This window comes from Pseudomonas sp. PNPG3, assembly GCF_023093815.1.
GTDB classification, from domain to species: domain Bacteria; phylum Pseudomonadota; class Gammaproteobacteria; order Pseudomonadales; family Pseudomonadaceae; genus Aquipseudomonas; species Aquipseudomonas asiatica.
In genome coordinates this window covers 1-56,939 of sequence record NZ_JALLKV010000038.1, presented here as the reverse complement: position 1 = coordinate 56,939, position 56,939 = coordinate 1, and the positions used below count along the sequence as shown (strand labels likewise).

Genomic DNA, 56,939 nt, shown 5'->3' with positions numbered 1-56,939 from the left:
CGGCCTCAGTAACGCTTACTTTTTTACAAGCATTTGTATTGCCCTCTTTGCACACCTCTGAAATTTTCAGAGCAGATCCGCCTCCACCAATAGCAATGCCAATACGTCCTCCGTTTTTTAAATATTTTGCCATCTTGGCCAGCTTGTCCAAATGTGTCGAGTAACCAGGGATGTGTGTCGCTCCCCCCGCTTTACTCCAGTGGTGCACCAAGCTTCTTGACGATATTCCTAAGTCCCGGCGCAAGCTTTCATAATTTCCTAGATTGAGGCGCTTGTTCAGGAGAGTCGCTTTCAGGTTTGTACTTAATTGCTTGAACAGTTTTTGACGTTCCGCAAAGAACTCCGGGTGTCTAAGATGTCCATGCTTAATGAATTGATCTTTATGCAAGTCTTCAATTTTTCGCAGTATGTCGTTGAGCTCATCCAGCGACTTGCCAATCATCGCCTCGCTCACACCCATCGTCAGACTCACATCGCTGAGCAGCCCGGCGATCTCGGCCTGATGGCGCATCATGAATTCGGCTTCCTCCGGCGTCAGTTCTGCCAACGCTTCCCGCGCCTGTTTCGCCGCACTCATTGCAGTCAGTTCTTCACGCGTGCACATCGGCCGCCGCAAACCGTCACCAATGACAAAGATCTCACCTGCCTTGAACCCACGTTCATACGTCGGGTTCAGTCTCTCCAGAATCGAACTCGGCAAATTGGCCTGCGGCGCGCCGAGCTCTGCTAAGACTTCCTGGTACGTCATGCAACGCGGAACGATGTAGAAGCCAGGTTCCATGCCTTGCGCAGCGGTCGAGGGCTGGAATGCCCCAAGTTGATAGCTGTTTCTTACCTGATTACTCGCTTGAGCCTGTGGCGGTGCCTCATGAACGGCCTCAGGTACAGGCGCCCTGCGCGGCGCTGGAGCTGAATGCCCACGCGCAATCAGGCGATTGCTGCCCAATGGGCACCCGCATTGCACCAGCGCTCCATCCAAAGCTGTAGGTATGCCGTCCTGCTGCCAGCGGGACTCGCCTTCGATGAGGGTGCCTTCTTGGCCGCAGAGAGGGCAGGGGGTGGTCTTGTCGCCTTTGAGCGGCCATTCGCTGCCGTGTACACGGCCCCTGGCCTGGCCGGCAATGCAGATGGCGCCAGTGGTGGTTTCGTCCCCGTCCAGGCCCTGGCCTCGGCCGAAGATGTTCATGCGCATGCTCATGGCTCGCCTCTTTTTAAAGTGGGAGCCAGGAACCTAGCAGCCTGTAGGCGGGTATTTTCAGGTAGGGGAGGTTTTAGGAAGGGTCCTACAATGGATAGGGATTTGGACTACAGCGCTTTTTGATGACGGTGCGGGAATCGGGTTAGGGCTGACATGCGCCCCCCACCACATGTTTAGTCATTAATGTCACTTTGACTGACCCGCGGGGAGTGCTTCACTGGGGCTCTCAAGCTACCCGGATCCAGGAGCCCTCGATGAACCTGCACCAGTACGCTGAAACCCACGAAGTCACCAACCAGCCACCGCCCCTCGACGGAGCCAACCTTTACCGCCTCGACCTGCCGCTACAGGAATGGTCGCGGCGTTTCGGTGCGGGTTGGGCCGAATCGCGGATCGATGCCTACGGTGCCCTGGCCGGTGGCCCGCTGATGCAGGCGGGCTTCCTGGCCAATGCGCACAAGCCGGAGTTCAGCAGCCACGACCGCTACGGCCATCGCATCGACCTGGTCGAATTCCACCCCGCCTACCACGAGCTGATGCGCACCGCCGTCGAGCACGGCCTGCCGTCGCTGCCATGGGCCGAACCCCGCGCAGGCGCCCATGTGGCGCGGGCTTCGATGACCTACCTGCACAGCCAGGCCGAGGCCGGTACCGGCTGCCCGCTGACCATGACCTTCGCCGCCGTGCCAGCGCTGCGGCTGCAACCCGAACTGGCCGAATACTGGCTGCCGAAAATCCTCGCCTGCGAGTACGACCCGCGTAACGTCGGCGACCGTCACAAGGCCGGTGTCACCCTGGGCATGGCCATGACCGAGAAGCAGGGTGGCACCGATGTACGCGCCAACACCACCCGGGCTTATCCGGTCGGCGCCGCGGGCCCGGGGCAGCCCTACGAGCTGATCGGCCACAAGTGGTTCTGCTCGGCGCCGATGTGCGATGCCTTCCTGACCCTGGCCCAGACCGAAAAAGGCCTGAGCTGCTTCCTGCTGCCGCGTCACCGTCCGGATGACAGCCGTAACCAGTTCTATATCCAGCGCCTGAAGAACAAGCTGGGCAACAGTTCCAACGCCTCCAGCGAGGTGGAGTTCCGCGGTGCCCTGGCGTGGATGGTCGGGGAAGAAGGGCGGGGCGTGCCGACCATCATCGAAATGGTGGCCATGACCCGCTTCGACTGCATGGTCGGCTCCAGCGCCTTGATGCGCCAGGCGCTGACCCAGGCGACCCACCATTGCGCGCACCGCAAGGTCGGCGGGCGGCTGCTGAGCGAGCAGCCGTTGATGCAGAACGTGCTGGCCGACCTGGCGTTGGAAAGCGAGGCCGCGCTGGCCCTGAGCCTGCGCATGGGGCAGGCGCTGGAGCAGCTGGAAGACCCGCAGCAGGCGCATTTCGCCCGGCTGGTCACGGCGGTGGGCAAGTACTGGATCTGCAAGCGCGCGCCGGCCATGATCAACGAGGCCGCCGAGTGCCTGGGCGGGGCGGGTTATGTGGAAGACAGCATCCTGCCACGGCTGTACCGCGAAGCGCCGGTCAACTCGACCTGGGAAGGTTCGGGCAATGTGCAATGCCTGGACGTACTGCGGGCCTTGTCCAAGGAGCCGGGCGTGCTCGATGCGCTGTTCGCCGAGCTGGGCGATGGGCACGGGGACCCGCGCCTGGCGGCGCACATCGGCAACCTCAAGGGGGCGTTTGCCGACACTGGCGACATGCAGTACCGCGCGCGGCAGCTGACCGAGGATATTGCCCTGGCGCTGCAGGCCAAGCTGCTGCTGGAGGCGGGCAATGCGGTGGTCAGTGATGCGTTTATCGACAGCCGCTTGACGGGGGGCGGGCGCGTGTACGGGGCGTTGCCGCGGGGTGTGGATGTGGAGGCATTGGTGGCCAGGGCTACGCCAGCCTGGGCGAACTGAGCTGGCTTCTTCGCGGGCCCGCCCGCTCCCACAGGTACTGCGTCGTACTTGAGGGCAGTGAAGATCCTGTGGGAGCGGGCGTGCCCGCGAATGGATGCAACACCGATCAATGGGGGTGTATTTAGCCAAGAAGGCAGGCAAGATGGTTCACATGCATGTCCAGACAGGAAGCACAGTGTGAGCCAAGCTTTTGTAGTCGTTGATACCCCCGAACAGGCCGTCGACCGTCTGGCGGCCCTGCATGACCAGGCCACCGGGGCCCTTAGCCAGGCCCTCAAGCGTTACCTGAAGGACCGTACCGAGCCGGGCGCCGAAGAGCGCGACCTGTTCCGCTACCCGGCGCTGCGCCTGACCTATTACAGCCATGGTGAAGTCGCCGCCACCACGCGGGCCTACGCCAAGGTTCAGGTGGCAGGTACCTACAGCGTCACCATCACCCAGCCGGCTGCTTTTCGTGGCTACCTGCTGGAGCAACTGCGCCCGCTGATGCACGACTACACCGTCACGGTAGAGGTCGGCGTCAGTGAACAGAACATCCCTTACCCCTACGTGGTCGACCAGGGCGACGAACTGGCCGGCAGCGGCATCACCGCCGCGCAGCTGGCGCGGGTGTTCCCCAGCACCGACCTGTCGGCTGCGACCGACAACATCGCCGACGGCCTGTATGACTGGGGCAGTGCCGAGACTCTGCCGCTGGCGCTGTTCGATGCCGCGCGGGTCGACTTCTCGCTGCGCCGCCTGGTGCACTACACCGGCAGCGACTGGCGCCATGTACAGCCGTGGATCCTGCTGACCAACTACCATCGCTATGTTGACCAGTTCATCAGCCACGGCCTCGACCAATTGCGTGACGACCCTCGCTTCGTGCGCATGGTCCTGCCAGGCAATGTGGTGATCGAAAAGGGCATGGACCACGGTGAAACCCAGGCCCTGGTGGCCAGCGTGGTCTGGCACCGTTACCAGATGCCGGCTTATCACCTGATCGCCGCCGACGGCGACGGCGTCACGCTGGTCAACATCGGTGTCGGCCCGTCCAATGCCAAGAACATCACCGACCACCTGGCCGTGCTGCGCCCGCACTGCTGGCTGATGATCGGCCACTGCGGCGGCCTGCGGCAGTCGCAGACTATTGGCGATTATGTGCTGGCACACGCCTACATGCGCCGTGACGGTATTCTCGACCGGGTAGTGCCGCCGAACATTCCGATTCCGGCCCTGGCTGAGGTGCAGTTGGCCTTGCAGGAAGCCGCTGCGCAGGTCACCGGCGAGCGTGGTGAACAGCTGAAGAAGCGCCTGCGCACCGGCACTGTGCTGACCTACGACGACCGCAACTGGGAGCTGCGCTGGGCCCAGGAGCGGCCGCTGATCAACCTCTCGCGTGCCGTGGCGGTGGACATGGAAAGCGGTACGATTGCCGCCCAGGGTTACCGCTTGCGCGTGCCGTACGGCACCTTGCTGTGTGTGTCCGACAAGCCGCTGCACAGCGAGATCAAACTGCCGGGTTCGGCCAACGCCTTCTATAACCGGGCGGTCAGCCAGCATCTGAAGATCGGCATTGCCGCCCTCGACCTGCTGCGCACCGAGCTCAACTCGCTGCACTCGCGTAAACTGCGCAGCTTTGATGAGCCGCCGTTCCGCTGAGGATCCATGTCACTGCCACCCCGTTCCAAGCCGCGCCGCCCCCAGGCGCGGCCTGCCACCGGCCCGCGTCGCCAGCCCAAGGCGCCACCGGCCGAGCCGCGCCTGATCCTGTTCAACAAACCGTTCGACGTGCTGACCCAGTTCAGCGACGGCGACGGGCGCGCGACGCTCAAGGACTACATCGACATCCCCGGTGTGTACCCGGCCGGGCGGCTGGACCGCGATAGTGAAGGCCTGTTGCTGCTGACCAACGATGGCGGGCTGCAGGCGCGCATTGCCGACCCGAAGCACAAGCTGGCCAAGACTTATTGGGTTCAGGTGGAGGGGGAGCCGAGCGAGGAGCAGTTGCGGCGCTTGCGCGATGGCGTGGAACTGAACGATGGGCCGACCTTGCCGGCCGAGGCGCGGCGCCTGGACGAGCCGGCGCTGTGGCCGCGCAACCCGCCGGTGCGTTTTCGCAAGAGCGTGCCGACCAGCTGGCTGGAGCTGGTGATTCGCGAAGGGCGTAACCGCCAGGTGCGGCGGATGACGGCTGCGGTGGGGTTGCCGACCTTGCGCCTGGTGCGGGTGCGGATTGGCGACTGGGCGCTGGATGGGTTGGAGCAGGGGTGCTGGCGCGAAGTGGCCGCCAAGCTTTAGTCCAGTTCAAGGGCCATTCGCGGGCACGCCCGCTCCCACAGGTATAGTGCAGCCCTCAAGTGCAGCGCCAGACCTGTGGGAGCGGGCGTGCCCGCGAATGGCCTTGAATTTTCTACACCCCTTCGAGAAACCCCACCACCACGCTCTTGATGATAAAGGCCAACACCCCCAGCCCCAGCACGAAGAACAGGATCAGCGTCCCGAACCGCCCGGCCTTGGACTTTTTCGCCAGGTCCCAGACGATGAAACCCATGAAACCGATCAGCACGGTGACCAGGATGATCATCATCCACTCTTCGAATACGGCGGGATCCATCGGTGTTCTCCAGGCGGGTTGAGCGTCCGATTATACGCCTGCTGGCGCAGGCAATTAACGCAGGTGGGTCAAGGGCAGCTCGGTGCTGGCCAGCACCTGGTTCAGCACGAAGCTCGAACGCACGCTGGTGACGCCTTCAATGCGGGTCAGGCTGCCTAGCAGCAGTTTCTGGTAGTGGTCCATGTCGGGCACCACCACCTTCAGCTGGTAGTCGGCATCCATGCCGGTGACCAGGCTGCATTCAAGCACCTGTGGCAGGTTGCGGATGGCCGCCTCGAAGGTTTCGAAACGCTCCGGGGTGTGGCGGTCCATGCCGATCAGCACATAGGCAGTCAGGCTCAGGCCCAGCTTCTTGCGGTCGAGCAGGGCTACCTGGCGCGAGATGTAGCCATCGTCCTCCAGTTGCTTGACCCGACGCGAGCATGGCGAAGGCGACAAGCCGATGCGTTCGGCCAGTTCCTGGTTGGAAATGCGCGCATCGCGCTGCAATTCGGCGAGGATACTCAGGTCGTAGCGGTCAAGTTTGCTCATGGGTTATGCCTTTTCTGTTCAGATTGCGATGAATTATCAATCCAGGGTGAAAAATTGCGCAAGTGCTATTTATCTGAGCAATCTTCGCAATCATCTGTCGCATCCTGTCCGGTATCTTTATCCACAGAATCACTGCCCGGACATCAGTCCACGGCGACGCGCCCTAGGCGGGCGGTCGCGGCCAGCCATCCAACAGGATCTGCAGGCCCCCGGGCTACACACCTTCCAGAAGACGGTGTGAGGTGAGCCGGCGCCACAAGTGCCGAGCACGGACGACAATTCCTGAAGGGAGGCCCAGCGGCCTCCCTTTTTTCATGTCCGGAAATTTAATTGGCGTGCGTGACAGGCGCGGTAGACTGGCTGTGGTTGCCGTATTTTCTACCGAGAGGAACAGCATGAAGTCGCGCATCTGGCAGTTGGCAGGTGTTGGTGTGTTGGGGTTGAGCATCAGCCTCGGGGCCATGGCCGAAGGGCCGGGCGAGGGGGCGCCGGGCCGCTCGCTCAATTCGCGTGACGAAGTGCAGCAGACCCAGCCGCCACGGCAGGGCTATTACCAGGATATTCCCCGCCGCCATGGCGACAACCGCCACTGGGAAGCCGGTGGCCCGGGGCAACGGCCTGGCGGTGACTGGCAGGGGCGCCCTGATGGTCATGGCAATGGCTGGGGGCCGGGGCCGCATTATCGCCCGGGGTACACCATCGATCATTTCCCGGACCGCTACTGGAAAGTGCCCTACCGTGGGGATGACTATTTCTACTCCGGTGGTTACTGGTATCGCCCCCATGGTGGCCGTTATGTCGTGGTGAGCCCGCCCTACGGCGTGCGGGTCGACTACCTGCCGCCTTATGCGCGGGAAGTCTGGTTGGGCGGGGCGCTGTTCTTCCTGGTGGCCGATACCTATTACCAGTACCTGGCCGACAGCCGCGAGTACGTGGTGGTCAATCCGCCGCTAGCCGCGCCCGCACCTGTAAGTGGTCGGTATGATGTGGTGGCCTACCCCATGTATGGGCAAGGGCAGGAACAGCAGGACCAGGACCGTTACCAGTGCCACCGTTGGGCGGTGAGCCAGTCAGGGTTCGACCCGGCGACGGCGACTTATGCGCCGCCGGCCAATGTGGCGGACAACTACCGGCGGGCGCTGGGCGCGTGCTTCAGTGGCCGAGGCTACAGCATCAACTAAAGCAAGACATGCGGTGCATGGCACCGGCTGTGCCGGTGTTCGCGGGTAAACCCGCTCCTACAGTTACGCTCACTGATTCACACCGGATCCGCATGCACCATCACATCCGCCTGTGGATAACGCTGGCGGATCACCTTCGAGGCCTCCACGCACAAGGCATGCGCCTCATGCAGCGGCAACTGCCCCGGCATCTCCAGATGCAACTGCACGAACCACTGGTTGCCCGACACCCGTGTACGCAGGTCGTGCACGCCTTTGACCCCGGGAATGGCCAGCACCAGCGCAGCCATGGCCTCGCCGACATCGCCGGGCAGTTCCTGATCCATCAGGATGGCCGTGCTTTCCCGGGCGATCTGCAGCGCGCTCCAAAGGATATAGACAGCGATGCCCAGGCCGAAGAGCGCATCCAGTTGCGGCCAGCCAAAGCGTGCCAGCAGCAGGGCCAGCAGGATGCTGCCGTTGAGCAGCAGGTCCGAGCGGTAGTGCAGGGAGTCGGCCCGCACCGCCGTGGAGCCGGTCAGGCGGATGACCTTGTGTTGCAGTGCCAACAGCGCAAGGGTCAGCACCAGCGACAGCAGCATTACCCCGATACCGACGGCGGTATCGCCCAAGGGTTGCGGGGTGTGCAGGCGTTCAACCGCCTGCACACCGATCAGCACCGCACTGACCCCGATGAACAGCGCCTGCGCCATACCGGCCAGGGCTTCGGCCTTGCCATGGCCGAATCGGTGGTCGTCGTCGGCCGGGCGCAGGGCATAGTGCACGGCGAGCAGGTTGAGGAACGAGGCAACGGCATCCAGTGCCGAGTCGGTCAGCCCGGCCAGCAGGCTGACCGAGCCGCTCAGCCACCAGGCCAGCGCCTTGCTCAGGACCAGGATACTGGCCACCGCCAGCGATGCGCGCGTGGCCAGGCGTAACAGGCGCTGGTGTTCAGCCGGGGTGGTCATCATCCGTGGGTAGTGTCCTTGTGCTTCAGGCTTCAGGCTTCAGGCTGCAGGCACCAGGCCCAGGCTGGCCAACTGCTCGATGCTGCCGCGATGCTGGATCAGCCGTGGGTCGTTCAGCGGCAGGCGCTGGCCCAGTTCGCTTTCCAGAATGGCCTGCAACTTCAGGTTGTCGACCTTGCCATCGGGGCTCACGGCTTCACGCAGCTTGACCGGGTCAACCTGGGCGGATCGCCCGCCTGAGTAATAGATGGCGCCCGTGGCAAAGTCGATACCGAAGGCGATCAGCCCCGGGATCACGTAGAACAGGATGCCGATGGCATCCATTGCGGCAACCACTGGGTCGATCTTGCCGCCGATCTGGCCGCGCCGTTCCGGGTAGAGAATGGTGCCGCAGGCGGTCAGTTGGGTCAGCAAGGTGACGATGAGGGCGCCACCAATGACGCGGGTTGGGATGCGCATGTAAATCTCCGAAAAGGTATCCAGCAGGGCAAGCGAAGCGCCTGCACCTGAAGCTAAGACCATGATAGAGCAGGGTGGGTTCGCCGTTATACTCGCGGGACTGTTCGAGGACCACCATGATTTCATTACCGATCGATGCTGTCTTGCCCGCCCTGCGCCAGGCCCTGGATAACCGTGACGAAGCGGTGCTCGAGGCGCCACCTGGTGCGGGCAAGACCACCCGCGTGCCGCTGGCGCTGCTCAACGAGCCGTGGCTGGCCGGGCAGAGCATTCTAATGCTCGAGCCCCGCCGCCTGGCAGCGCGGGCTGCGGCCGAGCGCCTGGCCAGCGAACTGGGCGAAAAGGTCGGCGAGACCGTTGGCTATCGCATCCGCCTGGACAGCAAGGTCGGGCCGAAAACCCGCATCGAGGTAGTGACCGAAGGCATCCTCACCCGCCGCCTGCAGGCCGACCCGGCGCTGGAGGGTGTGGGGCTGGTGATCTTCGACGAATTTCACGAGCGCAGCCTTGATGCCGACCTGGCCTTGGCATTGAGCCTGAATGGCCGGGAATTGCTGCGGGACGATCCGCCGCTGAAGGTTTTGCTGATGTCCGCGACCCTGGAGGGCGAGCGACTTTCGCGGCTGCTGAATGATGCCCCGGTGGTAAGCAGCGAAGGCCGCATGCACCCCGTCGACATCCGTTGGGGGCGGCCTTTCCAGGCGGGTGAGTTCATCGAGCCTCGGGTAGTGGACAGCGTGTTGCAGGCACTGGCTGACCAGACCGGCAGTTTGCTGGTATTCCTGCCGGGTCAGGCCGAGATCCGCCGGGTTCACCAGAGCCTGCAGGAAGCGTTGGGCGAGCGTCCCGAGGTCCTGCTCTGCCCGCTGCATGGCGAGCTCGATCTCGACGCCCAACGTGCGGCCATCGACCCGGCGCCCAAGGGCCTGCGCAAGGTGGTGCTGGCCACAAACATTGCCGAGACCAGCCTGACCATCGACGGCGTGCGCGTGGTGATCGACACAGGCCTGGCCCGGGTACCGCGTTTCGACCCCGGCAGCGGCATGACTCGTCTGGACACCCAACGTATCTCTCGCGCCAGTGCCACTCAGCGCGCTGGCCGTGCTGGCCGCCTGGAGCCCGGCGTGTGCTATCGCCTGTGGTCCGAGGCCCAGCATGACCAGCTGGCCGCACACGGCAGCGCCGAGATCCTGCAGGCCGACCTGGCCGGCCTGGCCCTGCAACTGGCACGCTGGGGCGTTACGCCCGAGCAGCTGCGCTGGCTCGACCAGCCCCCCACTGCTGCCTTCACCCAGGCCCAGGACCTGCTGGCACGGCTCAATGCCTTCAAGCCCGGCAGCCGTGACAACCTCAGCGAACACGGCCTGGCCATGGCCGAGCTGCCCGCGCATCCACGTATTGCGCATTTGCTGTTGCGCGGCCAGGCCCTGGGCCTGGCACAGATGGCCTGTGATGTGGCTGCGCTGCTGGGCGAGCGGGATATCCAGCGCGGCGGTGGCGCCGACTTGCACAGCCGGCTGGCGCTGGTCAGTGGCGAGAGCAGGGCCGCCCGTGGCAGCCACGGTGGTGTGCAGCGTGCGCGCCAATTGGCCCGCCAGTACCGTGGTCTGCTGCGTGGCAAACCAGGCGCGCCGGTTGTGGACCCTGATCACCCGCGCTGGCTGGGCGCGCTGCTGGCGCTGGCCTATCCCGACCGCGTCGCTCAGCAGCGCCGCGAAGGGGGGGCGGAATATCGGCTGGCGAACGGCCGGGCGGCGCTGTTTGCCGAAGTCGATGCACTGATGAAGTGCCCGTGGGTGGTGATCGCCGACCTGGGCAGCCGCCAGGGCCAGCGCGAAGAACGCATCTATCTGGCCGCCGAGTTCGATCCGGCGCTGTTCGAGGGCGTGCTGGCCGAACAGGTCGAGCGAGTCGATATTCTTGATTGGGACGAGCGTGAGCAGGTGCTGCGTGCCGAACGCCAGACCAAGGTCGGCGAGCTGGTGCTGGGTCGTGAACCGTTACCCAACCTGGATGACGATGCCCGCGCCAAAGCGTTGCTTGGCCTGGTGCGGCGCAAGGGCCTGAACCTGTTGACCTGGACCCCGGAACTTCGCCAATGGCAAGCGCGGGTGGCGCTGTTACGTCAGCTTGATCTGGACAAAGAGGGGCAAAGCGAATGGCCTGACCTGGGGGACGAAGCGCTGCTGGCGACCCTGGAAGACTGGCTGCAGCCATACTTGGGCAAGGTCTCGCGGCTGAGCCATTTCGCCGCCCTGGATGTGTCCTCGATCTTGCGCAATCTGCTGCCTTGGCCATTGCCCCAGCGCCTGGACGAATGGGCACCGGCGCATCTGGCGGTGCCCTCCGGCTCGAACATTCGCCTGGACTACAGTGAAAACCCACCGATTCTCGCCGTGCGTCTGCAGGAACTCTTCGGCCTTGCCGATACTCCGCGTATTGCCCAAGGCCGTCAGCAAGTGAAGTTGCATTTGTTGTCACCGGCACGGCGGCCGGTACAAGTGACCCAGGATCTGGCCAACTTCTGGCGCACGACGTATACCGAGGTTAAGAAGGATTTGAAAGGGCGTTATCCCAAGCACTATTGGCCGGATGACCCCTTGGTGGCCGATGCGACCGCGCGGGCGAAGCCGCGCGGCACTTGAATGTGACGCAGAGCGGTAGCCAGATCGGTTGCCTTGTTCAGAGGGTTAGAGATCTGGCTGTCTTCATGAATCATGTGATTCGGCCAAAGAAAATTTGTGAAGGCTAAGAAGCCCAAATATATGTGCGCTTCATCGATGTGCTCCCTATGAATTAATATTTCGTCAGGTCGAAGGTGACGATCTGACCTTTCTTGACATTCAGCGGGGCTAACGTTTCTTGGTACTCGTCTCGTTTGTAGTCAATGGCGCCCACGCTCTGCCCGCTTTGGTCTCGCAGATGACAGATGAGAGATCCATTGAGCAGGTGCAGCGGCTCGATCACCCAGTAATCGGTGACTTCGGCATACTTGTAGAAGCCGAGGTAGCCATTGCGGCTGACACCCAACTTCTTGTCTGGTTGTCCCCAAAGGTGGATGTGATAATGCAGGCGATCTTCGGTTTTGGAGATATAACGGAACTCCAACAGTGGCGGCAGCGTGCGTCCGCCCAATATTAACCAATCATCCCCAGGGGAGAAATCAAAGAAACTATCATCAGTTTTGTCGCCACTACGACTAAGCCGAGTATTGGCATAACCATCGTCGAGGCGCATTAAAAGCCGGCCTCGAAACGATTCGGCATATTGAGTGCTGATTGTTTGCTCCATGACGTTTTCCTCTAATGGCATTGAAGGTGTGTTTACACTAATGCCACCGTCGGGCGTGCGAGCAGAATGAAGATTTTCCCAGACGCCTCAAGCCCCGGCTTCACCTTCCAGCAGCATGAACAGGCGATACAGCACCACGGTACTGAACAGCTGCAGGAAGCCGCTCAGGCTGTCCATGGCCAGTTGGGCACCCGCTGCGGGTTCGGGAAAAGCCATCAGCAATAGCCCGTCGATCAGCCAGATCGGTGCCAGCACCCCCAGCACGCAGATCATGATGCGCATGAAGTGTCCGGTGGTCATGCGTGCGCTCTCGCGCATCGACTGCACCACCGGCAGGCCGCGCAGTACCAGCAGGTACTCGGCGAACACCAGGTTGATCATGATCCACACGCCCGGGAAGATGAACAGCGCCAGGCCGGCCATGATCAGCAGCGAGCTGATCAGGATCAGCAGGGCCAGCTGCGGCCACAGTTGCACGGCGCGGGCGAACAGGTCTCGCTTGGCGATTTCCTGGCCGTTGCTGCGGGTGTCGAGGTACAAGATCAGCGCGGCGCTGTACAGCGGGTAGAACAGCAGGCTGATCAGCATGCCGTAGGCCGGCGATGCCTGGTCGCCCATCTGCCGGTACAGCAGCTGGGTGAGCAAGGCTTCCAGCACCACCAGCGGCAGGCACAGCTGGAGGATGTTCGGCAGGTGGCGGCGGAAGAAGTACAGGGAGTCGCGCAGGACGCTCAGCGGGTTCATCGGTCTACATCGCATGGCAGTAAAAACAGGGGCATAACTTTAGCCCAAAGCAGGCCTGGGGCTGTCACTTGCTGAAAAAAGTTTCACGCCGCCGGTGATTGAATCCCACGCCTGTACGCCCCATCTTTGACGCTGTCCGTTGTCCGCTACCCCACGAGGTCGCCCCATGAATACTGAAGAACAAACCCTGATCGACGGCCTGTTCGGCCGCCTCAAGCAAGCCGAAGACCCGAGCCAGCCACGTGATGCGCAGGCCCAGGCATGCATCGAGGAACATGTGCGTCAGCAGCCGGCGGCGCCTTATTACATGGCCCAGGCGATCCTGGTGCAGGAGGCTGCGATCAAGCGCCTCGACGAGCAGAACAAGCAACTGGAAGCCGAACTGAAGCAGGCCCGTGCCCAGGCCGAGGCCGCCCGTGCCGGCAGCGCGCCGAGCAATGGCGGTGGTGGTTTCCTGTCCAGCATCTTTGGTTCGTCTGGGCGCAATGCGGCCCCGGCCGTGCAACCGCAGCGTCCCGCTGCAGCCCCCGTGGCATCTGGCGGTGGCTGGCGTGAGCCGTTGGCGCCGGGCTTTTCCCAGCCGCAAGTGCAGCAGCCTGGCTTCGGTGCTGCGCCGGCACGCAGTGGTGCCAGCAGCTTCCTCGGCGGTGCGATGCAGACTGCGGCCGGTGTGGCGGGTGGTGTGTTGCTGGCGCAGGGCATCAGCAGCCTGTTCAACCACAACTCGCAGCCGGAGGAGGTGGTAGAGGTGATCAAGGAAGAGCCGGCGCCTGCCAGCGACAGCGGAGGCTGGAACGACTCGGGGGCGCAGCAGCAGGTGGCTGACAACAGTGGTTGGGGCAGCGACCAGGGTGGTTATGCCGACAGCGATTATGGCAGCGATGATGGCGGGTTCTTCTCGGACGACGATTCGTACGTCTGACAGGTCTGGCATACTGCTGGCAATTTTAGGGGCGCTTTGCGCCCCTTTCGCGACGCAAGGCCGCTCCTGCAAGGGTACGCGAACCCCTGTAGGAGCGGCCTTGTGTCGCGAAAGGGCTGCAAGGCAGCCCCCAGCATTCCAGGCCGACCAAGGGGTTCCAAGGTGAAAAAGATCGCGCTGTTCGCCGATGTGCAGAACCTCTACTACACCGTGCGCCAGGCCCACGGCTGCCATTTCAACTACACCGCCCTGTGGGCCGATGTCAGCCGCGAAGGCCAGATCGTCGAGGCCGTGGCCTATGCCATCGACCGGGGCGACAGCAAGCAGCAGCAGTTCCAGCAGATCCTGCGCAATCTCGGTTTCGATGTGCGCCTTAAGCCCTTCATCCAGCGCAGCGATGGCTCGGCCAAAGGTGACTGGGATGTGGGTATTACCCTGGATGTGATCGACGCCGCCAGCCGCGTCGACCAAGTGGTACTGGCCTCCGGCGACGGCGATTTCGATCTGCTGCTGGAGCGGGTGATACAGCGCCATGGCACCGAGGCAGTGGTGTATGGTGTGCCCGGGCTTACCGCACTGTCGCTGATCCGTGCCGCCACCCGTTATGTGCCCATCGAGGGTGCGCTGTTGCTAAAACACTGAGATTTTTCATGGAACGTATCGCTGTCATCGACTTTGAAACCACCGGCATCAGCCCCGGCGCCGGCTGCCGCGCCACTGAGGTGGCGGTGGTGATGCTGGAGGGCGGGCGCATCGTCGAGCGCTATCAGAGCTTGATGAACGCGGGCGTGCCGGTACCGGCCTTCGTCGCCGGGCTCACTGGCATCACCACCGCCATGCTGCGCAGTGCGCCGCCGGTGGACAAGGTGATGAACGAAGTGGCCGAGTTCGTTGGTGGTACCCCGCTGCTGGCACACAATGCCGCCTTCGACCAGAAGTTTTGGGACTACGAACTGAGCCGCATCGGCCGTAGCCGCAGCCAGGCCTTCGCCTGTTCCCTGCTGCTGTCACGGCGCCTTTTGCCGGCGGCACCGAACCACAAGCTGGGCACCTTGACCCGCTGGGCCGGGCTGCCGGATACCGGTACCGCGCACCGTGCCATGGCCGATGCCGAAATGGCCGCCAACCTGCTGCAACACTTGGCTGGCGTGCTGCGCCAGAGCCACGGTGTACAGCAGCTTTCGCACGACCTGCTCTGCCGCCTGCAGAAAACCCCGGCCGCCAAGGTTCGTGAAGCTCTGGCCAGGTACTGTTAGGGCTTCTTCTCCAGTTGCCCCAGCGGTACCCGCCGCTCCACAGCGCTTGAGAGAATGATCGAGGTCTTGCTGAAGCCGAACTGCGCGACCCGGTTGATCAGCTCTTCCAGCTCCGGCATCGAACCCACCGCTGCCTGCATGATGACGCAGGGGTCGCCGGTTACCCGATGGCATTCGGTCAATTGGGGGATCTGGGTCAACGCTTCGTAGGCCTGCTGGTTGCCGTGGCTGGCCAGGCGCAGTTCGATCACGCACTGGATCGGCAGGCCGATCTTGCTCATGTCGACCTTGGCCTGGTAGCCGGTGATAACCCCGCTGGCCTCGAGCTTGGCCACCCGCTCGGCCACCGCCGGCGCCGACAGGTTCACCTGGCGCGCCAGTTGCGCGAAGGTGGCGCGGCCATTGTCGAGCAGGGCGGCGAGCAGCATGCGGTCGTACTTGTCCATGGGTTATTCCTGCCTGGTTTCGATTCGATTGAAAAGCATCCGAATAACCATGCAATGCAAAGTGTTCGGGTAATTTAAAGCTGTTTTGTAACTTAAGTTTACACGATGGCCTTTCTAAACTAAGCCACCCGTAAACGGATTTCGAGTGTTTCCCATGCCTGCCTCCCGTCGCTTCCCGTTGTTGCTCATTGGCGCTTTCCTGGCCTTGTACCTGGTCTGGGGCTCCACCTACCTGTTCATTCGCATAGGCGTCGAGAGCTGGCCACCGATGCTCATGGCCGGGGTGCGCTTCCTGATTGCCGGGGGCCTGCTGTATGGCTTCTTGCGCTGGCGCGGTGTGCCGGCACCGACCTGGCCGCAGTGGCGGGCTGCGGGGGCGATCGGTTTCCTGCTGCTCAGCTGTGGTAACGGCGGCGTGACCGTGGCCGAGCATGCCGGTGTGGCCTCTGGCGTCGCTGCGCTGGCGGTGGCGACGGTGCCGCTGTTCACGTTGCTGTTCGGCCTGCTGTTCGGGCACCGCAATTCGAAGCTGGAGTGGGCGGGGATCGCCCTCGGGTTGGTGGGTATCGGCCTGCTGAACCTGGGCTCCAACCTTCAGGCAAGCCCGATTGGCGCGGCGCTGATCATCTTTGCGGCGGCGTCGTGGGCGTTCGGCTCGGTGTGGAGCAAGACCTTGCCGCTGCCCCAGGGGCCCATGGCCAGCGCCGCGGAAATGCTCGTTGGTGGCGCTGTGTTGCTGCTCGGCAGCGCGCTGTCTGGCGAGCGCATGACGCAGATGCCGACCGCTGCCGGCTGGGGGGCACTGGCCTACCTGGTGTTCTTCGGTTCGATCCTGGCGTTCAGTGCCTACATGTACTTGCTCAAGCACGTGCGCCCCGCAGCTGCCACCAGCTATGCCTACGTCAACCCGGCGGTGGCCGTGCTGCTGGGCATCGTCTTTGCCGGTGAGCAGATTGGTGCCGAAGAATGTGTGGCCATGGCGGTGATCATCGGCGCGGTGGTGCTGATCGGCCTGCCGCAGTGGCGCAAGGCACCTGAGCCGTCGCAGCCGTTGAAAGGCGAAATCTGCAAGTAGGCAGGGGTGATGCGGTAAACTTGCCGCCTTCGCTGAACCCCCTGACGGTATTGCCATGAATTTCGCCAAACTCGGCCTGATCGAACCGCTGCTGCGCACCCTGCAGCAACTGGACTACACCACCCCGACCCCGGTGCAGGCCAAGGCCATCCCCGCTGTGCTGGCCGGCCGCGACCTGATGGCCGCGGCCCAGACCGGCACCGGCAAGACCGCGGGCTTTGCCCTGCCTGTGCTGCAGCGCCTGGCGCTGGAAGGCGAAAAGGTGGCCAGCAACTCGATCCGCGCGCTGGTGCTGGTGCCCACTCGTGAGTTGGCCGAGCAGGTGCACAACAATGTGCGCGAGTATGCCGAGAACCTGCCGCTGAGCACCTACGCGGTGTATGGCGGGGTCAGCATCAACCCGCAGATGATGCGCCTGCGCCGTGGCGTCGACCTGCTGGTGGCCACCCCGGGGCGCTTGCTCGACCTGTTCCGGCAGAACGCCGTGAAGTTCAACCAGGTGCAGACCCTGGTGCTGGACGAAGCCGACCGCATGCTCGACCTGGGCTTTGCCGAAGAGCTGCAGTCGGTGTACGCCGCGCTGCCACGCAAGCGCCAGACGTTGCTGTTCTCCGCCACTTTTTCCGACCAGATCCGCATGCTGGCGGGGCTAGCCCTGAACGACCCGCTGAGCATCGAAGTCAGCCCGCGCAATGCCACGGCCACCAGCGTCAAGCAGTGGCTGGTGCCTGTGGATAAAAAACGCAAGGTCGACCTGTTCTGCCACCTGCTGCGCAAGCAGCGCTGGAAGCAGGTGCTGGTGTTCGCCAAGACCCGTAATGGCGTCGATCAACTGGTGGAGCGCTTGCTGGCCGAGGGTGTGAATGCCGACGGTATCCACGGTGACCGCCCGCAGGCCACTCGCCAGCGCGCGCTGGACAGCTTCAAGGCCCGCGAAATCCAGGTGCTGGTGGCGACCGATGTGGCGGCCCGCGGCCTGGATATCGATGACTTGCCGCTGGTGGTCAACCTTGACCTGCCGATCGTTGCTGAGGATTACGTGCACCGCATCGGGCGTACCGGGCGGGCGGGCAACAAGGGCGAGGCTATCTCGCTGGTGTGTGCCGATGAAGTGCAGCTGCTGGCGGCGATCGAAGTGCTGACGCGGCAGACCCTGCCGCGTCATGAAGAGCCGGACTTCATCCCTGACCACCGGGTGCCGATGACCGACGCCAGTGGCCAGGTGATCAAGAAGCCGAAGAAGCCCAAGAAGCCGAAGGAAAACAGCGCCAAGCGCGGCTTGGGGCGCTGGATGGACAGCGCTGAATCAGGCAGTGCGGAGCCGGCGGTGAAGGCAGTGCGCAAGGTGCCGAGCTTCAATGGTGGGGCGCGCAAGCGTAAGCCGTAGATTTGCAGTGTACGCGGACTCTGTGGGAGCGGGTTTACCCGCGAAGAATGCGACTCGGTGCATGGCACGGGCTTCGCCCGTGTTCGCGGGTAAACCCGCTCCCACAGGGGACAGTGTCAACCTTTGGATTTAAGCCAATCCGCCGCCGCCCGCCCGGCGCGCAAGCCGCTGGCAAAGCACGCTGTCAGCAGATACCCCCCAGTCGGCGCCTCCCAGTCCAGCATCTCGCCTGCACAGAACACCCCCGGCATGCCCTTGACCATCAAGCCTTCATCCAGCCCCTCGAAACGCACCCCACCCGCGCTGCTGATCGCTTCATCCAGCGGCCGCGTGCGCACCAGCGTGATCGGCAATGCCTTGATCGCCCTCGCCAAGGCCCCAGGATCGGCAAAGGTCGCCTGATCGGTCAGCTCGCGCAGCAGCGCAGCCTTGACCCCATCGATACCCAGCTGGCTGTGCAGGTGCTTGGCCATGGAGCGCGAACCCCGTGGTTTGGCCAGCGCCTGGGCAATCTTGTCCACAGGCTTGTCCGGCAACAGGTCGAGCAGCAACACCCCGTGGCCCTCACGGTTGATGGCCTCGCGCACCGGCGCTGACCATGCATACACCAGGCTGCCTTCCACACCCTGCGCGGTGAGGATGAACTCGCCCTTGCGCGGCACGCTGCCAGGAACGCTAAGGGCAATGTTCTTCAACGGCGCACCGGCGAACTTGTCCTTGAGCAGCGGGCTCCAGCCTGCCACTTCAAAACCACAGTTGCTGGGCTGCAAGGGCGAGATATCCACAGCCCGTTCGGCGAGCAGCGGCTGCCAACTACCGTCCGAGCCTAGTCGCGCCCAGCTGCCGCCACCCAGCGCCAGCACCACCACGGCGGCCTTCACCAGCCTCTCGCCTTGTGGATAAGCAATCCGCAATGCACCTTCGGCATTCCAGCCCAGCCAGCGGTGACGGGTGTGGATAACTACTCCGTTGTCGCGCAGTCGCTTGAGCCAGGCGCGCAGCAGTGGCGCGGCTTTCATGTCGGTGGGGAACACCCGGCCCGAGGTGCCGACGAAGGTTTCGATGCCCAGGCCGTGAATCCACTGGCGCAAGGCGTCGGCATCGAAGTCGTGCAGCAGCGCGGCGATTTCGCCCTGGCGCTCGGCATACCGGCTGACGAACGCCGGGTAGGGCTCGGAATGGGTGATGTTCATGCCACCGACACCCGCCAGCAGGAACTTGCGACCCACCGAAGGCATGGCATCGAACACCTCGACCGCCAGGCCCGCCTGGGCCAGTGCTTCGGCGGCCATCAGGCCGGCTGGGCCGCCGCCGATGACGACTGCGAGGGGAGGGGAGGCGGGGCTCAGATCAGGCATGGTGGGAAGCAGGCTGTGGAAAAGAGGCGCATTCTAGCGCAGCGCGGCCTGTGGAAGCACTGCTCAAAAAATGATCAGAGCTTTGCAGGCCTTGCCTGTAAAGGGCTGCAGCGCCTTTCCCGCAGGTTATCCACAAGCGGTTCCACAGTCATTGTGAACAACCGATTACGCGTGCCGCACTGTGATGAAGGATGCCATGGCGCCTGGCCAGGGCTGCGCGGTCCTTGCTGTAGCCACCGCCGATCACGCCCACCACCGGGATGTCGCGGCCCAGGCAGTGGCGCAGCACCGCTTCGTCACGGGCGGCAACGCCTGCATCGGTCAGTTGCAGATAGCCCAGGGCGTCGTCCTTGTGCACATCGACCCCGGCGTCGTACAGCACCAGGTCGGGTCGATAGAGTGGCAGCAGGTAGTTGAGGGCGTCGTCCACCACCTTCAGGTAGGCCATGTCGCCCATGCCACGGGGCAGGGGGATGTCCCAATCGCTTTGCGCCTTGCGCGCCGGGAAGTTCTGTTCGCAGTGCAGCGACACGGTGATGGCGTCTGGTGTGTCGTGCAGGATGCGCGCGGTGCCGTCACCCTGATGCACATCGCAGTCGAAGATCAGCACCCGGTGTACCCGGCCAGCCTCCAGCAGGTAGCGGCTGATCACGGCCAGGTCGTTGAAGATGCAGAAGCCGGCAGGATGGTCGTAATGGGCGTGGTGGGTGCCGCCGGCAAGGTGGCAGGCGATGCCTTGCTGCAGCGCCATCTCGGCGCTCAGCAGCGAGCCGCCTACGGCGCGCACGGTACGCCGGGCCAGGGCCTCGCTCCAGGGCAGGCCGAGGCGGCGCTGGTCCTCGCGTGACAGGTCACCGTTCATGTAGCGCTCGATGTAGCTGCGGTCGTGGGCCAGGGCGAGGATGTCGTTGGGGCAGATGTCCGGGCGCAGCAGGGCTTGGTCGGTGGTCAGCCCGCTGTCGATCAAGTGGTCGTGCAGCAGGCGGAACTTGTCCATGGGGAAGCGGTGTTCGGCAGGGAACTCCGGGCTGTAGTCTTCGTGGTAGATCAGCGGCAACGGCATGGGTGGGGTCGCAATCGGGGCCAGTGCTGATCTTGCCATGGCTGGAGACTGCTGTGGGAGAACCTGCCAGGCATCAATCTCCTGGCCAGCACCGGCCTTTGTAGGAGCGGCCTCGCGTCGCGAAAGGGCTGCGCAGCAGCCCCGGGGTATCAGCGCAAATGCACAAATTGCCGGGCCTGCTACGCAGCCCTTTCGCGACGCAAGGCCGCTCCTACAGGGCGTGTATGCCACGAGGGGCGTTATTTCGTGGTACTGGCCAGCACCCGTTGCCAGTCCGGCTCGTTCAGGCGGCCGAGGATGCGTGTTTTGCCATTGCCATCCACCGAAACGAACAGCGCACTGGCATAGCCGCTCTCACGCTCACCCCCCGCAACTTTCTGCTGGCGGGCAAAATGGTCGATGCAGCCGTTGTGGGTCACCAGTACCAGGTTATGCCCCGGTCGTTTGTGTGCCAGCGCTTCGCTGGCGAACTGGCTGTCACAGCTTTCCAGCCAGCCCTCACTGGCCACCGCCTGGCCAAGGATGAAATGCGCGGTTTGCCGTGTGCGCAGTTTCGGGCTGCTGAGCATATCGGCGTTGTTAAGGCCCAACTGGTGCATCCCTTGGCCAACACGCCCGGCAGCCTGGCTGCCGGCCACCGTTATGCCGGTGGGGTCGTCCAGGCACGGGCCGGGGGCGCTGTCGCAGCGCTCGGCGTGGCGGATCATCACGATCACCGCACCGTCGGCCCAGTCCTGCAGCAGGCCGCTGTCACTCAATTGCCGTTCGTTGCCAAGGTCCACGATATGCGTCCTCGTCGCCAGCCAGGTGCTCAACGCCGCCACGACCATGCACAGGCCAAGGGCGGCACCGAGGGCTTTGCGGGTCAGGCGTCGCTTGCGCCGGGCGTGGATGGTAGGGTGTCCAAGGGTGTTGCTCGATAGCATGCGTTGCTCCGTTGGCATGGTCGCGGCTGGCGCGGCGGTGTTGGCTGGCATCCTGCCAACTGGCCTGTCGGGCGGCGGTGAAGGGCGTGTGAAAATTGCATTCGGGCGCGCCGGTTGGGTGAAACCTGCACCCGCGCCTACGCTGTAAACTGCAAGACGGTAAAACCGGAGCACGCCCGATGACCCCTATCCTGCAACTGGAAAGCGCGCGGCTGGTACTGCGCCAATGGCACGACGACGACCTGCGCGAGTTCGCCGCCCTGTGTGCCGACCCGCAGGTGATGCGCTACTTCCCGGCGCCGCTGACACGCCTGGAGGCAGCCGCGCTGATCGGCCGCGTGCGCGGGCATTTCAATGAGTACGGCTTTGGTCTGTGGGCTCTGGAGCGCAAGGACAGTGGTGCCTTCATCGGCATGACCGGGTTGCTGCACGTGGGCTTCGATGCCGATTTTGCGCCGGCGGTGGAGATCGGCTGGCGCCTGGCACGCCGCCACTGGGGCCTGGGTTTCGCCAGCGAGGCGGCGTGGACATGCCTGCGCTGTGCTTTCGCCCAATTGCGCCTGGAGGAAGTGGTGTCGTTCACTAGCGAGAGCAACCTGCCCTCGCAGAAGGTCATGCAGGCCATCGGTATGCAGCAGGACCTGAATGGCAGTTTCGAACACCCGCGCCTGCCCGTGGGCCATCCGCTGCGCCCGCATGTGCTGTACCGCATCGACCGCGCTCACTGGGAGCGTACCCTGCGCGCCTGAATGCATGGCAATGCCCGGCGCGAATGACAAACCCTGTATCATTTCCCTAATGGAGGGCGCTTGCCGCAAGATGTTCAGCGCCTATGAGATCGAGCGCCGCCTGGGCGGCGCATCGCGAGCAAGACTCGCTCCTACGGAGAACCCCCGATGAGTCATGTGTTGGACGACCTGGTCGACCTGTTGAGCCTCGAGTCCATCGAGGAGAACCTGTTCCGTGGACGCAGCCAGGACCTGGGCTTTCGCCAGCTTTACGGCGGGCAGGTACTGGGCCAATCGTTGTCGGCGGCCAGCCAGACGGTCGAGGATGCACGCCATGTGCATTCGTTGCACGGCTACTTCCTGCGCCCTGGCGATGCCAGCCTGCCGGTGGTGTATTCGGTGGACCGCGTGCGCGATGGTGGCAGCTTCAGCACCCGGCGGGTGACGGCTATTCAGAAGGGCCAGCCAATCTTCACCTGCAGCGCCTCGTTCCAGTACGACGAGGAAGGCTTCGAGCACCAGGCGCAGATGCCCGATGTGGTCGGCCCGGAGAACCTGCCCACTGAAGTCGAGCTGGCCCGGGCCATGGCTGACCAGTTGCCCGAGCGCATTCGCGACAAGGTGCTGTGCGCCAAGCCGATCGAGATTCGCCCGGTCACCGAGCGCGACCCATTCAACCCCCAGGCTGGCGACCCGGTGAAGTACGCCTGGTTCCGCGCCGACGGCAACCTGCCTGATATCCCCGCCCTGCACAAATACCTGCTGGCCTACGCCTCGGACTTCGGCCTGCTGACCACTTCGTTGCTGCCCCATGGCAAATCGGTGTGGCAGCGTGACATGCAGATCGCCAGCCTCGACCATTCGCTGTGGTTCCATGGCAACCTGCGTGCCGACGAGTGGCTGCTGTATGCCACCGACAGCCCCTGGGCGGGCAATGCCCGTGGCTTCTGCCGCGGCAGCATTTTCAACCAGGCCGGGCAACTGGTGGCGTCGTCGTGCCAGGAAGGCCTGATTCGCCACCGCAAGGACTGGGCATGAGCCTGGGCGAGGTGCGCAACTGGGTGTTCGACATGGACGGCACCCTGACCGTGGCCGTGCACGATTTTGCCGCCATCCGCGTAGCGCTGGATATCCCGGCCGAGCACGACATCCTCACCCACCTGGCAGCCTTGCCGGCGGACGAGGCGGCGGCCAAGCATGCCTGGCTGCTGGAGCACGAGCGTGACCTGGCGATTGCCTCCACGGCGGCCACCGGGGCGGTGGAACTGGTGCGCGAACTGGCCCAGCGTGGTTGCCGGCTGGGCATTCTGACCCGCAATGCCCGTGAGTTGGCGCATGTGACGCTGGAGGCCATCGGCCTGGCGGACTGCTTCCCGGTGGAGCACATTCTGGGGCGTGACGAAGCGGCGCCCAAGCCAAGCCCGGATGGGCTGCTGAAGATTGCCAATGCCTGGGGTGTGACACCGGGTGAGCTGGTGATGGTGGGGGATTACCGGTTTGATTTGGACTGTGGGCGTGCCGCAGGGGCGCGCACGGTGCTGGTGAACCTGCCGGACAATCCGTGGCCGGAACTGGTGGATTGGCATGCGGCCGATTGCCGGGCATTGAAGGTGATGCTGGGCTGAGTTTTTGTGTCGCCTGTGCGGGCCTCTTCGCGGGTAAACCCGCTCCCACAGGGACCGCGCCGAGCTCAAGTCCAGCACTCAACCTGTGGGAGCGGGTTCACCCGCGAAGAGGCCGGACCTGTCTATGCTGAACCCCAATCTATTCCCTGAACGGAGACCTACCCATGACCAGCAAGGCCATCTACGTAAAACCCGGCGGCGGCTACGACAAGGTCGAGGTCGGTACCAGCGAGGCTCTCGCACCCCAGGCCGGTGAAATCACCGTGCGCCTGCACGCCAGCTCTCTCAACTACCACGATTTCGCCGTTGTCAGCGGCATGTGGGGCCCGAGCGAGCGGCGCATCCCCATGGCCGATGGCGCTGGCGAAGTGGTCGCGGTGGGTAGCGGCGTCACCGAGTTCCAGGTCGGTGACAATGTGGTCAGTACCTTCTTCCCCGACTGGCTCGACGGCCAGGCAAATGTGGAAGGCTTCGCCAAGGTGCCCGGCGACGGTATCGATGGTTACGCCCGTGAACAGGTCACTGCTCGTGCCAGTGCCTTCACCTTGGCGCCCAAGGGCTTCAGCCATGCCGAAGCTTCCACTCTGACCACGGCCGGTCTCACGGCCTGGCGCGCGCTGATGTGCGACGACCACCTCAAACCCGGCGATACGGTGCTGGTGCAGGGCACCGGCGGTGTATCGATCTTCGCCCTGCAGTTTGCCAAGCTGGCCGGCGCGACGGTGATCGCTACCTCGTCCAGCGACGCCAAGCTGGAGCGCCTGAAGGCCCTGGGTGCCGACCACCTGATCAACTACAAGAGCACTCCGGCGTGGGGTGAGAAAGTGCGCGAGCTGACCGGCAACCGCGGCGTCGACCATGTGATCGAAGTGGGTGGCCCGGCGACGCTGGAGCAATCGATGATCGCCGCGCGCATTGGTGGGCATGTGTCGTTGATCGGCATCCTCACCGGCGTGGCCGGGCAGTTGCCGCTGGTGCAGGCGCTGGTGCGGCAGATACGCCTGCAAGGCGTGCTGGTGGGCAGCCGCGCCCAGCAGCAGGCGATGGTGCGGGCGATCGATGCCAACGGCCTGCGGCCGGTGGTGGACAAGCATTTCGAGCTGGAGCAGATCGTCGAGGCGTTCCGTTATCAGGAGAGCAACCGGCATTTCGGCAAGATCTGCCTGACCTGGTAATGGCTGGGGGCCGCGTAGCGGTCCCTAGTCCGGCAACAACCGGTCGCGGCTATTGGACAGGTGCAGGCACACCGCCGCCCGCGCCGCGTCCGGGTCCTGCCGGCGGATGGCATTGAGGATCGCATCATGCTCGAGGTTGGCCAGGTACGCCTGCCGCGCCAGCTTCGCCCCGCTGCGTTCGGCCAGAGCCATGCGGTTGCGCGGTATCAGGCCGTTGCCCAGCTGCAACAGCATTTCAGTGAAGTACAGGTTGCCAGTGGCCTCGGCAATCAGCAGGTGAAAGCGCCGGTCGGCCTCGATACAGCTGTCGCCGGCGGCGGCCAGGTCCTGGTAGTCATCCAGCGCCTGGCGCATGCGCCTCAGGTGCCCCTCGTCACGGCGTAGCGCGGCCAAGGCGGCGGCCTGGCCTTCGAGGCCGATGCGCAGCTCCAGCAGGTCGCGCACATTCGCCGCGCTTTCCGCAGCGATGCGCAGGCCGGCCTGGGCCTGGCGCTCCATCACGAACGTACCGATACCGTGGCGTGGCTCAACCAGCCCCGAGGCCTGCAATTTCGACAGGGCCTCGCGGACCACGGTGCGGCTGACCCCATGCTCGCGCACCAGGCTGTTTTCCGAGGGCAACTTGTCGCCTGGCTTGAAGGTACCCAGCAAGATCTGTTGGGTCAGGCTGGAGACCAGGTCATGGGCACGGCTGTGGCCGCGTTTGTGGGCTTGTTCGGTGGCCATGGTGTGATCCGATTGTTGTTGTGCTTGTGCGACAAGTTAATCGATATAAATATTTTTTGCCGATTTTTCCGGTGGTCAAGTCAGCGAGTAGTTTGTCTATTTTTGCAAGATGGACGCATATAGGCTTTGAGGTAGCTTGTATTTTGTGATTTTACCGATGTTGCTGATCTTGTCGTACAACTGCGCTGCGCATATGCTCCTCCCCACTGCCATGTCAGACAACCTCGACCCGCACAAAAACAATTAGTGGGAGATCCGCAAGTGAACGATACCCTCGCTCCGTCTGCCCGGAATGAAGGCGACGCCCTGGCCAGCGCCGTGGCCAAGGTCAAGCGCCACGTCCTGCCGCTGTTCGTCATCATGTTCATCGTCAACTACCTGGACCGCGTCAACATCGGCTTCGTCCGCCCCCATCTGGAAAGCGATCTGGGCATCAGCGCCGCGGCCTATGGCTTTGGCGCCGGCCTGTTCTTCATCGGCTACGCGCTGTTCGAAGTGCCCTCGAACATGCTGCTGCAGAAGGTCGGCGCACGGTTGTGGCTGACCCGCATCACGTTCACCTGGGGCCTGGTGGCCACGGCCATGGCCTTCGTGCAGAACGAAACCCAGTTCTACGTGCTGCGCTTTCTGCTGGGCGTTGCCGAAGCGGGCTTCTTCCCCGGTGTGATCTACTACTTCACCCGCTGGTTGCCGGCCGCCGAGCGTGGCAAGGCGATTGCCATCTTCCTCAGCGGCTCGGCATTGGCCTCGCTGATTTCCGGGCCATTGGCCGGTGCGCTGATGCAGATCCAGGGCTTGGGCATGCATGGCTGGCAATGGATGCTGTTCATCGAAGGCATGGCCTCGGTGACGCTGTGCTTCTTCGTGTTCTTCTGGCTCGACTCCAGGCCGCAGGACGCCAAGTGGCTGAGCCAGGCCGAGCAGGAAGCACTGGTGGGCGCCATCGATCGCGAGCAACTTGAGCGCGAAGCGGTCGGCGCGGTCAGGCCATCGGCCTGGAGCCTGCTCAAGGACCGCCAGATCCTGCTGTTCTGCCTGATCTACTTCTGCATCCAGCTGACCATCTACGCCGCCACCTTCTGGCTGCCGAGCATCATCAAGCGCATGGGTGACCTCAGCGACCTGCAGGTCGGCTTCTTCAACTCGATCCCGTGGCTGATCTCGATCCTGGCCATGTATGCCTTCGCCGCCGGCTCGGCGCGCTGGAAGTTCCAGCAGGCCTGGGTCGCAGGTGCGCTGGTGATCGCTGCCATCGGCATGTTCATGTCCACCACGGGTGGGCCGGTGTTCGCCTTTGTCGCGGTGTGCTTCGCGGCCATCGGTTTCAAGTCGGCATCGTCGCTGTTCTGGCCGATCCCGCAGGGCTACCTGGATGCCCGCATCGCCGCAGCTGTGATCGCGTTGATCAACTCGGTCGGTAACCTCGGCGGCTTCGTCGCCCCCACCACCTTCGGCCTGCTGGAGCAGCAGACCGGTTCGATCCAGGGCGGCCTGTACGGCCTGGCGGTGACCTCGGTGCTGGCAGCCATTGCCATCTTCTTCGTACGCACTCGCCCAAAGGGCGCCCCTTCCGATGACCTCAAGGCCCCTTCGGCCCTGGGTCAGAGCCATTGATGACTGCGAGACAACAACCATGAACATGCAGACCCTTCACACCAGCACCCCCGTGGTCACTGATCTGCGCGTGATCCCCGTCGCCGGGCACGACAGCATGCTGCTCAACCTTAGTGGTGCCCATGGCCCGTTCTTCACCCGTAACGTGGTGGTGCTGCGTGACAGCGCCGGCAATACCGGGTTGGGCGAGGTGCCGGGCGGCGAGAAGATCCGCCAGACACTGGAGGACGCCCGCAGCCTGGTGGTCGGCCAGCCGATCGGCCATTATCAGCGCGTGCTCAATGCCATGCGCCAGACCTTCGCCAACCGTGACTCGGCTGGTCGCGGCCTGCAGACCTTCGACCTGCGCATCACCGTGCATGCGGTGACGGCCATCGAGTCGGCGCTGCTCGACCTGCTCGGCCAGCACCTGAACGTGCCGATGGCGGCGCTGCTGGGCGAGGGGCAGCAGCGCGAGGCGGTGAAGATGCTCGGTTACCTGTTCTACATCGGCGACCGCCAGCAGACCGACCTGGCATACCGCAGCGAAGCCGATGCCGAGGACGACTGGTTCCGCCTGCGCCACGAAAAGGCCCTGACCCCGGACGCGGTGGTGCGTCTGGCCGAGGCCGCCAAGGCGCGCTATGGCTTCAGCGACTTCAAGCTCAAGGGCGGGGTGTTGCGCGGCGAGGAGGAGATGGAAGCGGTAACGGCGCTGGCCGAGCGCTTCCCCGAAGCCCGCATCACCCTCGACCCGAATGGTGCCTGGTCATTGAAGGAGGCCATTGCCCTGTGCCGCGACAAGCACGATGTGCTGGCCTATGCCGAAGACCCGTGCGGTGCCGAGAACGGCTACTCGGGCCGTGAGGTGATGGCCGAGTTCCGCCGCGCCACCGGCCTGCCCACCGCCACCAACATGATCGCTACCGACTGGCGGCAGATGGGCCATGCGATCCAGTTGCAATCGGTGGACATCCCGCTGGCCGACCCGCACTTCTGGACCTTGCAGGGTTCGGTACGGGTGGCGCAGATGTGCAACGACTGGGGGCTGACCTGGGGTTCGCATTCCAACAACCACTTAGATATCTCGCTGGCAATGTTCACCCAGGTGGCGGCTGCGGCGCCGGGGGAAATCACTGCGATCGACACCCACTGGATCTGGCAGGACGGCCAACGCCTGACCCGCGAACCACTGCGCATCGTCGACGGGCATGTGCACGTGCCGGCGCGGCCGGGGCTTGGGGTGGAGCTGGATGAAGACCAGTTGGCCAAGGCGCATGAGTGCTACCGCAACATGGGGTTGGGCGCGCGGGATGACAGCGTGGCAATGCAGTTCCTGATTCCGGGGTGGAGCTTCGATAACAAGCGGCCTTGCCTGGTGCGTTGAGGCTGCTGGCCTCTTCGCGGGCTTGCCCGCTCCCACAGGTACACCACAGGTTTGAGGGGCGTGGAGTACCTGTGGGAGCGGGCGAGCCCGCGAAAGGGCCAGTACAGCCAAAACACACCCAAATGAAAAACAAAAGCTCCAGACGGCCTGGTGACGGGATCGGGTATGCCATTCGCAACTTCTGACGTTAATGGGGATGCCCTGTCGTGATCGAACAGTTCCGGGGCGTTCTCGTGTAATTTCCCACAGCCCTGCGGGGCTTAAATGAAGCCCGACCTGCGCTGGCACGTTGCTCTGTGACGCGTGCCAAATATCAACAACAGAGCGCGAGTAACGTGTCGACTTATTGATTTCAAAGGAGATATTTTCGCCTACACCTGCCCGTCCATCCTTGTGTCAGTAAAAAGAGAACAACATCAATGAACACCGTGGGATCTGATGGCAACCTTGCACAAGGTTTCAAGCCACGTCACGTAACGATGCTGTCCATCGCCGGCATCATCGGCGCCGGACTTTTCGTCGGCTCTGGCCACGCCATCGCGGCAGCCGGGCCAGCTACCATAATTTCCTATTTCGTGGCCGGGACCTTGGTGGTACTGGTCATGCGCATGCTCGGCGAAATGGCCGTGGCACACCCGGACACCGGATCGTTTTCCACCTACGCCGAGCAGGCCATCGGCCGCTGGGCCGGCTACACCATCGGTTGGCTGTACTGGTGGTTCTGGGTACTGGTAATCCCGATCGAAGCGCTGGCCGCCGGGCATGTGCTGAACGCCTGGTTCCCGCAGGTGGACAGCTGGATATTCGCCCTGGCTTCGGTGCTGCTGCTGGCTGGTACCAACCTGTTCAGCGTGGCCAAGTACGGTGAGTTCGAGTTCTGGTTCGCCATTCTCAAGGTAACGGCCATTCTCGGTTTCATCGGCCTGGGTTTCGCCGCACTTATGGGCTGGCTGCCCAATCGCGAGGTCAGTGGCCTGAGCAGCTTGATGGCCGAGCACGGCGGCTTCGCGCCGAAGGGCTGGTCGGCCGTGGTTGGTGCGTTCATCACCGTGATGTTCAGCTTCATCGGCACCGAAGCGGTGACCATCGCCGCATCCGAATCGAGCGACCCGTCGCGCAACATTGCCAAGGCCACTCGCTCGGTGATCTGGCGCATCAGTACCTTCTACATCCTGTCGATCTTCGTGATCATTTCGGTGGTGCCGTGGAACGACCCGCAGCTGGCGGTGGTGGGCTCCTACCAGCGTGCGCTGGAGATCATGAACATCCCCAACGCGGCCTTCATGGTCGACCTGGTGGTGCTAGTGGCAGTGACCAGCTGCATGAACTCTTCGATCTATATTGCCTCGCGGATGATGTACTCGCTGGCCAAGCGCGGTGACGCACCGGCCATGCTCAACAAGACCTCCAAGGTCGGTGTGCCACGCGCTGCGGTATTCGGCAGCACGCTGATCGGCGCGGCCATTGCCATCCTCAATTACTTCGCGCCGAAGGGTGTGTTCGAGTTCCTGCTGGCCAGCTCCGGTGCTATTGCCTTGCTGGTGTACATGGTCATCGCGATTTCGCAGCTGCGCATGCGTCGTCGCCTGGAGCGGGAAAACACCGAGCTGAAGTTCCGCATGTGGCTGTTCCCGTACCTGACCTGGGCGGTGATCCTGTTCATTGGCGGCGCACTGGCGGTCATGATGTTCACGCCTGAACACCGGGCAGAGGTGAGCTCGACATTGGGCCTGGCGATCGTGATTTCCTTCCTGGGGATCGTGACCACGCGGGGCAATGCGCAACCTGTGGGGGTGCGTTCGATGGGGTGATTGAGTTCACCTGGCGGTAGGGCAAAGGGCACCAGTGGATGGGTGCCCTTTGTTTTTTCAGCCTTTCATCATCTTGATGTATCTGATTGCCGCCGGCGCTTTCTCGAAGCGCCGGTGGATCAGGCTAAGCCACGAGCTGGCCTGGCAGTCGACAATACGCCGGTAGTGCACCTGCGGCAGGCTGATGCGCTGCACCACCGATTCCGGCACCACTGCGATGCCTTGGCCGAGTGACACCAGGGTGATCACCGCCACCAGGCTGCCCGGCTGAGGGCCGAGCCTCGGGACGAAACCACCTTGTGCTGCCACTTCCAGCGTGCCGGAGATCTGTTCGGGTAGGATGAAGGTTTCATTGGCCAGGCGCGAGGCCGGGATCTGCGGCACTTCATTTATCCGTGAGCTGGCGGGCAGGGCGAGGACGAAACCTTCCTGGTGCAAGGCGATAGCTTCGAGTTCCTCGGGCAGCTCCATCGGCGAGCGCACATAGGCAAGGTCAAGCAGGCCGTCGCGGACCATGCCGGGCAGTTCGGCCATGGGCAGTTCGCGAATGTTCAGGCGTACGCCGGGGCAGGTTTCGCTGTAGCGGCTGACTTGCTGCTGGAGCGTGCCCGAGTACGCGGCCGAAGCCACATAGCCCAGTTCGATGCGCCCGCTTTCGCCTCGGGCGGCCCGTTGCGCGCCCAGTTGTGCAGCATCGAACTGGCGCACGGCATGTTCGGCCTCGATCAAAAGCGCCTGGCCCGCTGCGGTGAGGTTGACCTCGCGCTGGTTGCGCTCGAACAGGCGCACGCCCAGTTCGCGCTCCATGTCCTGGATCTGCCGGCTGAGCGTGGGCGGGGCGATGCCCAGCTGTTCGGCGGCACGGGTGAAATGACCGTGGCGGGCGACGCAGAGGAAGTAGCGGAAATGGCGGATTTCCATGGGTGTTACCTGCAGGGTAATGACGCAAGCCGCCGTGGCTAACAAGCCTGGGGGCTGTTGGCGTTATGGTGAGGCCAACACTACAAGGCTGGTGGCTTGGCGGCAAAGGCTGCCTGGGAATTGCAGGGGACCGCTTTGCAGTCCATCGCAGGTACAGGTATTGCGCAATCCTCGAAGGCGGTGCGGTCCCTGTAGGAGCTGGCTTGCCTGCGATGGGCTGCAGGGCAGCCCCGGCGATTTGACCAACCAGCCCTGCATCCGGAGCCTCACCATGCCCTCTGCGAGTTTCACCCTGCTCTCCGCCTCCCTGGTCTGTGCCCTGATCATCCTCGACACCAACATCGTCGCGGTCAGCCTGCCCAGCATCGCCCGCGACCTGTCCGGCTCGTTTGCCGATATCGAATGGGTGGTCAGCGCCTACCTGCTGGCCTTTGCCGCCTGCCTGCTGCCCGCTGGCAGCCTGGCCGACCGCTTTGGTCGCCGCCGCATGCTGCTGCTCGGCCTGGCCCTGTTCGGCCTCGCCTCGCTGGCCTGTGGCGCGGCGCCCAACCTGCTGTTCCTCGACCTGGCCAGGGCAGCCAAGGGCGTTGGCGCGGCATTGCTGCTGACCTCGGCCCTGGCCGCGATCGGCAATCGCTTCCACCAACCCCAGGAACGCATGCGCGCCTGGGCCTTCTGGGGCGCCTGCATGGGCGCCACCATCACCTTTGCGCCGCTGCTGGGCGGGTTGATCGCCAGCACCCTTGGCTGGCGCTGGATCTTCTACATCAACCTGCCGTTGGTGGCAGTGCTCGCAGTGATGGTGCTGCGCAGTGTCGAAGAGTCCCGTGACAGCGCTGCGGCCCGGCTCGACCCATGGGGCAGCCTGACTTTCGCCGGCAGCCTGGGTTACCTGATCTGGGCAATGATCGATGCCAACCAGGTGGGCTGGGGCAGTGCGCAAACCCTGGGACGGCTGGTGATCAGCGCCTTCCTGTTCGGCCTGTTCGTCATGGTCGAGCGCAGCCAGGAACGGCCGATGATCGACCTGCGGCTGATGCGCAGCGGGCGCTTCGTTGGCGCCTTGCTGGGGATGTTTGCCTATGCTGCCTGCGCCCAGGTGATGATGACCCTGCTGCCACTGTACTTGCAGAACGGCCTGCAGCTGTCGGCCCTGGCCGCAGGGGCGGGCATGCTGCCGTTTGCCGTGGCCATGCTGCTGACGCCACGCCTGGGCATGCGCCTGGCTGCACACTTTAGCCCGGCGCAGGTGTTCGCGCTTGGGCTGGTGCTGGTGGGGGCGGGTAACCTGCTGTGTGCCTGGGCCACGCAGCAGGGCGGTTACGGTGCATTCGCCCTGGCCAGTCTGGTGCTGGGTGCTGGCGCCGGGCTGCTGAATGGCGATACGCAGAAGAACATCATGGCTTGCGTGCCGCGTGAGCGCACCGGAATGGCTTCGGGGCTGAGTACAACCACGCGGTTCGGGGCGATCGTGCTGGCCATCGGTGGGCTGGGTGGTGTGCTGGCTGCACGTAGTGGGCAGTTGCTGTATGAGGCCATGGCTGCCGTGGCGCCTGGGCAATCGGGCCAGGTTTCCGCGATGGCTACCCGGGTTGCCGCGGGTGATTTGCAGGCGGCGTTGGCGTTGCTGGAGCCCAGGTTGCGGGAAACGGTGGCACCCTTGGCCCGCCAGGCGTTCGTCGGGGGCTTCGAAGCCGTGTTGCAGGTCGCCGGTGTGGCGGCGCTGCTGTTCGCGATGCTGGTTGGCGTGTTGCTGAGCCGGCCGCTGCCGGCCGTGCCGGAAGTGTTGCTGGCTGAGAGGCAATCATGAAGCTGGCGGCGGGCATCACGACCTGGCGACTGGGGCGACCAGCGCTTGCTGTCACTCACGTGGTGGAAGCCGTGTTTGGGTTGAGAGACCGGTGAAGAGCAAACCGGCGCAGGGAGTATCTTTGGGAAACGCCCTATGCGGAAAAGCCTGATTCTGACTTTGTGGGCTCGCACAACCCAAAATCCAGGCACAAAAAAAGACGCCCGAGGGCGTCTTCTTCTTTGGAATTTGGTGGGCCGGGGTAATCTGAAACGATAGCCTATCTTAATGAAAAATATGAGAAAAGTTCGGTTTGATATTTGTCTGGAATACCATTTGGAATACCGGGCGGCTGGATTTGAACTCAGGATGTCGGGGCGCTGAGAAGATCCATGGCTTGGGATTTAGGTGGCAGGCTCGAAATTTGCTCAGACTGACCTCGGGCTCAGCATCTCATGCTTGGCGACGGAGGCATCGATGGCCTCTTGGACTACACGCATTCGGCGTTCTGCAAGAGCTGTTGCGGCTGCTTCGTCTTCGTAGGATAGCTCGGGCAGTTCTTCTTTTAGAAAGGTTTCCCACCGCGCGAGCTGCTTCATGCAGTGGTGCAGCTGCTTTCTGGTCTCATCAATCCGAACTTTGTCCAGCTCCTGCGTAAGCTTGCGCGCATTGCGTGTGACTTTGGCCATTTGAGCGTCGCTACGCATCACCTCTTTCTGTTCTGCGGCTGCCTGGGCGGCGACTTCGATCAAGCGCTGAATCAGCGCTGTTTCGGTTGTTTTGTGCCCTTTGGCGAGGCTTTTGAGTGTGGTCTTGGTTTCGAGTGGGAGCGTGAAGGAGCAAGTCTTTCTGCCGCCTTTGGCTAATCGATACCGCCTTTGTCTGATGGCGTTTCTCAATCGCTCGATGAGCTTTACACCTTCAGCCTCGGATTCGAGGGCATGGATCGATCTGACCAGATGGCTGAAACCACTGTCGGCAAGGAAGCTGATCTTGCCTTGCAGCGACGGAGAGCACCGGCTCGATAGGTAACTTGCTGCCCATTGCCACTCTCCTCTGTCCTTCTCGTTCAGCCAGCCTGGTGCTGCTTCGGTCTCGCTCATTTTCGAGTTTCCTTCTCCTTCGCCATATTCAGGGTGCGATCAGTCGCCTCACTACTGGACGGTGTTACATGACCTGATGGTAGGTCTGTTGATCAGAATTTTTGTAAATGTTAGCGGTCATGTTATCGACGTAGTTAACAGATACGTTACATGATATTGATAAGCTGATTTTATAGGGTATAAAACGTGATCTAAATTTCCAGTTTTTCGGTAGGTGAAATGGCTAATCTTCTGGCTTTTTATGAAGACCTAGAGGTTGGTGCAGAGTCTAGGTTTTTCCTGCAAGCCCTGATATGCCGAGAGCAGGCACTCTTGACCGCCTCGTTCAAGGTCAAACCAGTTGCGAGACTCCTCTGCTTGACGGATAGATTGGTCAGAGACGCAGTGCGGGAGTTAGCCGAAGCTGGGCTGTTAGTGGCCAAAAAACAGGCTGACAAGGTGGGTCGTCCGGGGCAGGAATATGAGGCGTCGCAATACCTCCTCGATCTGCTTGCCCAGCCAAGAGGTAGTTCGCTTACTCATCGGGACCTGGTCCTGCGTCTCTTTAATGAGCCGGAGATTTATGCCGAGGGACCTCGGCCTGAAACAGATACCGGGAGCGAGAAGGTTGCGCGCAAACAGGTATGCAAGGACGGGCGGCCGGCAGCACCTGGGGCTTGTGGACGCCTGGGGACAGCCACGAGAGTGCTTTTGGCTGCCCTTTTAACCTTTGCCGATCAGTGCGGGGTTGTGGCCGGGGTGGGGGAGGCGAAGCTTCGTGCAATGACGGGCCTGAATCCGATTGCGCTCAAACATCAGGTGAGGCGACTAGTCAGCCTGGGCTTCATACGTGTTCATGTGCCGGGTGTATCCAATGGTTTCTTCGTTGGAGCCAAGGTTCCCAGTACCTACTACCTGAACCTTGACCACACGCAGATGAGGGCGCGGCGCCCTCATTGCGCAGTGCTGGTTTACGCGGAAGCTAAGCAGTCCCGTTATGAACGGTTGACCAGCGGGCTTACGCAGCCTGATGTAGCAAGAGCTCTTCTCGCTTTGGGACCTGCTGCGCTGGATGTCCTCTATCACAAGCTGGCCGGTACACGTCGCATCTGCTGTCCCTGACATGGGGAAGGCCAGGCGAAAGGTACGGCGAAATTCCTGCTTCTCTGGAGGGCATGATTGGTCGAGAGTTAGATCAACTGAAGGTCGGTAAGCCGGGGCAGGACGAGGCTGGCTACTACTGGCCTGGAGTGCTCGATCACTTTTTTGAGGTGGCGTTTGAGTGGGCCGAGCATTTGAAGCAGAAGTTCAATGGCAAGGCATGGTCGGGGTACCAACCCCAGGTGATTAGGCTGATACCTGTGCCAAAGCCAGAAGGGCGCGATGATGCCTTGGAGGTCGTTTCTCTGATCGTCTATCCGGCTCCCGAGAATCAGAACTGCTGCATTGTGTACAAGGATGTCCGGGGCGGGTTTCTTCGTGAGTTCGACAGCGAGGCTGACCTGGATGTGTGGAACCGCTATGAGTTTGGCTTGCTAACCGAGTAGGTGACGGGGCTTCAGGTTATTTCTTACTGCTCCTGCAGATCCTCTGAACGAATATGAGGAGCCCCGTTCATGAGGATCATTCGCCTGAAAGAAGTCATCGATTCGACTGGTCTTGCCCGATCGACCATCTACAAACACATCTCGGAAGGTACCTTCCCGAAGCCGGTCTCGTTGGGCGACCGCTGTGTCGGCTGGGTCGATAGCGAGGTGCATGACTGGATCCTGGCAAGGATCGAGGAGCGGGACCTGGCAGAGGGGGCTGCGGTGCGCCCCACCGGCCACCTGAGTATGGCTAGCTAGAACTATCACCTACGCCATGACCGGCTAAGGCTGGTCATGGCGTTTATGCCGCTTGGAAAGTCCAGCGCTCTCAGCTAACTCTCCCAGGATGCGATTGGGTGAATCTCTCGGCAGGCTCGGTAATGTTGCTCCCCATTGCCAGGCCAGCCTGGGGTGATCGCTGAGTCTTGGAGCGGGATCTAGTTATATAGTTCTAGGCTATCACCGTGTCAATACTCGATAGGCTGAGTTTTTAGTAACCACACCGGCACTATCACCCTGCCTCCGGGTTAGGTCATCGGTTAATAAATACACATCCCGTACCTGGTATGCGAAACCACTCACCAGGTACAGAGCCATGACCAAACAAAACGCCAACACCCTCCAATCCCAGTCCGATATCGCAATTCGAATTGAGCGCCTCATCAACGCCATCCAGCGTACAGATAGCCAGGCCTGCCGAATCTCATATTCAAAGCATGGAGATGAACAGGTCAGAGAAACCATGCTTTCAAAATACTTCGATGGGATCGTGCAGATGGTCGCGCTGCTCGACGGAGATGTGGCGTATCAGTACAGCTGGCACTTGAGCCTTCTTCAGGAAGCCTGCCAGGCCATTGGGATTGAGCGCAGCCCCTTTGGCATCACCTGCTTGAACGAGGGTGAAACGCGCTATCTGAGCACCAGTGAGACGCTGAACGAGCTGACCAAGTGCATCCGTACACTCCTTGCCCAAAAGAGATTCAAGCGTAGGGAGCACGATCAGCGCTACCAGGCGATTCAGCAAGAGGTCGAAGTCGATCGCTACGTTGATGCCATGTTTGATCGCTACGCCCGGATCTGCGTGATCAGGGTTGATCTGTATTACCGTGCAGAGGTCCAGGCGAGGTTGCGTGTGGAGCGCGTATTCGACGATCTGAATCGGCTGATAGCTGAGCGTGAACGCAACCTAATTTTCGACCATGAAATTGGCTACATTTGCAGCGTCGAGCAAGGCGAGGACCGGGGCTATCACATCCATGCAGCGTTCTTCTTTAACGGTGCTGAAGTGAGTGCCGATATCTACAGGGCTCAGCGGATCGGTGAGCTATGGGAGCGTATTACCCGTGGTCAGGGCTACTTCCACAACTGCAACCTCGAAAAAGATAAATACCAAGACAGGCTGGGGCTTGGCCTGATCCACAGGCGGGACCTGAATGGGCGGGCTAACGTGCTTTGCGCCATGCGTTACCTGGTCAAGAATGATCAACATCTGCGGCTCAAACCGGTAGGAGCTCGTTGCTTGCGCAAGGGGCAGGCAAGGAAGGTTTCCGGGATTCCTAATCGATCCATTCCCCTGCGAGGTGCCGAACAAACATGTCGATGAGCCCAGCCTGCCGGCCGATCACCCGTTCAGCGAAACCAACCTGAACCCTGGCCTAAATGGTCGCGACATGCGCAAGGTGTCCGACACAGATGCTGGGACAGTGGCTGCACTCGCTTTGAAACGGTCATTGGAGACGATTCGCGCTGAGGCAAGTACTGTCGGCCGCATTCGGCCGCTACTGGATGCTACGGTCGGGAAGCTAGCTGAGCGTGCATCTGATGCAGAACTGGTTCGGCTGACCAAGGCTACCAACGGCTGGCGCTTCGACCGCAAGGCCGGCAGCGCCGAAATCCACGCCCGGCGCATCGGCCGTAACGAGCTGGCTGCATTGCAGTCGGTCCTAGCCTATCACGACGCGCAGATGGACTACGCCTCGAAGGACCGCAACAGCAACGGCGCGCTGGAATATGCCCAGCAGATCTTCAGCACGCCCGGCAAGCATGACGGCCTGTTCTGGGAGGACGAAGAGGGCGGCGAGATCAGCCCGCTGGGGCCGCTGTTCGGCAAGGATGTGGTGGGCGATGCCTGGTACGGCTACCACTTCCGCATCCTTGATGGCCAAGGCTCGTCGGCCCCGGGCGGCGCCTACAGCTACCTGATCGGCAACCAGATGAGCCGCGGCTTCGCCCTGGTCGCCTGGCCGGCGAAATACAACGATAGCGGTGTCATGAGCTTCATGATCAGCCACGACGACCAGGTGTTCGAGAAGGATCTGGGGCCACAGGGCGACAAGATTGCCAAGGCCATGAAACGCTTCGATCCGGATGACAGCTGGAAGAGGTGGATGTCAGCGCCAGCGAATGACGGCCGGCGCGCACCGCCGACGGCAGGCTGCGTGGAAACTATCCAGTGCTGTTCCGCGTTGGTGCGCGCCCGCATCAAAACAGGTCTTAACGCACAGGTTTAATTCATCAATTCGGCAAAATAGTGTGCAAGGTGAACAGGTAAAGTTGTGCCGATTGCCCGCAAATTTCCTGTTTTTCGCGCTTGGCAAAAGCGGCCCGCATATTGCTCCCCTAGTCGCAACGACAACCCGGAGCACCGTGCCATGAGCTCACCTACCGAATTCCCGCTTTGCGAAGCCCCGCCATCCTCGCGCAAAGGGCTGCTGCCCATTGCCATGGTGTTGTTCAGCTTTACCTTCTTCACCGGCACCATGTTCGCCGGTGGCAAGCTGGGCATGGCCTTCAACTTCGTCGACATGCTGTGGGTCGCCGCCATCGGCAACACGCTGCTGGCGTTGTACGCGGCGGCCTTGGCCTTCATCGCCTCGCGCAGCGGCTTGAACAGCGTGCTGATGGGGCGCTTCTGTTTCGGCGAGGCGGGCAGCCGGCTTTCCGACTTCATCCTGGGCTTCGCCGAACTTGGCTGGTACGCCTGGGGCACCGCGACCGTGGCGATCGTGCTGGTCAAGTTGCTGGGCCTGGCGGGTGGTTTCACCGTGCCGCTGATGGTGCTGTTCGGCCTGGGTTTCAGCATTACCGCGATCATCGGCTTCAAGGGCCTGGACCTGCTGTCGCGGGTGTCGGTGCCGCTGATGTTCGCGCTGCTGCTGGTTTCGATGTATATCGCCACCGCCGATGCCGGGGGCTTTGCCGGCCTGGCGGCGGTGGTGCCGCATGAAACCATGACCTTCTCGGCAGCGGTGACCATGGTCTTCGGCACCTTCGCCAGCGGTGCCACCCAGGCCACCAACTGGACCCGGTTGTCGAGCAGCGGGCGGGTGGCGGTGGTGGCCAGCATCGTCGCCTTCCTGCTCGGCAACGGCCTGATGGTGGTGGCCGGGGCCTGGTGCGCGATGGTCTACCAGCAGGCCGACATCGTCGAAGTGATGATGCTGCAAGGCCTGTCGTTCGCGGCGGTGGTGATGCTCTGCCTGAACCTCTGGACCATCCAGGGACCGACCATCTACAACGTCTCGGCAGCGGCCTGCCACTTGCTGCGCAGCGAGCGTCGACGCATCGCCACGCTGGTCGCGGCAGCGGTGGGCATCGTGCTGGCGATTGGCGGGATGTATGAAATGCTGATCCCGTTCCTGGTGCTGCTGGGCTCGATCATTCCGCCAGTGGGTGGGGTGATCATGGCCGACTTCTGGTACCGCCACCGCGGCAAGTACCCGGCGCTGGCCTCGGTGCAGCTGCCGCGCTACAACTTCTTGGGCCTCGGGTCCTATGCGCTGGGTGCGGTGCTGGCCTACGCCTCGCCGTGGGTCGCGCCGCTGGTGGGCATTGGCGCCTCGGCCCTGTGCTACATCGTCATGCTTGAACTGAGCGGCCGGCGCCGGGCGCTGGGCCAGGCGGGTGTCGAACCGTGAGCCTGGCGCTGGACGAAATCCTGCACCTGCCCGGCCTGCAGGACATGACCGTCCGGGCCGGCGCGCGCAACCTGCAGCGGCGGGTGCGCTGGCCGTATGTGGCCGAGAACGAAGGCATTGCCGAGTGGGTGATGGGCGGCGAGCTGGTGTTCGTCACCGGCATCAACCACCCACGCGGCGAGGCCAACCTGCTGAGCCTGGTGGAAGATGGCGACGCCGTGGGCATTGCCGGCATGGTGATCCTCACCGGCGGCACGTTCATCCACGGCATTCCGCCTGTAGTGATCGAGCGCGCCGAGCAACTGGGGCTGCCGCTGATCGAGCAGCCGTATGCGCTGAAAATGGTGGTCGTCACTCACCTGATCGGTACGGCCCTGGTGCAGATGACCCAGGTGCGGCGCTCGCGCAATGACATCCTCGGCCAGTTGCTGACCGGCGACTACCCGAGCCTGGCCATCGCTCGGCAGCGGGCCGCGCACCTTGAGCTGGCGCTGGACGAGCCACGGCGCCTGGTGACACTGCGGCTGTCTGGCGTCGATGGATTGTTCGAGCGCCATGGGCTGGCCCAGGGCGAGCGCGTGTGGCAGGGCATTCGCCAGGCGCTGGAAGATCAGCTTGAGGCCTGGTGTCGTGGCAGGCCGGGGACTGTGACCGCGCAATTGCCGGGTGACCTGTTCGTGTTGTTACTGGCCGATGCCCACGGCCTGCACGCCACCCTGGCCGCGCTGCACCGGCAGTTGGCGGGCGTGGTCGGTGAACTGGGCCTGTTCATGGGCCTGTCGCGCCTGGCCGAGGATTGCGCCCACTACCGCCAGGCGCTCAATGAAGCGCGCCAGGCCTTGGAAGTGGCGCAGAACCTGCGCCCGGCCACCGGTTTCTGCGACTTCAGCGAGTTGGGCGTGCTGCGCCTGCTGCAAGGCATCGTCGATCGCTCGCTGATCGACGACTTCGTCGCCGAAACCCTTGGCCCACTGATCGCGCCCGGCCGCAAGCACCCCCATGTGCTGGTGCATACCCTCGACGCCCTGCTCAAGGAAAACGGCAATGGCCTGAAGGCCGCCCAGCGTCTGGGCCTGCACCGCAACACCATCAACCAACGTATTCAACGTATCGAACAACTGAGTGGGCAGTCACTCGACGACCCGCTATTTCGTATGAACGCTTCGGTCGCCATGCTGGTATGGCGCATGAGCGAAGCCCAATGCAAGGAGTAACAGCATGAACATCATCAACGCCCGTCTGCGTGGCAAGTCGGGCCTGTTTCGTATCGAACTGAACGGCGACCGTATCGCCGCCATCGAGCCCCAGGCCGATGTGGCGGTGCTGGCCAACCCCGACGACCTGGACGCCCAACAGAACCTGGTGGTGGCGCCCTTCGTCGAGCCGCACATTCACCTGGACGCCACCCTCACCGCCGGCGAGCCGAAGTGGAACATGAGCGGCACCTTGTTCGAAGGCATCGAACGCTGGGCCGAGCGCAAGGAAATCACCACCCACGACGACATCAAGCAGCGCTCGAAGAAGACCATCGACATGCTGGTGGACCATGGCATTCAGCACGTGCGAACCCATGTGGATGTGACCGACCCCAAGCTCACCGCGCTCAAGGCCATGGTCGAGGTGCGCGAGGAAGTACGCCACCTGGTTGACCTGCAAATCGTCGCCTTCCCCCAGGAGGGCATCGAGTCGTTCGCCAATGGCCGGGCCCTGATGACCGAAGCGGTGGCCATGGGCGCCGATGTGGTCGGTGGCATTCCGCATTTCGAGAACACTCGCGATCAGGGTGTGTCGTCGGTGAAGTTCCTGATGGAGCTGGCTGAGCGCACCGGTTGCCTGGTGGACGTGCACTGTGACGAAACCGACGACCCACAGTCGCGCTTCCTCGAGGTGCTGGCCGAAGAGGCCCGGGTACGTGGCATGGGCGCTCGGGTCACGGCGAGCCACACCACGGCCATGGGCTCTTATGACAACGCTTACTGCTACAAGCTGTTCCGCCTGCTGAAAATGTCGGGCATCAACTTCATCTCGTGCCCGACCGAGAGCATTCACCTGCAAGGGCGCTTCGACACTTACCCCAAGCGCCGCGGGCTGACCCGCGTGGCCGAGATCGACCGCGCCGGGATGAACGTGTGCTTCGGCCAGGACTCCATCGTCGACCCGTGGTACCCGCTGGGCAACGGCAACATCCTGCGCATTCTCGAAGCCGGGCTGCACATCTGCCACATGCTCGGCTACGAAGACCTGCAACGCAGCCTGGATCTGATCACCGACAACAGTGCCCGCACCCTCAACCTTGGGGAGCGTTATGGCATCGAGGTCGGGCGGCCGGCCAACTTGCTGCTGCTGTCGGCGCCGGATGATTACGAGATGGTCCGCAGCCAGGGCCACGCACTAATTTCGGTGCGCAACGGCAAAGTGTTGATGCGCCGCACGTCGGCGCAGGTCGAACGCTTTGCCTGACGCCACCCTCTAGCAACGGCATTCATCATGCCCCGCCGGCTTTGGCCGGGCGGGGTGCTTTGCCATGGGCGCAGGATAATTACTGATGCCAAATTCGGTATCAATGGCTAACGAAATACGAATTATCAGAATCAAAGCCGCCCCTTAGACTCGAGTCCATGGCAACCCAGCCAGGTTGCCCGGACAGTTCTGAACCTGTGGAGTCAGTGCATGTTATCGAAGCAGACAATCGGGCTACGCCGCGTGGTCGTGACCGGCATGGGCATCGTCTCATGTCTGGGCAACAGCCCTGCGCAGGTCCTCCAGGCATTGCGCCAGGGGCGCTCGGGAATCGCCTTCAACCTGGCCTATGCGCAAGCGGGGCTGCGCAGCCATGTCAGCGGCCGGCTGGAGGTCGACTTTCAGCGCATCGACCGGCGCCACCGGCGCTTCATGGGCGATGCCGCAGCCTATGGCTACCTGGCCATGGCCGATGCCATCGCCGATGCACGGCTGACGCCCGAGCAGGTGGCCGACACCCGCACCGGCTGCGTGATGGGCTCGGGTGGCGGCTCCAGCGAAGACATCGTCGAGGCCAACCAGCTGCTGCACAGCCAGGGCGTACGCAAGGTGGGGCCGTACCGTGTACCCCGTACCATGACCAGTACGGTCTCAGCGTGCCTGGCCAGTTTCTTCGGCATCAAGGGCCTCAACTATTCCATCGCCTCGGCCTGCGCCACCAGCGCCCATTGCATCGGCCACGCCTTCGAGCAGATCCAGTTCGGCAAACAGGATGTGGTGTTTGCTGGCGGTGCCGAAGCCGAGCACTTCAGCCAGAGCTGCATGTTCGACGCCATGGGCGCGTTTTCCACCGGCTACAACGACCGGCCGGCCACTGCCAGCCGCCCTTATGACGTGGCCCGTGATGGCTTCGTTATCAGCGGCGGGGCAGGGGTGCTGGTGCTGGAGGCGCTGGAGCATGCCCAGGCGCGCGGGGCGACCATCCTCGCCGAAGTGATCGGCTATGGCACTGCCTCCGATGGCCAGGACATGGTTTCCCCCAGCGGCGACGGCGCACTGCGCGCCATGCAGATGGCCCTGGCCAGTTGCGCCGAACCGGTGGATTACCTCAATACCCATGGCACCAGCACCCAGGCCGGCGACCTGGTGGAACTGCAGGCGGCACTGGCTGCCTTCGACGGTGAACTGCCGCCGTTCAGCTCGACCAAGTCGCTGAGCGGGCACGCGCTGGGGGCGGCCGGGGTGCACGAGGCGATCTATGCGTTGCTGATGATGCGCCACGGTTTCATGGCGGCTTCGCACAACATCGAACAGCTCGACCCGCAGGTCGAGGGGCTGCCCTTGGTACGGAGCGTGCGCGAAGGGCAGCAGGTGAATTGCGTGATGTCCAACAGCTTCGGTTTCGGCGGGGCCAATGCCTCGCTGGTGTTCAGCCGTCGGGGGCTGGAGGCGCAGGGCGCACATTGACGGTGACGGCCCACCAGAGGCCCGCCCGGACTGAGCTTGAGGGCTGCGCCTGCAGCCCACTCGCTGCGTGAAGGTTTCGAACTGCCAATCGCTTGTTCTCCAACAGACAGTGAGGTGGATATGTCGGGTACGTCGCAGCAGCCGGTCGCGCCGGAGCAATTGAAACGCGTGGTCTGGGCCGCGTCCATCGGCAACTTCGTCGAGTGGTTCGACTTTGCCCTGTATGGTTTTCTGGCGACCACCATCGCCCAGTTGTTCTTCCCCTCGGGTGACAGCACCACGGCGCTGCTCAAGACCTTTGCCGTGTTCGCCGTTGCCTTTGCTTTCCGCCCGCTCGGCGGGCTGGTGTTCGGCATGCTGGGGGACCATTTCGGGCGGCGCCGGGTGTTGTCGATCACGATCCTGCTGATGGCCGCAGCCACCACCCTGATCGGGCTGCTGCCGACCTATGCCAGCATCGGCCTGGCCGCCCCGTTGCTGTTGACGCTGATCCGCTGTGTGCAGGGTTTTTCCGCCGGTGGCGAATACGCCGGTGCCTGCATTTACCTCATCGAGCACGCCCCGGCCGGGCAGCGCGCCCGCTATGGCAGTGCCGCGCTGGTGTCGACCTTCGCCTCGTTCGCGGCCGCCGCCATCGTCACCTATGCCCTGAACCGCTGGCTGACAGCCGAGCAGATGGCAACCTTCGGTTGGCGCCTGCCCTTTCTGATCGCCGCGCCCCTCGGGCTGGTGGGCCTGTACCTGCGCTGGCGCCTGGACGAGACGCCGGCGTTCAAGGCGCTGGCTAGCGCCGAGCGTGCCGTGCATGCACCGCTGGGCCAGACATTGCGCGAGCAGGGCGGGGCGATGTGCTGCCTGGCGGCGTTCATCTCGCTGACCGCGCTGTCGTTCTACATGTGCACCACCTACTTCGTGACCTACCTGCAACTGCAAGGCGGCCAGCCGCAGCCCACAGCGCTGTTGATCTCTTTGCTGACCTTGCTGTTCGCCGCAGCCTGCTGCCCCTTTGCCGGACGCTTTTCCGACCGCGTTGGCCGGCGCCCGACCATGGTCACGGCTGCCGCCTGGCTGGTGCTGACCATTTACCCGGCGTTTCTGCTGGCGCGCTCCGGGTTGTTCTACCCAGCATTGGCGGGGGCATTCCTGTTGGCCATCGGCGCGGTGCTGTGCGGTGTGGTCACGGCCGTGCTGTTGTCGGAAGTGTTCCCCACCCGCAGTCGCTACACCGCCTCGGCCATCACCTACAACATGGCCTACACGCTGTTCGGCGGTACCGCGCCGCTGATCGCCACCTGGCTGATCGAGCGCAGCGGTGACCCGCTGTCGCCGGCCTATTACCTGGCCGGTATCGCCCTGTTCGCCCTGGCGGGCGGGCTGTCGTTGCCGGAGACGGCGGGGCGCCCCTTGAGCCACGCCGCCGATCAACCCGCCAACCCCTTGGCATAAAAAAAACAGGCCCCGCTTGGGGCCCCCGCACCTCAACAACAACCATAAGACCCACGTGCGAATCGGCTCGGCGGCGCAGTTGCCGAGTGCATTCGCGATCACCAGGAGTGACGCAGAATGGCCCGTATAGGCGTAGATGTCGGCGGTACCAACACAGACCTGATCCTGGAAACCACGGAGCGCGACTCCATCGGCCGGCGGATCTTTTCCCACAAGGTCCCCACCACCCTCGAAGACCAGTCCATCGCTGTGATGCGCGGGATTCTCGAGCTGTGTGCCAAGGCCGGAATCGGCGCCGAAGAAGTGGACCTGATCGTCCATGGCACTACGGTGGCGACCAACATTTCCATCGAACACAATGGCGCCGAGGTGGGCATGCTCACCACCAGGGGCTTCCGCGACATTCTGCACATTGGCCGGCACAAACGGCCCTACAACTTCTCGCTGCAGTTCGATGTGCCATGGCAGAGCACACCGCTGGTGCGTCGGCGTAACCGCATCGCCATCAACGAGCGCATCCTACCGCCCCATGGCCAGGTCGAGACGCCGCTGGACGAGCAGGAAGTCCGCGAGGCCGCGCAGTTGCTCAAGGCCCGTGGCGTGCAGGCCGTAATCATCGGCTTCATGTACGCCTTCCTCGACCGCTCCCATGAGCTGCGCGCCAAGGCCATCGTGCAGAAGGTGATGCCCGAGGCGTTCGTCTGCTGCTCCACCGATGTGGTGGACGTGATGCGCGAGTACGAGCGCTTTTCCACCACGGCCATGAACGCCTACGTCGGACCGCGCACCGCCCACTACCTGACCCACCTGGCCAGCCAGCTGCGTGAAAACGGCATCCAGGCCGACCTGCGCATCATGCAGTCCAACGGCGGTGTGGCCACCGTTGAAAGCTGCTGCGAGCGGCCGGTGAACATCCTCATGTCCGGCCCCGCCGGTGGCGTGATGGGCGGGCATTACTTCGCTGGGCTCGACGGTGAGCGCAACATCATCACCGTCGACATTGGTGGTACCTCGGCGGACATCTCGACCTTGGTCGATGGCCAGATCAAGGTGATGAACCCGCGCGACTCCTACGTGTCCGGGCACCCGGTGCTGGTGCCGATGATCGACCTGATCACCATCGGTGCCGGTGGCGGATCGGTGGCCTTCATCGACCCGGCCGGTGGCTTCCAGGTCGGCCCACGCTCGGCCGGTTCCAACCCCGGCCCGGCCTGTTACGGCCGCGGTGGCGAGGAGCCCACCGTGACCGACGCCAACATCGTGTTGGGCCGTCTGGACCCGGACCAGATGCTGGGCGGCGACCTGAAGATCGACCCGGCGCTGTCGTTCCAGGCCATCGAGGCGAAGATCGCCAAGCCGTTGGGCCTTAGCGTGCACCGGGCGGCCCTGGGCATCCTGCGGGTGGTCAACAACAACATGGCCCTGGCCATTCGTTCCAACTCGGTGGCCCGTGGTATCGACCCCCGCGATTTCGTGCTGATGCCGTTCGGCGGGGCAGGGCCGGTGCATGGTCCGGCGCTGGCCGATGAGGTCAATGCCAAGTCGGTGCTCATCCCGCCAGCGCCGGGCATCACCGCCGCCGCAGGCCTGCTGACCACCGACCTGCAGTACGAGGCCCTGCGCTCGTTGCTGTGCACCCTGAATACCATCGACGACACGCAATTGAATCGGCTCGAAAGCGCCTTGCAGGAACTGGAAGCCAATGTTCGGCAACAACTGCGCAACGATGGCGTGGACGATGCCTGCATGCAGCTGACCCGCATCGCCGAATGCCGCTACGACGGTCAGGGCTTCGAGTTGCGTGCCCTGATCCCTGGCGGCAGGGTGGACCACCAGGCCATTGCCCAGGTCATGGCGCATTTCCACCAAGTGCATGAGCAGGACTACGGCTATTGCTACGCCGATGCCCCGGTGGAAGTCGTCAGCCTGCGTGTCATCGGCCATTCCCAGTCCGAGAAGCTGGCCTGGCAGCCGCTGCCGGCGGCGGTCGACAGCGACACCGGCCAGGCCTTCCTTTACGAGCGCGACACCTGGTTCGACGATGGCCAGTGCCTGCCCACGCCACGCTATGACCGCAGCAAGCTGCACGCCGGCCAGTACATCGAAGGCCCGGCCATGCTCATGCAGCACGACTCCACCTCGCTGGTGCCGCCGGGTTGGGTGGCCAGGGTGAGCGCCCACGGCAACCTGATCATCTCCCGCCAGTAACGCCAGAGGACACAGCCATGAATACGCAACCGGTCGATCCGATCACCCTGCAAGTCATCAGCGGCGCCTTGAAGACCATCGCCGAAGAGATGGGCCACGTGCTGTACCGCATGTCGTTCTCATCGATCATCCGCGAGTCCCAGGACATGGGCGCCGGGCTGTTCGACACCCGCTACCAGACCATCTGCGAGTCCGAATCCACGCCGATGCACATCGGCTCGATCCCGGCCTACCTGCGCGGCATCGAGGCCACCCTGCAAGGTGGCGCCTGGCACGAGGGCGATGTGGTGGTGCACAACCATCCCTATCACGGCTCCAGCCACAGCCCGGACCTGGCGGTGATCGTGCCGATTTTCCATGAAGGCGAGCTGGTGGGCTTTTCCGGCAACACCGCGCACCACATCGACATCGGCGCAGCTACGCCGGGGTTGATCATCGACGTAGGCGACGTGTACGCCGAAGGCATGCTGATGGCCGGGCTCAAGCTCTATGAGCGCGGTGTGCGCAACGAAGCGCTGGTGCAGATGTTCCGTTACAACAGCCGTGCATCCGACCAGCTGATTCGCGACATCGAAGCCCAGGTGGCCTCGGCGCAGCTGGGCGCCCGGCGCTTCAAGGAACTACTGACCCGCTACGGCAAGGACTTCAGCTTTACCGCGATCAACCAGTTGATCGACTACGCCGAAACCATCATGCGCCAGCAGATCGCGCAGATTCCCGATGGCGACTACCGCGCCGAAGGCTTCCTCGACGACGACGGCCGCAACCGCGAGCGGCGCCTGCCGGTGGTGGTCACGGTAAAAGTGAGCGGTGATGCCCTGGAGGTGGACCTGACCGGTTCGGCGTTGCAAACCGAAACCGCCTATAACGTGCCGTTCGAAGGTTCGTGCAAGGTGGCCGCCTACGCCGCCTTCCGCAAGCTGCTGCTCGACGCTGCCACGCTGCCCAGCCCGGTGCCGTCCAACGAGGGGTCGTTCCGCCCGATCAGCGTCGTGGCGCCGCTGGGCACGATTTTCAACCCAGTGTTCCCAGCCGCTGCCGAGGCGCGCTTCACCCAGTGCAACCGGATGATCGATCTCATCATCAAGGCCCTGGCCCCGGTGCTGCCGGAGCGGGTGATCGCCGGCAGCTCGGCGTCGATCTCCTTCGCTGCCTATTCCGGGGTGAAGGCCGATGGCGACTATTGGGTATTCCTCGAAGTCAACGAAGGGGCATACGGCGGGCGGCCGAAATCCGACGGGCCCGATGCCATCGACAACCTGATGGCCAACACCCGCAACAACCCCATCGAAGACCTGGGGATGCACCTGCCGATGATCTGCGACCGCTACGAGCTGCGTGACGATGTGCAGCCAGGCGCTGGCAAGTACCGCGGTGGCATCGGTGTGGTAAAGGCCCAGCGGGTGCTCACGGCGGGCTTCATCACCCACGAAAGCGAACGGCATTTCGATGTGCCCTGGGGGGTGTTCGGTGGCTGCGACGGGGTGGTAGGCAAGACCGAGATCTACAATGTCGCCAGCCCCGGGCAGGTGGTGTCGATGCCGTCGAAGTTCTCCGGGTACGCGTCCAAGGCGGGGGATGTGATGGCCTACTACTCGCCCTGTGGCGGTGGCTATGGCAACCCGCTAGAACGCAGTGCCGAGCAGGTGCGCGAAGACGTGCTGGATGACTTCTGCAGCCTCGAACAGGCCTTTGAGGTGTACGGAGTGGTGCTCGACGAGCAGGTGCGCCTGGACATCGAGGCCACCCGCGCCCGGCGCCAGCAACTGCAGGGCTGACCACAGGTCTGCCCGCCGCAGCCTTTGCTGGGTTGCTATTCGCCAGCAAAGGCCGTTGCCCACGTTCGTTCCTTTCCCCAAGAGCCTGCGGCCATCGCCATGGCAGGTAGGTTGCGCCTTCCATTCATGCACAGGTGCTTCGATGAACAGCCCCGAATTGACTTCTGTCTCACCGACTCCGGCCGTCTCCCGTCACAACCTGTTGGAACCGTCGATTCTTCCGGTACAACGACGACATCGCTCGATCGGTACCCTGGGTTTCACCTGGATCTGGATCGGTATCGCGTTCATGATCGCCACCTTCCAGCTGGGTGCTACGGGTGTTGCCGGCCTGCCGCTGCCACAGGTCGTAGCGATCATTCTGCTGGCCAACATCGTCCTGGCGCTACTGATGACCCTGACCGCGGACATCGGTACCGAACATGGTTTGTCTTTCGCGGTGTATTTGCGAGCGCCGTTCGGCGTGCATGGCACACACATTCCGTCATTGTTTCGCGGCCTGGTCGCGGCGATCTGGTTCGGTATCCAGACCTACCTCGGCGCCCTGGCCCTGAGCGGTATCGTCGAGTACTTGACCGGGTTCGACAACTGGGCCTTGTGGTATGTGATCTTCGCAGTGGTGCAAATCATCAATACCGCGCTGGGTATCAAGGCGGTAGAGTTTCTCTCGTCCATAGCAGCGCCGGCGATCATTGCCATCTCGGTTTGGATGTACCTGACCCTCGATGTGCTGGCAGTCACCAAAGGGGTCAATATCTGGACGTTCGTCGGCGACAAGCAGCTGACCATCATTACCCTGTTCCTGGCTAACGTGGCTTTCTGGTCGACCTTGGCCATCGACATTCCCAATATCACCCGTTACGTGCGGACACCAGTCAATGCTCGGGGGTTCCTGTCTCGTAACCGGCATATCTTTCTTGCTCAACTGGTCGCATTACCGCTGACTCAGACCTGGATCGCGGTCATTGGCGCGGCATCTTTCGTCGCCGCCGGAGACTGGAATCCAATCAATGTCATCCAGGCCCAGAGCACCGGGCTGAGCCTGGTCGTGCTGATGGTCCTGGTGGTGCTGGCACAGTGGTCGACCAATACTGCAGCCAACCTGATCCCGGCGGCGCTGACCTTCGTCAATGCTGGAGCACCACGAGTCAGATACCCGACTGCAGTGATGATCGCGGGAGTCATCGGTACACTTTCGATGCCGTGGGCCATCCTCGATAACCTGTTCGCCTTCCTGTTTTCGTATGGATCGTTCCTCTCGGCAATTGGCGGGATCATGGTGGCTGACTATTACCTGATTCGGCGACGCCGGTTGAACGTGCCGCAGTTGTATGAGCTGCAAGGGCAATTCCACTATTGGCGCGGTTTCAACCCTGCCGGCTTGTTAGCGTGGGCTGCGGCCAGCGTGTTGGCGTACTGTTCCGGTGACTGGGCATTTGTAGTCGGTTTCGTCAGCGGTTTGGTGATCCATGCCATGCTGATGAAGTTCTGGATCGTTCGGCGCTATCCCCAGCAAGAGCTCACCGGCAATGGCGCGCAGTGGCTGGCCAGCAGTGTCGGCCACGACTGGCGCTACGATGCCAGTACCGATCGCTTCGGCCTTACGCCATCAGATCAGGCGTGAAGCTCCGCAGCTCGGTGCCCTAGTAGGGCTTTGAAACGCGCGGCGGTAGGGCTCTGGTATTCCTCGTTCCACGCGGCGATGGTCTGCACCTGGGCATGCTCGTCCTGCAGCGGCACGATGACCACGCCTTCGCGCTGGATCCGGTAGGCGCATTCCGAATACAGCGACACCCCCATGTTGGCCGCCACCAGCCCGAGGATACCGATGCTGGTGGTGGCCTCCTGGTGAATGTTCGGGCTGAAACCGGCGCGCTGGCACAGCTGAAACGCCTGGTCGCGGAACAGGCTCCAGCCACTGGGCGCACCGAAGATGAAGCGCTCGTCGCGCAACTGTTCGATGCGCAAAGTGGCCTGTCCGGCCAGCGGGTGCCGTGACGGCAGAATTGCCACCATGCGTTCCTGGTTCACCGGCAATGAGGCGATGTCCGGCTCGGTCATTGGCCCCAGCAGGAACCCCACGTCGATCAGGCAATCGCGGATCGCCTTGTACTGCTCGTGAGAGGGCATGTACAGCAACTCCACGGTCACATCCGGGTGCAGGTCCTTGAAGCGCTCGAGAATGCCCGGCAGCGCGCCGTTGATGGCGAAGTCGTTGTAGGCCACGGTCAGGTGGCCGATGTCCCCCGCCGCGGCGCTACGCGCCAGGTCGATACCGCGTTCGATATGGCGGAACACCTGCTGGCATTCCTGCAAAAACAGCCGACCGGCCTCGGTCAGCGCCACATGGCGCGTGGTGCGCATGAACAACTCCGCCCCCAGCTCGCTTTCCAGCGCCTTGATCAGGCGGCTCAAAGCCGGCTGGGTGATGAACAGGGCATCGGCGGCGCGCTTGAAATGCAGCAGTTGCGCGACGCGGACGAAGGCTTTTATCTGCTTGAGATCAAAGCGGATATTAATGCTCATTTTGGTATCAATGCTCGCCAACAATGAATTGGATGTCATCAGTGGCCGAGATTATCGTGAGTTCCAGGTCAAGGCAAACCTTCCTTGCCGAACCGCTCACAACGACCCACTGGGGAGATTCACTATGTCGCAAGACCTGATGACCATGCTCGAACGCGCCTTCGAAGAATCGACCAAGCTCTACAAGGAGCGTGGCTTCCAGCGCCGTATCGGCTTCGGCAAGCGCCCGGCGCTGATCAACGTCGACCTGGCCAACGCCTGGACCCGCCCAGGCAACCCGTTCACCTGCGAAAAGATCGACGACGAAATCATCCCCGGCGTGCAGCGCCTGATGAAGGTGTTCCGTGCCAACCACTTCCCGATCGTCCACGTCACCACCTGCTACCAGAACACCGACCGCCATGACCCCAACACCGACATGGGCCAGTGGCACAACAAGATCCCGGTGGACGTGGTCAACCAGGCCGATGAGAACCTCTGGGCGATCGACTCGCGCATCGCGCCAGTCGATGGCGAGTTCGTGCTGGTGAAGAAGCGCGCCAGTTCGTTCAGCGGCACCTCGCTGGCCGGGTACCTGCGCTCGGCAGGGGTCGACACCATCCTGGTGACCGGCGTGACGGCCTCGGCTTGCGTGCGTACCACCCTGTGCGACGGCCTGGCCGAAGGCTTCCGCACCATCGCCGTGAAAGAGTGCATCGGCGACCGGGTACCGGGCGCGGTGGCCTGGAACCTGTTTGACATTGATGCCAAGTTCGCCGACGTGGAAACCGTCGACAGCTGCCTGGATTACCTGGCTAGCATTGGCAAACGTTGACCGCCCGGGTGTGACCCGCGCCATGCTGAAGCCGGGCTTCAGCATGGCGCGTTGCGTTTGTCCAGCCGCATGGCTGAAACACACCTGTACGCCAGGCTCATTGATTGCAAGCTAAGCGATTGTTAAGGTCGGTCCTCCCAAGAATCATCATGAGCGTCTGGTCGAGCTGGCAACTATCTTCAACTGCGAAACAGCCGACCTGCTGACCGAGGGAGCTCCCGCCCGGAGGACCAGGCCCGCAGGCTCCATGACCTTCTTTCCCGGCTGACAGCGGCAGACCGTGAGCTTGTCATGGACATGGTGGAGCGCCTGGTTGCCCGGCTCGGCCAGGACTGAGCGCTGAATCATGGCGACTACATGGCGGGCTCGGACGCCTCCTCTGTACCCGGCTCATCGAACAGCGATCCACAGCGCAGGCACAAATACCTGAACCCTCCGAAGTGATATTTGGCGACCCCAGGGTTGGGGTATCTGTGTCCGCCTCCTGAGCCCCCTGCAATGCACTGTCGGCCAGGCTGACCAGCAGGGCGATGCCCTTGGCAACGTCCCGCGTCAGAATGGCCTTGGACTCGCAGATTAAGCATCTGATCATGGTTCCTCGTGGTAATAACGGCCGAATGCACAGCCGCTGGTGATGACTGGTTGGCGGTTGTCGCTGGGGGTTTTCAGCAGGGATTGCCCGGGCGTGGGCAGAGCAATCTGAGCAGGCGATTCAGCATCCAGCAGGCCAGGACCACGGCGAGCAGCAGCGGCGGGAAGCGCAGCATGAGCAAGATGCTCAGCACCACCGTAGCAGCGGCCGCGAGCGCGCCGATGAAGATGAGCAGGTGGAGTAGAAATCGAAGTAGAAGCATAGTGAGTCTCCAAGAAAACCTGCCTGGCCGATGACGGCAGCGCAGGCAGGTGGGATTCAGTGGGGCTGTGAGGCGAGGGCTTCCAGTTTGTCTGCGAGGAATTTGGGCGCCGCCTGTGAATCAACGGGGGCGGTCGAGCTGGCTGGCTCTGGGGCGGTGAAGAACTCCTCGATCACGGCGTGACTGTCTTCTTCGCTGTCCTCAAAGGCGCCATTGCCGAAGCCCCGGCGGGCTGCCTCATCCAGCGCCCCTTGATCGAAGCCGGCGGTTTGCCGTTGCGCCGCGAGCTCGCCCGCCTGCTGCAGAGCTTCAGCCATGCCCATGCCGTTGCGTACCGTGAGGTCGACGTAGAAGATCGGGGTGCCGTGGCTCTGGCGCGTCGACTTGCCGCGTAGGCGCAGCTCCAGCGGCAGGCAGGCCAAGCGATTGCCGGAAATGGCCTGGAAGTAATGTAGCCGGGCTGCCAGGGTGCGGATGCTGTTGAAGCCGGTGGTGCGGAACACGAAGGTGCCCAGCGGATCCTCCTCGCCAATGACCACGTTCAGCCGGCCATAGGGCCTGCAGGCATTACCCTTGGCCAGCGGGCAGGCATCCGGCGAAGGGCAGGGCAGCGATTGCATACCGTCCTGAGTGACGCGCTTGCAGGTTTCGCCATTACCGACGCACAGTGGCCGTCCCGACTGCCGGTCGAACAGGGTGTAGTCGGCGCGAAAGTTCAATTCCGGTTCGTTGAACAGCAGACGTACCGGGATGCTACGCAGCTTGTCGTCCTTGCCCTGACGCAGTTCATCGTTGAGCGGGTGCAACAGCCAGCCATCCCGGCCCTGCACTTGGGACGTGATGGTGAACTGGTCATCCTTCTCCGGAAGACGCTTACCGTTTTTCTCGACGACCTTGCCAATGGAGATGCGACCGAGTGCGGGAGGGATGAGTGCGAGACCTTTCAACATGGTGGTGCTCCTGGAAATGAAAAAGGCCAGCCACGCAGCGCGAACTGCATGGACTGGCCAAGGGGGAAGGGGTGATGGAGGAGGAAATCAGCCGACCAGGAAGCGCCGCGCACCGGGCTTCAGCAACGGATACTTGGCCTGCAGGTACGGCTTGTCCTTGAGCAGTTGCGCGACATCGAAACCGATGTTGTCCTTGGCCTTGCGCCAACTGACGTAGCCGCTGGAGAACTCCGCGCGACTGGCGTCGCCCATGGCCTGCTGCAGCATCTGCTTGAGCTCGGCCTCGCGCTTTTCCTTGTCGGCCATCGACTGCCGCAGGGCCTTCAGTTCGATATAGGCGGCAGTCAGCCCAGCATGGCTGCTGAAGTTGACTACCTGACCGTTGTCCTCCGGATACAGGCAGCGTAGCGCTGCCTCCGCGGATGCCGTCCCGTCGGCTGGCGGTGGTGTGTCGGTCTCCACGTAGCGCCAGAACTTGCACTCCAGCTCGATCAGGCGAGCAATCATCTGCTCGTCCCGCTCAATGCGGTGGATCTCCAGCGTCTGGCCACCAAGCAGCACGGCTACATCCGCAGCCTGCTTGCCAGTGACGGCGAGCTGGTGCATCACCTGAAGCTCGACATACTCGGGGATGCCTTCCTTCCAGAGACGTGCCCCGTTTATGCCGGCGGTCTTGCATTCGAGGATCTGCACATCGTCGGCACCGATTACCTCACGGTCGATGTTGGCCAGCATCCAGGGCAGCTCCGGATCCGGATGCTGTAGCACGGCGTTAATGCGGCGGACCTTGTTCTTGGTGCGCTTGCTGTAGTGCCAGGCCACGATGGGTTCCAGGACGTTGCCCCAATACATCGGGCTTTCCTCATCCTGGGTATCGCCCTTAGGCAGCGCAGTGTCGCGGCCGGTCTTCTCCAGCCACAGTTCGAGCTGCGATTTGTAGGGATTCAGTCCCACGGCAGCCGCGGCATCCGAACTGCCGATGCCTTGTTTACGGATCTGCAGCCAGTCCTCGCGCGGAAGCTCCTTGGTGCTGACCAGGCGCAGGGCCGGGCGGGCTTTGCGGGAGCTGCCGTTCAATGACGTTGCTTTCATGGTATTCACCTGCAGACATGAAAACGCCCGACCAGCACAAGGCTGACCGGGCGCGAGGGTTGAAGTAAGTGAGGGCTAAGCGGCGAGCTGTAGCGCGGCATCCAGAGCGCGTTGCTTGATCTGTGCCCCCTGGCCGAACCAGGCCGAGTCCATGCGGTACTCGTTGCTGCGGGCACGACGTTCGTGGTCGACGTACTCGGTCACGGCGTTGAGTAGGCCCCAAGCTGTGCCACGTGCAGAGTCCAGCTGGCTACCGCGACCACGGCCTTCGTACAGCTCCTGGGCTTTGCGTAGCGCACGCTCGTTGGGCAGTACCTCCGGTAGGGCGCCGGTCGGGCTGGTCTCGCACAGCACGCCCATAAAGAATCCCAAAGCCTCATGCCACTGCACCTTGCGTTCGGCCAGCGCGCGCATGCGGTACATGAAGTCGTCCCACTGGGATACGGCGATACCGAGCTGTTTCTTCACTGCTTGCGGATCGAAGCGGGTGTTGTGCGGCACCTTGATCGCGCGGCTGGTGCCGTCCAGGGCGATGGTCAGGGTGTTGTTGCACACCACGCGCACAGTGGTGGGTGTGGCAGTGGTGGCCAGGGTGCCGTCGCAGGATGTCGCGAGCAGCAGATAGCCGTTGACCTGATCATTACCCTTGATCGCAGCGCCTTGCCCGGTACGCGCCAGCGCCCAGAACTTGCGCCCGCCCTTGAGCACGCCAGCGGTTTCCAGCTCGTAGCCGGATACCTCGGTGAGGTCCCGGTAAAACTCGAGCACTTCCCGAGGCTGCACGGTGTGGTAGCGCTGCGAGACCACCGACAGCGGGGTTTTGGTGTCCGAACGGAACAGCACCTTCTGTTCGGGGAAGGAGTGAATTGCGCCCAGATGGCCCGTGACCTCTGATTTGAAATGCACGGGACTTTCGAGGATCTGCCAGTCCATCCCGGCTTCACGCTGCCAGACTTCGATGGGTTGTTTCTGAGTGAGCTGATTGCCCAGGCCATGCCACGGAGTAGCGCCAGCGTAGGCCATGGTTTCGACGAGATGTGCCATGTGAGCGATTCCTTTGGGTGCAGGCCGGCATAAAGCGCCGCGCCAGGCGCAGCACCGACCGGACGATTGAAATGAGAGGAGAGAAAGGGCCGGATCAGACTGGCAGGTTGAAGCGATGACCGCAGAGCAGACAGAGATTGTGGGCCAGGACGTGGCGGTCGAGCGACTCGCCAAGCTGGGCGCCTAGCGCACACCCGCCTACGCCGCCGGCCAGGCCGGCGAGAATGGCACCAGACACGGAACCTAGGGTGATACCGACAGGTCCGGCGAACGCGCCGATAGCTGCGCCAGCTTGGCCACCTCCCAGGGCTGCGCTGACGCTACGTGCAATACCGCCAAGGGTGCCGACGGCGGCGCCGACTCTCATGGCGTGATGGAAGGAAGCGATTTTTGGGGAGTGACAGCGAGGGCACTGCAATGACATGGGGCTAACCTCCTTGGTGCTTATGTCATCGCGATAATGTGTGGTTGAGATTTTTTCGAGTCGAATGGTCGCATTTCAGAAGCGAAACCAATGACGTAACGAGCCACAATCGGCAGAGACAGGCCGGGATTAGTGCTGATAGCTACTGCTCGCGTAGCGTCGCTCAAACTCCATCGTGCAGAGATAGCCCTTTGAATCGCCCCTGGTTTCGTAGACACCTCCAAGCCTCATAATGAGGCCCAAATA

51 protein-coding genes and 1 pseudogene (1 of these 52 running past the window's edge) are annotated in these 56,939 nt (G+C 62.9%); 32 read left to right on the top strand and 20 right to left on the bottom strand.

Translation table 11 applies throughout. The features are described 5' to 3' along the window. Positions 1-1,198, bottom strand: partial view of a PAAR domain-containing protein gene (locus MJ643_RS21465; protein ID WP_080676071.1) — the 5' portion only. Its footprint begins 209 nt before the window's first position; 1,198 of the gene's 1,407 nt are visible here — the first part of the coding sequence; its start codon is at positions 1,196-1,198; its stop codon lies beyond the left edge, outside the window. 254 nt (positions 1,199-1,452) lie between these two features. Here MJ643_RS21465 and MJ643_RS21460 point away from each other — a divergent pair, with 254 nt between their 5' ends. From MJ643_RS21460 to MJ643_RS21450, 3 genes are all read left to right on the top strand, one after another. Beyond that, positions 1,453-3,105 (top strand): acyl-CoA dehydrogenase family protein, encoded by a 1,653-nt coding sequence (locus MJ643_RS21460; RefSeq protein WP_013974334.1) that lies wholly within the window; start codon positions 1,453-1,455, stop codon positions 3,103-3,105. A 177-nt stretch (positions 3,106-3,282) separates the two neighbouring features. Next, positions 3,283-4,746: an AMP nucleosidase gene (gene amn / locus MJ643_RS21455; protein ID WP_015271928.1), complete on the top strand. Its 1,464-nt coding sequence runs from the start codon at positions 3,283-3,285 to the stop codon at positions 4,744-4,746. A 6-nt stretch (positions 4,747-4,752) separates the two neighbouring features. Further along, entirely contained in the window at positions 4,753-5,385 is a 633-nt protein-coding gene (locus MJ643_RS21450; RefSeq protein WP_013974332.1) for a pseudouridine synthase, read from the top strand. 112 nt (positions 5,386-5,497) lie between these two features. On the opposite strand, the gene MJ643_RS21445 is transcribed toward MJ643_RS21450, so the two are convergent. Together MJ643_RS21445 and MJ643_RS21440 are read right to left on the bottom strand one after the other, a co-directional pair. Then, entirely contained in the window at positions 5,498-5,701 is a 204-nt protein-coding gene (locus MJ643_RS21445) for a DUF2788 domain-containing protein (protein WP_013974331.1), read from the bottom strand. A 54-nt stretch (positions 5,702-5,755) separates the two neighbouring features. Continuing rightward, on the bottom strand, positions 5,756-6,232 hold the full coding sequence (locus MJ643_RS21440; RefSeq protein ID WP_003249795.1) for an Lrp/AsnC family transcriptional regulator: 477 nt from the start codon (positions 6,230-6,232) through the stop codon (positions 5,756-5,758). Between the two features lie 395 nt (positions 6,233-6,627). Here MJ643_RS21440 and MJ643_RS21435 point away from each other — a divergent pair, with 395 nt between their 5' ends. Continuing rightward, entirely contained in the window at positions 6,628-7,413 is a 786-nt protein-coding gene (locus MJ643_RS21435; protein ID WP_024087781.1) for a DUF6515 family protein, read from the top strand. A gap of 77 nt (positions 7,414-7,490) precedes the next feature. Here MJ643_RS21435 and MJ643_RS21430 read toward each other — a convergent pair whose 3' ends face one another. Both MJ643_RS21430 and MJ643_RS21425 read right to left on the bottom strand, forming a co-directional pair. Then, on the bottom strand, positions 7,491-8,363 hold the full coding sequence (locus tag MJ643_RS21430; protein ID WP_013974329.1) for a cation diffusion facilitator family transporter: 873 nt from the start codon (positions 8,361-8,363) through the stop codon (positions 7,491-7,493). Positions 8,364-8,399: 36 nt separating this feature from the next. Beyond that, positions 8,400-8,819, bottom strand: a complete 420-nt coding sequence (locus MJ643_RS21425) for a hypothetical protein (RefSeq protein WP_013974328.1) — start codon at positions 8,817-8,819, stop codon at positions 8,400-8,402. Between the two features lie 116 nt (positions 8,820-8,935). Between MJ643_RS21425 and hrpB the strand changes: the two genes are divergently transcribed. Further along, positions 8,936-11,464: an ATP-dependent helicase HrpB gene (hrpB, locus tag MJ643_RS21420; protein ID WP_024087779.1), complete on the top strand. Its 2,529-nt coding sequence runs from the start codon at positions 8,936-8,938 to the stop codon at positions 11,462-11,464. A 151-nt stretch (positions 11,465-11,615) separates the two neighbouring features. Here the strand turns inward: hrpB and MJ643_RS21415 are convergent, their stop codons facing one another. Both MJ643_RS21415 and MJ643_RS21410 read right to left on the bottom strand, forming a co-directional pair. After that, positions 11,616-12,110, bottom strand: coding sequence for a hypothetical protein (locus MJ643_RS21415; protein ID WP_044039894.1), 495 nt, complete (start codon positions 12,108-12,110; stop codon positions 11,616-11,618). An 87-nt stretch (positions 12,111-12,197) separates the two neighbouring features. Continuing rightward, the gene (locus MJ643_RS21410; RefSeq protein ID WP_013974325.1) at positions 12,198-12,854 is read right to left on the bottom strand and encodes a YciC family protein; all 657 of its coding nucleotides are present in this window, start codon (positions 12,852-12,854) and stop codon (positions 12,198-12,200) included. Positions 12,855-13,020: 166 nt separating this feature from the next. Here MJ643_RS21410 and MJ643_RS21405 point away from each other — a divergent pair, with 166 nt between their 5' ends. The 3 genes from MJ643_RS21405 to MJ643_RS21395 all read left to right on the top strand — a co-directional run bounded on the left by MJ643_RS21405 (position 13,021) and on the right by MJ643_RS21395 (position 15,032). Next, positions 13,021-13,776, top strand: a complete 756-nt coding sequence (locus MJ643_RS21405; RefSeq protein ID WP_013974324.1) for a DUF2076 domain-containing protein — start codon at positions 13,021-13,023, stop codon at positions 13,774-13,776. A gap of 162 nt (positions 13,777-13,938) precedes the next feature. Further along, complete coding sequence (locus MJ643_RS21400) at positions 13,939-14,418, top strand: NYN domain-containing protein (RefSeq protein ID WP_004576858.1); 480 nt, start codon at positions 13,939-13,941, stop codon at positions 14,416-14,418. A gap of 8 nt (positions 14,419-14,426) precedes the next feature. Then, on the top strand, positions 14,427-15,032 hold the full coding sequence (locus tag MJ643_RS21395; RefSeq protein ID WP_013974323.1) for a 3'-5' exonuclease: 606 nt from the start codon (positions 14,427-14,429) through the stop codon (positions 15,030-15,032). Here MJ643_RS21395 and MJ643_RS21390 read toward each other — a convergent pair. Next, positions 15,029-15,478: an Lrp/AsnC family transcriptional regulator gene (locus tag MJ643_RS21390; protein ID WP_013974322.1), complete on the bottom strand. Its 450-nt coding sequence runs from the start codon at positions 15,476-15,478 to the stop codon at positions 15,029-15,031. The genes MJ643_RS21395 and MJ643_RS21390 overlap by 4 nt on opposite strands. Positions 15,479-15,632: 154 nt before the next feature. On the opposite strand from MJ643_RS21390, the gene yedA reads away from it, so the two are divergent. After that, positions 15,633-16,553, top strand: coding sequence for a drug/metabolite exporter YedA (yedA, locus tag MJ643_RS21385; RefSeq protein WP_013974321.1), 921 nt, complete (start codon positions 15,633-15,635; stop codon positions 16,551-16,553). Between the two features lie 55 nt (positions 16,554-16,608). Further along, positions 16,609-17,940, top strand: coding sequence for a DEAD/DEAH box helicase (locus MJ643_RS21380; RefSeq protein ID WP_013974320.1), 1,332 nt, complete (start codon positions 16,609-16,611; stop codon positions 17,938-17,940). Positions 17,941-18,056: 116 nt separating this feature from the next. On the opposite strand, the gene MJ643_RS21375 is transcribed toward MJ643_RS21380, so the two are convergent. The 3 genes from MJ643_RS21375 to MJ643_RS21365 all read right to left on the bottom strand — a co-directional run bounded on the left by MJ643_RS21375 (position 18,057) and on the right by MJ643_RS21365 (position 21,287). Then, positions 18,057-19,298 (bottom strand): TIGR03862 family flavoprotein, encoded by a 1,242-nt coding sequence (locus MJ643_RS21375; protein ID WP_023662019.1) that lies wholly within the window; start codon positions 19,296-19,298, stop codon positions 18,057-18,059. A gap of 148 nt (positions 19,299-19,446) precedes the next feature. Beyond that, positions 19,447-20,361 (bottom strand): histone deacetylase, encoded by a 915-nt coding sequence (locus MJ643_RS21370; protein ID WP_013974318.1) that lies wholly within the window; start codon positions 20,359-20,361, stop codon positions 19,447-19,449. A gap of 239 nt (positions 20,362-20,600) precedes the next feature. Further along, a complete protein-coding gene (locus tag MJ643_RS21365; RefSeq protein ID WP_013974317.1) occupies positions 20,601-21,287 on the bottom strand; it encodes a phosphohistidine phosphatase in 687 nt (228 codons plus the stop codon). Positions 21,288-21,466: 179 nt separating this feature from the next. Between MJ643_RS21365 and MJ643_RS21360 the strand changes: the two genes are divergently transcribed. From MJ643_RS21360 to MJ643_RS21345, 4 genes are all read left to right on the top strand, one after another. Continuing rightward, positions 21,467-22,036, top strand: coding sequence for a GNAT family N-acetyltransferase (locus MJ643_RS21360; protein ID WP_013974316.1), 570 nt, complete (start codon positions 21,467-21,469; stop codon positions 22,034-22,036). Between the two features lie 147 nt (positions 22,037-22,183). Beyond that, the gene (gene tesB / locus MJ643_RS21355) at positions 22,184-23,053 is read left to right on the top strand and encodes an acyl-CoA thioesterase II (protein WP_015271912.1); all 870 of its coding nucleotides are present in this window, start codon (positions 22,184-22,186) and stop codon (positions 23,051-23,053) included. Further along, positions 23,050-23,640, top strand: a complete 591-nt coding sequence (locus tag MJ643_RS21350) for an HAD family hydrolase (RefSeq protein ID WP_013974314.1) — start codon at positions 23,050-23,052, stop codon at positions 23,638-23,640. Before tesB ends, MJ643_RS21350 begins: the two co-directional genes overlap by 4 nt. A 164-nt stretch (positions 23,641-23,804) precedes the next feature. Next, on the top strand, positions 23,805-24,815 hold the full coding sequence (locus MJ643_RS21345) for an NAD(P)-dependent alcohol dehydrogenase (RefSeq protein WP_013974313.1): 1,011 nt from the start codon (positions 23,805-23,807) through the stop codon (positions 24,813-24,815). Between the two features lie 24 nt (positions 24,816-24,839). Here MJ643_RS21345 and MJ643_RS21340 read toward each other — a convergent pair whose 3' ends face one another. Further along, positions 24,840-25,541 (bottom strand): FadR/GntR family transcriptional regulator, encoded by a 702-nt coding sequence (locus MJ643_RS21340; RefSeq protein WP_013974312.1) that lies wholly within the window; start codon positions 25,539-25,541, stop codon positions 24,840-24,842. 261 nt (positions 25,542-25,802) lie between these two features. Here MJ643_RS21340 and MJ643_RS21335 point away from each other — a divergent pair, with 261 nt between their 5' ends. The 3 genes from MJ643_RS21335 (at position 25,803) to gabP (ending at position 30,332) form a co-directional block, all read left to right on the top strand. Continuing rightward, positions 25,803-27,155 (top strand): MFS transporter, encoded by a 1,353-nt coding sequence (locus MJ643_RS21335; RefSeq protein WP_013974311.1) that lies wholly within the window; start codon positions 25,803-25,805, stop codon positions 27,153-27,155. A gap of 19 nt (positions 27,156-27,174) precedes the next feature. Beyond that, positions 27,175-28,521: a glucarate dehydratase gene (gene gudD, locus MJ643_RS21330; protein ID WP_047595844.1), complete on the top strand. Its 1,347-nt coding sequence runs from the start codon at positions 27,175-27,177 to the stop codon at positions 28,519-28,521. A 419-nt stretch (positions 28,522-28,940) separates the two neighbouring features. Further along, on the top strand, positions 28,941-30,332 hold the full coding sequence (gabP, locus tag MJ643_RS21325) for a GABA permease (protein ID WP_003258117.1): 1,392 nt from the start codon (positions 28,941-28,943) through the stop codon (positions 30,330-30,332). A gap of 57 nt (positions 30,333-30,389) precedes the next feature. Here gabP and MJ643_RS21320 read toward each other — a convergent pair whose 3' ends face one another. Further along, positions 30,390-31,253 carry a LysR family transcriptional regulator gene (locus MJ643_RS21320; protein ID WP_013974309.1) on the bottom strand — a complete coding sequence of 288 codons (864 nt, stop codon included), beginning with the start codon at positions 31,251-31,253 and terminating at the stop codon, positions 30,390-30,392. A gap of 271 nt (positions 31,254-31,524) precedes the next feature. Between MJ643_RS21320 and MJ643_RS21315 the strand changes: the two genes are divergently transcribed. Next, positions 31,525-33,063 carry an MFS transporter gene (locus MJ643_RS21315; RefSeq protein ID WP_013974308.1) on the top strand — a complete coding sequence of 513 codons (1,539 nt, stop codon included), beginning with the start codon at positions 31,525-31,527 and terminating at the stop codon, positions 33,061-33,063. Positions 33,064-33,470: 407 nt separating this feature from the next. On the opposite strand, the gene MJ643_RS21310 is transcribed toward MJ643_RS21315, so the two are convergent. Further along, positions 33,471-34,145 (bottom strand): hypothetical protein, encoded by a 675-nt coding sequence (locus tag MJ643_RS21310; RefSeq protein WP_208209482.1) that lies wholly within the window; start codon positions 34,143-34,145, stop codon positions 33,471-33,473. A gap of 219 nt (positions 34,146-34,364) precedes the next feature. Here MJ643_RS21310 and MJ643_RS21305 point away from each other — a divergent pair, with 219 nt between their 5' ends. From MJ643_RS21305 to MJ643_RS21245, 13 genes and pseudogenes are all read left to right on the top strand, one after another. After that, entirely contained in the window at positions 34,365-35,246 is an 882-nt protein-coding gene (locus tag MJ643_RS21305; protein ID WP_208209481.1) for a hypothetical protein, read from the top strand. A gap of 53 nt (positions 35,247-35,299) precedes the next feature. After that, a complete protein-coding gene (locus MJ643_RS21300) occupies positions 35,300-35,671 on the top strand; it encodes a hypothetical protein (RefSeq protein WP_023101491.1) in 372 nt (123 codons plus the stop codon). Between the two features lie 69 nt (positions 35,672-35,740). Further along, complete coding sequence (locus MJ643_RS21295; RefSeq protein WP_009683504.1) at positions 35,741-35,971, top strand: AlpA family transcriptional regulator; 231 nt, start codon at positions 35,741-35,743, stop codon at positions 35,969-35,971. A gap of 337 nt (positions 35,972-36,308) precedes the next feature. After that, entirely contained in the window at positions 36,309-37,316 is a 1,008-nt protein-coding gene (locus MJ643_RS21290; protein WP_009683505.1) for an inovirus-type Gp2 protein, read from the top strand. Positions 37,317-37,545: 229 nt separating this feature from the next. Beyond that, a pseudogene (locus MJ643_RS21285) lies at positions 37,546-38,094 on the top strand (DUF2950 family protein); the annotation flags it as partial. A 270-nt stretch (positions 38,095-38,364) separates the two neighbouring features. Further along, positions 38,365-39,630, top strand: a complete 1,266-nt coding sequence (gene codB, locus MJ643_RS21280; protein ID WP_023101490.1) for a cytosine permease — start codon at positions 38,365-38,367, stop codon at positions 39,628-39,630. Then, positions 39,627-40,844 carry a PucR family transcriptional regulator gene (locus tag MJ643_RS21275; protein ID WP_023101489.1) on the top strand — a complete coding sequence of 406 codons (1,218 nt, stop codon included), beginning with the start codon at positions 39,627-39,629 and terminating at the stop codon, positions 40,842-40,844. Before codB ends, MJ643_RS21275 begins: the two co-directional genes overlap by 4 nt. 4 nt (positions 40,845-40,848) lie before the next feature. Continuing rightward, positions 40,849-42,090, top strand: coding sequence for a cytosine deaminase (gene codA, locus MJ643_RS21270; protein WP_033959459.1), 1,242 nt, complete (start codon positions 40,849-40,851; stop codon positions 42,088-42,090). Between the two features lie 210 nt (positions 42,091-42,300). Further along, complete coding sequence (locus MJ643_RS21265; RefSeq protein ID WP_009683511.1) at positions 42,301-43,557, top strand: beta-ketoacyl synthase N-terminal-like domain-containing protein; 1,257 nt, start codon at positions 42,301-42,303, stop codon at positions 43,555-43,557. A 120-nt stretch (positions 43,558-43,677) separates the two neighbouring features. Beyond that, complete coding sequence (locus MJ643_RS21260; protein WP_009683512.1) at positions 43,678-45,003, top strand: MFS transporter; 1,326 nt, start codon at positions 43,678-43,680, stop codon at positions 45,001-45,003. Between the two features lie 117 nt (positions 45,004-45,120). Continuing rightward, on the top strand, positions 45,121-47,211 hold the full coding sequence (locus tag MJ643_RS21255) for a hydantoinase/oxoprolinase family protein (protein ID WP_023101487.1): 2,091 nt from the start codon (positions 45,121-45,123) through the stop codon (positions 47,209-47,211). Positions 47,212-47,228: 17 nt separating this feature from the next. After that, on the top strand, positions 47,229-48,989 hold the full coding sequence (locus MJ643_RS21250) for a hydantoinase B/oxoprolinase family protein (protein WP_009683515.1): 1,761 nt from the start codon (positions 47,229-47,231) through the stop codon (positions 48,987-48,989). A gap of 142 nt (positions 48,990-49,131) precedes the next feature. Further along, positions 49,132-50,613 carry an NCS1 family transporter gene (locus MJ643_RS21245; RefSeq protein ID WP_023101486.1) on the top strand — a complete coding sequence of 494 codons (1,482 nt, stop codon included), beginning with the start codon at positions 49,132-49,134 and terminating at the stop codon, positions 50,611-50,613. On the opposite strand, the gene MJ643_RS21240 is transcribed toward MJ643_RS21245, so the two are convergent. Beyond that, on the bottom strand, positions 50,604-51,515 hold the full coding sequence (locus MJ643_RS21240) for a LysR family transcriptional regulator (RefSeq protein WP_009683517.1): 912 nt from the start codon (positions 51,513-51,515) through the stop codon (positions 50,604-50,606). The two genes, MJ643_RS21245 and MJ643_RS21240, sit on opposite strands and share 10 nt — an antisense overlap. Before the next feature lie 124 nt (positions 51,516-51,639). Here MJ643_RS21240 and MJ643_RS21235 point away from each other — a divergent pair, with 124 nt between their 5' ends. Beyond that, positions 51,640-52,329 carry an isochorismatase family protein gene (locus MJ643_RS21235; RefSeq protein WP_009683518.1) on the top strand — a complete coding sequence of 230 codons (690 nt, stop codon included), beginning with the start codon at positions 51,640-51,642 and terminating at the stop codon, positions 52,327-52,329. A 665-nt stretch (positions 52,330-52,994) separates the two neighbouring features. On the opposite strand, the gene MJ643_RS21225 is transcribed toward MJ643_RS21235, so the two are convergent. The 5 genes from MJ643_RS21225 to MJ643_RS21205 all read right to left on the bottom strand — a co-directional run bounded on the left by MJ643_RS21225 (position 52,995) and on the right by MJ643_RS21205 (position 56,636). Next, complete coding sequence (locus MJ643_RS21225) at positions 52,995-53,183, bottom strand: hypothetical protein (protein ID WP_009683519.1); 189 nt, start codon at positions 53,181-53,183, stop codon at positions 52,995-52,997. Between the two features lie 56 nt (positions 53,184-53,239). Further along, positions 53,240-54,133, bottom strand: a complete 894-nt coding sequence (locus MJ643_RS21220) for a hypothetical protein (protein ID WP_009683520.1) — start codon at positions 54,131-54,133, stop codon at positions 53,240-53,242. An 87-nt stretch (positions 54,134-54,220) separates the two neighbouring features. Further along, a complete protein-coding gene (locus MJ643_RS21215; RefSeq protein WP_034023887.1) occupies positions 54,221-55,225 on the bottom strand; it encodes a lambda-exonuclease family protein in 1,005 nt (334 codons plus the stop codon). Between the two features lie 75 nt (positions 55,226-55,300). Beyond that, positions 55,301-56,269, bottom strand: coding sequence for a DUF932 domain-containing protein (locus tag MJ643_RS21210; RefSeq protein ID WP_033959465.1), 969 nt, complete (start codon positions 56,267-56,269; stop codon positions 55,301-55,303). Positions 56,270-56,363: 94 nt separating this feature from the next. Beyond that, entirely contained in the window at positions 56,364-56,636 is a 273-nt protein-coding gene (locus tag MJ643_RS21205; protein WP_232333269.1) for a hypothetical protein, read from the bottom strand. Positions 56,637-56,939 lie beyond the last annotated feature (303 nt).

Bases quoted from the DNA above. Each gene is read 5' to 3' on its own strand.
- MJ643_RS21460 (WP_013974334.1), top strand. From the start codon at position 1,453: ATGAACCTGCACCAGTACGCTGAAACCCACGAAGTCACCAACCAGCCA.
- MJ643_RS21450 (WP_013974332.1), top strand. From the start codon at position 4,753: ATGTCACTGCCACCCCGTTCCAAGCCGCGCCGCCCCCAGGCGCGGCCT.
- MJ643_RS21445 (WP_013974331.1), bottom strand. From the start codon at position 5,701: ATGGATCCCGCCGTATTCGAAGAGTGGATGATGATCATCCTGGTCACC.
- MJ643_RS21440 (WP_003249795.1), bottom strand. From the start codon at position 6,232: ATGAGCAAACTTGACCGCTACGACCTGAGTATCCTCGCCGAATTGCAG.
- MJ643_RS21435 (WP_024087781.1), top strand. From the start codon at position 6,628: ATGAAGTCGCGCATCTGGCAGTTGGCAGGTGTTGGTGTGTTGGGGTTG.
- MJ643_RS21430 (WP_013974329.1), bottom strand. From the start codon at position 8,363: ATGATGACCACCCCGGCTGAACACCAGCGCCTGTTACGCCTGGCCACG.
- MJ643_RS21425 (WP_013974328.1), bottom strand. From the start codon at position 8,819: ATGCGCATCCCAACCCGCGTCATTGGTGGCGCCCTCATCGTCACCTTG.
- hrpB (WP_024087779.1), top strand. From the start codon at position 8,936: ATGATTTCATTACCGATCGATGCTGTCTTGCCCGCCCTGCGCCAGGCC.
- MJ643_RS21415 (WP_044039894.1), bottom strand. From the start codon at position 12,110: ATGGAGCAAACAATCAGCACTCAATATGCCGAATCGTTTCGAGGCCGG.
- MJ643_RS21410 (WP_013974325.1), bottom strand. From the start codon at position 12,854: ATGAACCCGCTGAGCGTCCTGCGCGACTCCCTGTACTTCTTCCGCCGC.
- MJ643_RS21405 (WP_013974324.1), top strand. From the start codon at position 13,021: ATGAATACTGAAGAACAAACCCTGATCGACGGCCTGTTCGGCCGCCTC.
- MJ643_RS21395 (WP_013974323.1), top strand. From the start codon at position 14,427: ATGGAACGTATCGCTGTCATCGACTTTGAAACCACCGGCATCAGCCCC.
- MJ643_RS21390 (WP_013974322.1), bottom strand. From the start codon at position 15,478: ATGGACAAGTACGACCGCATGCTGCTCGCCGCCCTGCTCGACAATGGC.
- yedA (WP_013974321.1), top strand. From the start codon at position 15,633: ATGCCTGCCTCCCGTCGCTTCCCGTTGTTGCTCATTGGCGCTTTCCTG.
- MJ643_RS21380 (WP_013974320.1), top strand. From the start codon at position 16,609: ATGAATTTCGCCAAACTCGGCCTGATCGAACCGCTGCTGCGCACCCTG.
- MJ643_RS21375 (WP_023662019.1), bottom strand. From the start codon at position 19,298: ATGCCTGATCTGAGCCCCGCCTCCCCTCCCCTCGCAGTCGTCATCGGC.
- MJ643_RS21370 (WP_013974318.1), bottom strand. From the start codon at position 20,361: ATGCCGTTGCCGCTGATCTACCACGAAGACTACAGCCCGGAGTTCCCT.
- MJ643_RS21365 (WP_013974317.1), bottom strand. From the start codon at position 21,287: ATGCTATCGAGCAACACCCTTGGACACCCTACCATCCACGCCCGGCGC.
- MJ643_RS21360 (WP_013974316.1), top strand. From the start codon at position 21,467: ATGACCCCTATCCTGCAACTGGAAAGCGCGCGGCTGGTACTGCGCCAA.
- tesB (WP_015271912.1), top strand. From the start codon at position 22,184: ATGAGTCATGTGTTGGACGACCTGGTCGACCTGTTGAGCCTCGAGTCC.
- MJ643_RS21350 (WP_013974314.1), top strand. From the start codon at position 23,050: ATGAGCCTGGGCGAGGTGCGCAACTGGGTGTTCGACATGGACGGCACC.
- MJ643_RS21345 (WP_013974313.1), top strand. From the start codon at position 23,805: ATGACCAGCAAGGCCATCTACGTAAAACCCGGCGGCGGCTACGACAAG.
- MJ643_RS21340 (WP_013974312.1), bottom strand. From the start codon at position 25,541: ATGGCCACCGAACAAGCCCACAAACGCGGCCACAGCCGTGCCCATGAC.
- gudD (WP_047595844.1), top strand. From the start codon at position 27,175: ATGAACATGCAGACCCTTCACACCAGCACCCCCGTGGTCACTGATCTG.
- gabP (WP_003258117.1), top strand. From the start codon at position 28,941: ATGAACACCGTGGGATCTGATGGCAACCTTGCACAAGGTTTCAAGCCA.
- MJ643_RS21320 (WP_013974309.1), bottom strand. From the start codon at position 31,253: ATGGAAATCCGCCATTTCCGCTACTTCCTCTGCGTCGCCCGCCACGGT.
- MJ643_RS21315 (WP_013974308.1), top strand. From the start codon at position 31,525: ATGCCCTCTGCGAGTTTCACCCTGCTCTCCGCCTCCCTGGTCTGTGCC.
- MJ643_RS21310 (WP_208209482.1), bottom strand. From the start codon at position 34,145: ATGAGCGAGACCGAAGCAGCACCAGGCTGGCTGAACGAGAAGGACAGA.
- MJ643_RS21305 (WP_208209481.1), top strand. From the start codon at position 34,365: ATGGCTAATCTTCTGGCTTTTTATGAAGACCTAGAGGTTGGTGCAGAG.
- MJ643_RS21300 (WP_023101491.1), top strand. From the start codon at position 35,300: ATGATTGGTCGAGAGTTAGATCAACTGAAGGTCGGTAAGCCGGGGCAG.
- MJ643_RS21295 (WP_009683504.1), top strand. From the start codon at position 35,741: ATGAGGATCATTCGCCTGAAAGAAGTCATCGATTCGACTGGTCTTGCC.
- MJ643_RS21290 (WP_009683505.1), top strand. From the start codon at position 36,309: ATGACCAAACAAAACGCCAACACCCTCCAATCCCAGTCCGATATCGCA.
- codB (WP_023101490.1), top strand. From the start codon at position 38,365: ATGAGCTCACCTACCGAATTCCCGCTTTGCGAAGCCCCGCCATCCTCG.
- codA (WP_033959459.1), top strand. From the start codon at position 40,849: ATGAACATCATCAACGCCCGTCTGCGTGGCAAGTCGGGCCTGTTTCGT.
- MJ643_RS21265 (WP_009683511.1), top strand. From the start codon at position 42,301: ATGTTATCGAAGCAGACAATCGGGCTACGCCGCGTGGTCGTGACCGGC.
- MJ643_RS21260 (WP_009683512.1), top strand. From the start codon at position 43,678: ATGTCGGGTACGTCGCAGCAGCCGGTCGCGCCGGAGCAATTGAAACGC.
- MJ643_RS21255 (WP_023101487.1), top strand. From the start codon at position 45,121: ATGGCCCGTATAGGCGTAGATGTCGGCGGTACCAACACAGACCTGATC.
- MJ643_RS21250 (WP_009683515.1), top strand. From the start codon at position 47,229: ATGAATACGCAACCGGTCGATCCGATCACCCTGCAAGTCATCAGCGGC.
- MJ643_RS21245 (WP_023101486.1), top strand. From the start codon at position 49,132: ATGAACAGCCCCGAATTGACTTCTGTCTCACCGACTCCGGCCGTCTCC.
- MJ643_RS21240 (WP_009683517.1), bottom strand. From the start codon at position 51,515: ATGAGCATTAATATCCGCTTTGATCTCAAGCAGATAAAAGCCTTCGTC.
- MJ643_RS21235 (WP_009683518.1), top strand. From the start codon at position 51,640: ATGTCGCAAGACCTGATGACCATGCTCGAACGCGCCTTCGAAGAATCG.
- MJ643_RS21225 (WP_009683519.1), bottom strand. From the start codon at position 53,183: ATGCTTCTACTTCGATTTCTACTCCACCTGCTCATCTTCATCGGCGCG.
- MJ643_RS21220 (WP_009683520.1), bottom strand. From the start codon at position 54,133: ATGTTGAAAGGTCTCGCACTCATCCCTCCCGCACTCGGTCGCATCTCC.
- MJ643_RS21215 (WP_034023887.1), bottom strand. From the start codon at position 55,225: ATGAAAGCAACGTCATTGAACGGCAGCTCCCGCAAAGCCCGCCCGGCC.
- MJ643_RS21210 (WP_033959465.1), bottom strand. From the start codon at position 56,269: ATGGCACATCTCGTCGAAACCATGGCCTACGCTGGCGCTACTCCGTGG.
- MJ643_RS21205 (WP_232333269.1), bottom strand. From the start codon at position 56,636: ATGAGAGTCGGCGCCGCCGTCGGCACCCTTGGCGGTATTGCACGTAGC.